Origin of the sequence: Mycobacterium sp. (assembly GCF_049608025.1) — a bacterium.
Classification (GTDB): domain Bacteria; phylum Actinomycetota; class Actinomycetes; order Mycobacteriales; family Mycobacteriaceae; genus Mycobacterium.
This window is the reverse complement of the sequence record NZ_JBMYXC010000003.1, coordinates 57,672-113,769: the sequence shown is the minus strand read 5'-3', so window position 1 is coordinate 113,769 and position 56,098 is coordinate 57,672. Positions and strand designations below refer to the sequence as shown.

Here is a 56,098-nt window from a genome sequence, read left to right as displayed (position 1 = left end):
GCAGGTGTGACGTGGGGGCCGTCGGTGGCGCCGGTCAGGACGTCGACGCCACTGGGCAGATCGACGGCGACGACCGGGATGCCCCGCTTGCGGACCGCCTCGAAGACTTCTGCCGCGGCGGGTCTCAGTGGGCCGGAGCCGGAGATGCCCACCACGCCATCGATCACCAGATCGGTTGCCGAAGGTAGTTTTTCAACGACCCGCCCGCCCGCCCGCCGGAACGCCGCCAAGGCTTTGGCGTGGGTGCGCCCGGCATTGAGCAGGATCGCCGTCGCACCCGCACCGCGGCGCCTCAGGAACGTCGCGGCCCACAGAGCGTCGCCACCGTTGTCGCCGGAGCCGACGACCGCGCACAGGGTGCGACCGCTGACTGTGCCGAGTTCACGGGCAATCACCGAGGCCAGACCGAAGGCAGCCCGGCGCATCAACGCACCGTCAGGAAGGGACGCCAACAACGGTGCTTCAGCGGCCCGGATCTGGTCGGCCGTGTAGAAGTACCGCATTGTTCCCACGTTACTGGCCGATCGTGGCCGCTACACGACCTTGCGGGTGTGTGAACGCGACGAATCAGGGATGTCCTACTCGACAGTGACCGACTTCGCCAGATTACGCGGCTTGTCGACATCGTATCCCCGAGCCTGGGCGACCCCGGCGGCGAACACCTGAAGCGGAATCGTCGACAACAGCGGCTGCAAAAGTGTTGGCACTGCGGGGATCTCGATAAGATAGTCGGCATAGGGACGTACCGCCTCGTCGCCCTCTTCGGCGATGACGATCGTCACGGCGCCGCGAGCCTGAATCTCCCGGATGTTCGACAGGAGCTTGGAGTGCAGCATCGCCGCACTCTTCGGCGACGGCATCACGACGATGACGGGCAGATCATCCTCGATGAGAGCGATCGGGCCGTGCTTGAGCTCTCCCGCGGCGAAGCCCTCGGCGTGCATATAGGCCAATTCCTTGAGCTTGAGCGCGCCTTCGAGCGCAACCGGGTACCCCACGTGGCGGCCCAGGAACAGCACGGTCTGTGCTGAAGCAAGTCGCTTGGCCAGGTGCGCGACCGGATCTACGGTGTCCAGCACCCGCGAGATCAGGTCCGGCATCTCCTCGAGGTCGTCATACAGGCGGGCGATCTCGTCGGGCGACTTGGTGCCACGCGCCTGCGCAAGGGCCAGCCCGACAAGGTAGCTGGCGGCGATCTGCGCCAGGAACGTCTTGGTCGACGCCACACCGATCTCCGGTCCGGCCCGGGTGTAGAGCACCGCGTCGCATTCCCGAGGTATCTGGCTGCCGTTGGTGTTGCAGATGGCCAGAACTTTGGCGCTCTGTTCCTTGGCGTGCCGAACTGCCTCGAGCGTATCGGCGGTCTCCCCGGATTGCGAGATCGCCACGACTAACGTGTTGCTGTCCAGAACCGGGTCACGGTAACGGAATTCGCTGGCAAGCTCGACCTCAACCGGCAACCGGGTCCAATGCTCGATCGCATACTTGGCCACCAGACCGGAGTGATACGCGGTACCGCAAGCAACGACGAATACCTTGTCGATCTCGCGCAATTCCTGATCGGACAGGCGCTGCTCGTCGAGCACGATGCGGTGGTCGATGAAGTGGCCGAGCAGGGTGTCAGAGACAGCGGCCGGCTGCTCGGAGATCTCCTTGAGCATGAAGTACTCATAGCCCCCCTTTTCGGCGGCCGAGGTGTCCCAGTCGACGTGAAAGACCCGGTAGTCGCTGCCACGATCAGCCGGAACGCCGTCGAAATTCGTGATGCGGTAGCTGTCGGCAGTGACCACGACGGCCTGATCCTGGCCGAGCTCGACGGCCTCACGGGTGTGCTCGATGAACGCAGTGACGTCGGAGCCGACGAACATCTCACCGTCTCCTACCCCGAGCACCAGCGGCGTGGAACGCCGCGCAGCCACGATGGTGCCCGGCTCGTCGGCATGGGCAAAGACCAAGGTGAAGTGACCCTCGAGCCGACGCAGTACCGCCAAGACCGATGCCGGGAAATCGCCGGCATTCTCGCCGAGGGCATATTCGCGCGCGACAAGATGGACGGCGACCTCGGTGTCGGTGTCGCTGGCGAACTCCACCCCGGCGCGTTCGAGCTCGTCACGTAGCGCGGCGAAGTTCTCGATGATGCCGTTGTGGACCACCGCGACCTTCCCCGAGGCGTCCCGGTGCGGATGAGCGTTGCGGTCGGTGGGCCTGCCGTGGGTGGCCCACCGGGTGTGCCCGATGCCGGTCGCGCCGACGAGGTCGTCGGACCCGCCCTCGGCAAGGGCGGCCTCGAGGTTGGCGAGGCGGCCCGCTTTTCGGCTTACGGCGAGCCCACCCCGACCGTCGAGCAGTGCGACACCGGCCGAGTCATACCCTCGGTACTCGAGGCGGCGCAGTCCGTCGACCACGATGCCGCAGGCAGGACGTTGCCCGACGTAGCCGACGATTCCACACATAACCGACCAGGGTAGTGCAGGAACACATCACACCCTGGTGGGTTACGGTCTTCGGGTGGCCCGCACGAAGAAGCTCTTTGCCGCGTTGACCCGCCGCGGCCCACACCGCGTGCTGCGGGGCGACCTGGCCTTTGCTGGGTTGCCGGGCGTTGTCTACACCCCTGCGGCCGGCAAGAATCTGCCCGCGGTGGCATTCGCTCACGACTGGATCACATCAGCGCGCCGCTACCACGGAACGCTGGAACATCTGGCGTCATGGGGCATCGTCGCCGCCGCCCCCGACACCGAGACCGGGCTGGCCCCGTCGGCACTCAATCTGGCCTACGACCTGGGCACAGCGCTGGACATCGTCGCGGGCGTGCGACTGGGCAGCGGTGGCATCAGCGTGCACCCGGACAAACTGGGTGTCGCGGGCCACGGCTTCGGCGCCTCCGCAGCGGTGTTGGCGGCGGCAGGAAGGTCGACGGAAACGGTGACCGGACCCAAGACTGGGAGGCCCCAGGCGGTGTTCGCGGCCTACCCCACGATCACCAAGCCGTCCGCCGAGCAACCGGCGGCGACGCTGAAAGTGCCGGGCCTGATCCTGATGACCCCTGAGGATCCGATGACACTGCAATCCAATGCCGTCGAGTTGGCGCGCGCCTGGAAGACCGCCACGCTGCGCAGCACCCCCAAGGTCAAGCCGGGGGGCCTGATCGAGGGTCGCCGACTGGCTCCGGCCGTCGGCCTGCCTGGGGCGGACCGAGGCACCCAGAAAACGGTCCGGGCGCTGATGACCGGCTATCTGCTGCACACGTTGTCCGGCCACGGCAACAAGGATGAATACAAAGACTTTGCCGACGGCGAGGCAGAACTACCCAAGGCGCCTGCGGTGGATCCGTTCGCCCACGACCCGGTCGAGCTTCAGGAAAAGGTCGTCGCGCTGCTGAAGACCTAGCCGCGGTACCCCAACCAACTGGTTGGGTGTATATGTTGGTGATGCGGACGGGCATCTTTCTCAGCTATTCCGACGGCTTTCTCGAAGCCGTCGACCAGGTGGTCGAACTCGAGAAGATCGGCGTCGGCCTTGCACTTGTCGCCGAGGCCTACTCCTACGACGCGATCAGCCAACTGGGCTTCCTCGCGGCCAAGACGTCGCGGATCGAACTCGGCACCGGCGTCGTCCCGATCTACACCCGCACCCCCGCGCTGATGGCGATGACGGCCGCCGGACTCGACTACGTCTCCGACGGACGGTTTCGGCTCGGCCTGGGCGCGTCGGGCCCGCAGGTTATCGAGGGCTTCCACGGCGTGCCGTTCGACGCACCCTTGGGCCGCACCCGCGAAGTCATCGAAATCTGCCGTCAGGTGTGGCGTCGCGAGCGCGTCACCTACAACGGAAAGTACTACCAGGTTCCCTTACCGGCCGACCGCGGCACCGGGCTGGGCAAACCGCTGAAACTCATCAATCATCCTGTGCGGGAACGAATCCCCATCTCCATCGCTGCCCTCGGACCGAAGAACGTCGAACTGACCGCAGAGATAGCCGAAGGATGGCAGCCGGTGTTCTTCTCCCCCGAGAAGGCCGATGAGGTCTGGGGTGACGCGCTGCGATCCGGTGCCGCCAAACGTGACCCGGCGCTGGGCCCGCTTGACGTCATGGTCAGCGCGAGCCTGGCGGTCGGTGACGACGTGGATGACCGATTGGCCTGGGCCAAGCCACAATTGGCGCTCTATATCGGTGGAATGGGCGCCCGGGGACGAAATTTCTACCACAACTTGGCGACCCGGTACGGATTCGGCGAGGTAGCCAATTTGATCCAGGACCTCTATCTGGCAGGCAAGAAGGCCGAAGCGATCGCTGCCGTACCCGACGAACTCGTGCGCCAGGTTTCTCTGGTGGGGCCGCGCGGATTCGTCAAGGAACGAGTGGCAGCGTTCGCCGAGGCGGGCGTGACGACGCTGCTGGTGCATCCGATGTCAGGTGACGGACGGGAAACCGTGGCATTCGTCGAGGAGTTGCAGTCGCTGCTGCCCTGAATTAGGGACCAATGGCTCCTGACACCGAAGACCGCGGCTGGGTTAATGGTGTTGGCAGCGCAACGGACTTCTCGACGACTGGATCTAGCCGCCCCAGCATCGGTCGTCGCAGAAGGTCATCGAGCAGGAGGTCAGGATGTCAGCACATACGACGAGGCACGGGATCGTAGTTGGGGTCGATGGATCGGCCCCCTCGAACGCGGCGGTCGCATGGGCCGCCCGCCAGGCGGCGCTGCGCAACATCCCGTTGTCCGTGGTGTGCGTCAACGCGCCGACGGCGGCTGCCGCGTCAGCTCTGATGACAGTGCCGGTACCTGCGGATTACACGCGTTGGCAGCACGAGCAAGCCGAACAGATCATCGAGGACGCCCGCAAGATCGTCGCGGACGCCGGCTCGCCGCAAGTACAGGCCCAATCTCTCGACGGGCCACCTATCCCCACGCTTGTCGAACTCTCCAAGCATGCCGAGATGGTGGTGGCGGGATGCCGGGGACTGGATGCGGTCGATCGCGCGTTGCTGGGTTCAGTCAGTTCTGCCCTGGTACATCACGCGCACTGCCCGGTCGCAATCATCCACGACGAGGAGGTCCCGCCCGCAGACGCACCGGTTCTGGTGGGTGTCGACGGTTCTCCCACTTCGGAGCGGGCGACTGAGCTCGCCTTCGACGAGGCCTCGCGCCGGGGCGTGGAGTTGTTGGCGCTACACGCGTGGACCGACATGACCGTCCTCGGTTTCCCGAGCATCAATTGGTCGCCGGCCGAAACGGAGAACATCAAGTCCAGCGAGAAGGAACTCCTCGCCGAACGTCTTGCGGGCTTTCGGGAACGCTACCCGGATACACCGGTACGTCGTGTCGTGGTGGCCGATCGGCCGGGGTATCAGCTCCTCAAGCATTCGGGATCTGCCCAGCTCGTCGTTGTCGGCAGTCACGGCCGGGGCGGATTCGCCGGCATGCTCCTGGGCTCGGTCGCCAGCGCGGTCGTGAATTCCGCAACCGTGCCCGTGATCGTCGTGCGCAAAGACTAGAGCGTCAACGCTTCACAGCTTCTCTACGGCAACGCTATCGGCACACCGCGCCGCTACCGCCTGCACCAGCTACCGCCTACGGTCCGCCGCTGCGGATGGGCTTGGATTTTGAGCATCGCAGGTTCGCCGGGGGCAGCCTGGCCAGGGCGTAGTACCGTTTCTGAGATGTCGGTCGATCGCCTGCTTCCCACCGAAGAGGCACATGAGCTGCTGGAACTCGCCCGGCAGATCTCCGACAAGGCTCTCGACCCGATCGTTGATCGCCACGAGAAGGATGCCCTCTACCCCGAGGGGCTTTTCGCCACCCTCGGCGACGCCGGGCTGCTCAGCCTGCCCTACCCCCAAGAGTGGGGCGGCGGCGGTCAGCCCTACGAGGTCTATCTTCAGGTACTCGAGGAACTCGGCGCTCGTTGGGCGGCGGTCGCGGTCGCGGTGAGTGTGCACAGTCTGTCCTGTCATCCGCTGATGAACTTCGGCACCGACGAGCAGCGGCAGCGCTGGCTTCCCGACATGCTCGGCGGCGCGACGGTCGGCGCCTACAGCCTGTCCGAACCACAGGCAGGCTCGGACGCCGCCGCCCTGGCCTGCAAAGCCAGCGCGATGACTGACGGTTACCGGATCGACGGAGCCAAGGCCTGGATAACCCACGGTGGAATCGCCGATTTCTACAACGTGTTTGCCCGCACCGGCGAAGGCTCCCAGGGCGTCTCCTGCTTCCTCGTTGCCAGGGACACACCCGGCCTGACGTTCGGCAAGCCCGAGGACAAAATGGGCCTGCACGCTGTCCCGACCACCACCGCGCACTACGACGACGCGTTCGTCGACGCGGAGCGACGTATCGGAGCAGAAGGGCAGGGACTCCAGATCGCCTTCAGCGCATTAGATTCCGGCCGTCTCGGCATCGCCGCAGTTGCGACCGGCCTCGCTCAGGCGGCGCTCGATGACGCGGTCGCATACAGCCAGGAGCGAAAGACTTTCGGCCGCAGGATCATCGATCACCAGGGGCTGGCATTCGTTCTCGCCGACATGGCCGCCGCCGTCGACTCCGCCCGGGCCACCTATCTCGATGCCGCCCGCCGCCGCGACGCCGGGTTGGACTACTCCCGCCAGGCATCGGTGGCCAAGCTGGTCGCCACCGACGCGGCGATGAAGGTGACGACCGACGCCGTTCAGGTGTTCGGCGGCGCCGGCTATACCCGTGACTACCGTGTCGAGCGGTACATGCGGGAAGCGAAGATCATGCAGATTTTCGAGGGCACCAACCAGATTCAGCGTCTGGTCATCAGCCGGCACCTGGCCCGCTGACCGACGGGGTCATCTCGACCTGCGCACCACGCCGCGCGGCCAGCAACTCGCCGAGCAGCGCGACGACGACACCGAAGGCGAAGTACAGCGGCACCAAAAACGGTCCCACCCCGATCAAGCTGTCCGATCCCGGGTTGTAGGCGAAGACACCCATCTCCAGTAGGCCGATCTCCGCCACCGGTCCCACGACCGCTGCGATCGCACCGCACAGCGCGCCCGGACCGTCTCCAAGTGCACACCAGGTGATGATGGCCGCGACACAGATCAGCGTCGTCGCGGGGACTACGGGCGCGCCGTGCATCAACGCGGTCGTGACGTACATGCCGACGACTGCGGCCACCCCGGCAATGCCTTGCCGGACCGTGACCGTGGTTCGTGGTTTCGGCAGGTGCAGTCGCAACTCGGCCAGCTACACCGTCGCCGTTCCCACCAGCAGCGGAAACCAGAACGGGCTGCTCCACAGAAACGGGACGGCCTCGACGTGATACCCGGTGGTGCCGGTCACCACGTGGCTGTGATCGCCGATCAGGGCGGCAAGGCCTCCCAAGACAAAAAGGACGAGGGCTTCCGGAAATCGCAGCTTCACGTCGCGCACGCTACTCCGGTGGGTCTCCGACCTGGGGTAGTTCTCCGGCGGCGATCGCGCAGGGCGTCTCCTCAGCAGCCGGCAGGTCCGCAGTCAGCGGGTCTTCCGGTGGCAGTGGTTCAGCGGGCGGTGGAGCAGCCGGTGGGGCCGGTGCCGACTCGGCGGGCACCTCGGCAGGGCCATCGAATACCTCGGATTCGACTGTCCCCGCGGCAACCAGGTTCTCGCCGGACTCCTCTGCCACGGAGTCGTCGGCGGTTGCAGCCTCGCCGATTTCATCGTCGCCGGCTTCATCTGCATCCTCGGCGCCCGCGTCGGGATCGGCCTCACCGAGACCCAGGGGGTCGTCGAACCCCGGTCCATCGAGATCCGGCGGCTGCGGGACCGAACTATCAGCAATGCCAAGCAATCCGCTCAGCATGTCGGCGAATTGCTGTCCGAGCCCGGACAGCCCGCTGCCGAGGTTGGGCATTCCGGACCCCAGGTCGCCCATCGACGACAGCGGCGGAACCGACTGGCCCACCGGGACTTCCGGCGGCGCGAGGGTCCCGTCCGCAGACGGCCCTACCGACATGGGTGGGACAGCCGACATCGGTGGGGCAGCCGACGCCGCTGGAAGCGCACCCCACGCCGAAGGGAATGTCGTCGCCGGAGCTAACGGGGTCCCCGGAGCTGACGGGGAGGCGGCCCCTGTTGCCGAAAGCTGCTCAGCAATGCCTGGTTGCTGGTCGTTGCGGACAGGCGAAGAATTCCACGTCGGGCCGAGATCGCCCGGTAGTTCAAACACCGGTGGTTGTTCGGCCGCAATCTCAGCGGCCGCGCGCCGATAAGCGTCGGCCACCGACGACGTCGCGGTGCGCATCGCCGTCAACCAATCGGAGCGAATGCTGCTATCCACAAATGGTTTAACAGCCTGATCAACCAGCTCAGATGCGGCCGCCCGGTCCCCCACACCCGTCCTCAGCGTTGCCGCAGCAGCCAACCAATCCCCACGATGTGCCTGTGCGCGGCCCTCGATCGCGACCACGGCATCAACTTTCGCGTCAACTGTTCGCCACAAGCTCTCCCGCAGTTCATCCAGGGCTTCGGTCGCGATGCGGACCGCCCTCACAACCGCCGCGGACGCTTCACCGTGGCGGAGTAGCAAGTCCTGGGATGCCTGCGCGCCAGCGCCTTGCCACGCCGTCGACAACGCCGCGAGTTGCCGCTCCTGGAGGGCCAGCGCATCCTGGGTGGCGCGGGCCGTCTCCCTCAGGGCTAGCCAGTCAGCCTGCAGTGCCCACAGATCCATTCCATCCTCGCTGCCGTACCAGTCGCTCAACTGTGCAGCGTGCAACGTCAGGTCGGGATGCTGATAGCCAAGCTGGTGACATGCCCATACGTAGTGCTGCAGGTGGCGGACCGCGGGCCTGCCCGCAGCCAATCGGGAGGGGACATCGAACTCTTCTGCCACGCGCCGGCCTACCCGACCCGCCCTGCGGCACGCGCGTCGGCGGCCTGGTATCGATCCGTCGACGATCGCAGCGCCACGGCGATCTCACTGGATGCCCGCGACCACCGTCGCAACGACGTGGCGACATCGCCAAGCGCGGCGCGAAGCGTCGCGCCGTGCGCGACGTAGGCACGGCCCGCGGACGCACCCCCGAATGCGAGATCGCTCAGATGCGTTCGTAGGGCACCGTCGACGATCAGTGCCGCCGATTCATACTCGCGCGCAATCGCGCGCACTCCCCTCACATCGACGCGTGCCACGTGCGCTTGTCCCATATGAGGTTGGACGCGGTTGCCGCCGCTTTGGTTCCACCGGTTCGGCCCGCGATCTCAGCCCTGCGCGCTCACCGAATTCGCCACACGTACTGCCATCTGTCGCGCAGTATCCTCATCGGCGGCTTCCACCATCACCCGGACCAGTTGTTCTGTTCCTGAGGGCCGCAACAGAATTCGGCCGCTATCGCCGAGTTCGGCCTGGACCTGAGCCACTGCGTCGCGCACCGACGGCGCGTCGGCCACCGTCTCCCTGTCGGAAACCTCGACGTTGATCAGTACCTGCGGCAGCGTCGCCATCGGCTCGGCGAGGTCGGCCAGACCTCGACGCGTCTGAGCCATCCGGGACATCAACCGCAGGCCGGTCACGATGCCGTCCCCGGTGGTACCGAACGCCGGCATGACCAGGTGCCCGGATTGCTCGCCGCCGATCGAGTAAGCACCGGCCCGCAGCTCCTCGAGGACATAGCGGTCGCCGACGCCGGTGGTGCGCACTTCGATGCCCGCCGCGCGCATCGCCTGATGGAGCCCCAGATTGCTCATGACGGTTGCCACCAGGGTGTCGGAGGCCAGCTCGCCGGCTTCGTTCATGGCCAGGGCCAGCACCACCATGATTGCATCGCCGTCGATGATTCGGCCCTGACTGTCCACGGCCAGACAGCGGTCGGCATCGCCGTCATGGGCCAGACCCAAGTCGGCGCCGTGGGACACCACCGCTGAGCGCAGCGTCTCCATATAGGTCGAGCCGCAGCGATCGTTGATATTGAGGCCGTTGGGATCGGCGTGGATCGGGATGACGTTGGCCCCCGCCGCCCGGTAGGCACGGGGCGCCGCGGCCGAGGCCGCACCGTGCGCACAGTCGACAACCACGGTGAGACCATCGAGCCGGGTGGTGGCAGCCTTGCCGGCGTGACGAAGGTAACGGTCCAACGCGTCCTCAGCGTCGACCGCGCGGCCGATGCCCGCGCCGGTGGGCCGGGCCCGGGGGCCCTGGTGCACGAGTTCCTCGATGCGGTCCTCGGTGGCGTCGTCAAGCTTGTGTCCGCCGGGGCCGAAGATCTTGATGCCATTGTCAGGCATCGGGTTGTGCGATGCGGAGATCATCACACCGAAGTCCGCATCGTAGGCGTTGGTCAGATACGCCACAGCCGGCGTGGGAAGCACGCCCACCCGTAGAGCGTCCACACCCTCGCTGGCTACTCCGGCGACGACGGCGGCTTCGAGCATCTCACCGCTGGCTCGCGGGTCGCGCCCGACCACGGCAACCCGCCGACGGGTTTCGCCGGTTCTGAGCAATCGGCGCGCTGCCGCTGCCCCCAGCGCCATGGCCAACTCCGCAGTCAGGTCCTGGTTGGCGACCCCGCGCACCCCGTCGGTGCCGAACAATCGAGCCATGGTGACAACCTCTCACAAATACTGGTTTGAGGGCTAACCGTTGCAGGTGACGTTCGTGCCGGCACCGAATCGATACCCCGACGAGACCGTCGAAGCGCTTCGGCTTCCGAGTGAGCCGGCGCCGCCCTCAGGCATCGCCTTGGTTGTTACTGCTGAATTCTGTTGCGCGACATCACCGAACACCGTCAAAACGACTGGACCCAACACCGTCTAAACGACTGGACCCAACACCGTCCAAACGACGGACGCCCGGCCACTCGCGGGGCGAGTGGACCGGGCGACGCGCCCTGGTTCGATCAGCGCTTGCTGTACTGAGGTGCCTTGCGGGCCTTCTTCAAGCCGTACTTCTTGCGCTCGATGGCACGCGGGTCGCGGGTAAGGAAGCCGGCCTTCTTGAGTGCTGGCCGGTCCTCGGGCTGCACGACGATGAGCGCGCGCGCGATAGCCAGGCGCAACGCACCGGCTTGGCCAGACGGTCCGCCGCCATGGAGGTGGGCGTAGATGTCGAAGCTCTCCAGCCGGTCGGCAATCACCAGCGGAGCCTTGATGAGCTGCTGGTGCACCTTGTTGGGGAAGTAGTTCTCCAATGAACGACCGTCGAGGTTGAACTGGCCGGTGCCCGGAACCAGGCGCACCCGCACCACGGCTTCCTTGCGGCGGCCGACGGTCTGGACCGGACGATCCATCAGGACAGGCTCGCGCGGGGCCGCGTCGGGCTCGGCGACGACCACGGTCTCGGTCGTTGCCACGGGTTCAGCGGTCGTTTCGGGGGATTCACTCACTGGGCCACCTGCTTGATCTCGAACGGAATTGGCTGCTGGGCGGTGTGCGGATGCTCGGGACCGACATAGACCTTCAGCTTCTTCTGGATCTGACGGCCGAGCTTGGTGTGCGGAATCATGCCGAGGATCGCCCGCTCGACGACGCGGTCGGCGTGCTTATCCATCTCTTCACCGAGTGCCCGCCTGCGCAGCCCGCCGGGATAACCCGAGTGGCGGTAGGAGAACTTCTTCTGGAGTTTGTCGCCGGAGATGGCGACCTTGTCCGCGTTGATGACGATGACGAAGTCGCCACCGTCGACATTGGGCGTGTATGTCGGCTTGTGCTTGCCGCGCAGCAGCTTGGCTGCTTCCACGGCGAGCCGGCCGAGCACCACGTCGGTGGCATCGATGACGTACCACGTGCGCGTGGTGTCACCCGCCTTCGGCGTGTACGTGGGCACAGCGTCTACCTCTACTCTTCTTCTCGGGTTGGATCCCGGTGACCCGGGTGCCGGTCCGGCGCGAGCTGCAGACTGCCTCGGCGACCGGCAGGGACCCGAGGCGACCGGCGGCCCGAAGGCCAGCGCACGCCAACGCCAGATGCTACCTGGGGCCGTCACCGCAGGTCAAAACGCGCGCGTGGCCGTCACCGCAGGTCAAAGCGCGCGCATGGCGGCCGAGCAGACACAAAATCGCACGGATCGAGCGAAGTTTGTGCGAGTTCGCGTCTGCCGCGCCGGGAAGTGGGCCCAGCAAGTGCGTCAGAAAGCGGGTCAGAAGAAACCCTGGGCCTTGTCGCTATAGCTCACCAGCAGGTTCTTGGTCTGCTGGTAGTGGTCGAGCATCATCTTGTGATTCTCCCGGCCGATCCCCGATTGTTTGTAGCCGCCGAACGCGGCGTGCGCTGGGTAATGGTGGTAGCAGTTCGTCCACACCCGCCCGGCCTTGATGTCGCGGCCCGCGCGGTAGGCGGTATTGCCGTCACGGCTCCACACGCCGGCCCCCAGCCCGTAGAGGGTGTCGTTGGCGATGCTGATCGCGTCGTCGTAGTCGGTGAACGACGTAACGGTCACGACCGGTCCGAAAATCTCCTCCTGGAAGACCCTCATCTTGTTGTTACCCGTGAAAATCGTTGGCGCAACGTAATATCCGCCGTTGAGGTCGCCACCCAGCTGCGCACGCTCACCGCCGGTGACCACCTTGGCGCCCTCGCTCTTGCCGATCTCGATGTAGGACAGGATCTTCTCGAGCTGATCGTTCGACGCTTGCGCACCGATCATCGTCTCGGTGTCCAGCGGATCACCCTGGCGCACCGCCTTGGTGCGGATCGCGGCCAACGCCAGGAACTCATCGTAGATCTCTGCCTGGATCAGCGAACGCGACGGGCAGGTGCACACTTCACCCTGATTGAGGGCGAACATCGTGAAACCCTCCAACGCCTTGTCTTGATAGTTGTCGTCGGCTGCGAGCACATCGTTGAAGAAGATGTTGGGACTCTTGCCGCCCAACTCCAGCGTGACCGGGATCAGGTTCTGCGACGCGTACTGCATGATGAGCCGACCGGTCGTCGTCTCACCGGTGAACGCGATCTTGGCGATCCGGTCGCTCGAGGCCAGCGGCTTGCCCGCCTCGACACCGAATCCGTTGACCACGTTGAGCACGCCCGCCGGCAGCAGGTCACCGACGACCTCCAGCAGATAGAGGATTGAGGCAGGGGTCTGCTCGGCAGGCTTGAGCACGATCGCGTTACCGGCAGCCAGCGCGGGAGCCAGCTTCCATACCGCCATCAGGATGGGGAAGTTCCACGGAATGATCTGGCCGACCACGCCCAGTGGCTCGTGGAAGTGGTAGGCGACGGTGTCCTGGTCGATCTCCGACAGCGCTCCCTCCTGCGCGCGGATCGCTCCCGCGAAATACCGCAAGTGATCCACGGCCAGTGGCATATCTGCGTTGAGCGTCTCGCGGATCGGCTTGCCGTTGTCCCAGGACTCGGCGAGCGCGATCGATTCGAGGTTCTCCTCGATCCGGTCGGCGACCTTGTTGAGGACCAGCGCGCGTTCAGCCGCTGATGTCTTACCCCAGGCGGGCGCAGCTGCATGGGCGGCGTCGAGGGCTTTCTCGATATCGGCTGCGTCGGACCGGGCGATCTCGCAGAAAACCTCTCCCGTGACCGGTGTCGGGTTCTCGAAATAGCGGCCGGCGCTCGGCGGCACCCACTGGCCACCGATGAAGTTTTCGTAGCGGGGCTTGAATGACATCAGCGAGCCATCGGCTCCGGGGCGGGCATACACAGTCATGGTGAGCCTCCTGCTCGTCGTCGCGTTCATCCATCAAGCTACGCCGCTCAGCCGCGCACCACCGCCTCGTCAGTTAGCCGCGCCGACCTCGACGAGATTCCGCGCGCACCCCGCCGGCCCCGCGATCAACCGGCTTGCGCCACTGCCGTGACGATTTCCGACATTGTTTCGCACAGCTGCCCCACACCGGGCTCTCCGATCGGGTAGCACCCGCAGTTCTCCAGCATGACGAGGCGGGCAGGTGGTCAATATCCTGTGCGGCCCCCGGTCGGCTCTCCTCCTCCCGGGGGCCGCACAGAGTCTGGCGGGGCGGTCCTCAGCGGCCCCAAGCGCTGGCGGCGCTGCGGTCGGTAGCGGCGACGTCCTCGGCCCCGTCGCGTACCGCGTTGCCCAGCCGGAACAAAATATCGTTGAGCGCCCCAGCCGCCTGCTCCCAGCGCGCCTGCTCGACGCGGTAGCCTTCGGCCGCTTCGCGCGTCCAGGTCGCCTGCAGCGGGGCGACTTGGGCGCGAAGCTCGTCGAGCGCCGCGTTCAGTCGCGTTGAGGTGGCGTTGATCTCCAGGCGAACGGTGTACTCGATTTCGCCGAAGTTGTACGACAGGGTGGGGTCCACAGCGGTTGCTCCTTACAGGTTGGCGGCGACGGAACCGATACGCTGCGAATGGCTTTCGGCGGCCTCCCGCAAGATTCGCTCGTTGTCCCGGATCGTCTCCGCGATCCGCTGCAGCGCTGCGTTCAGCTTGAGCGACTCGGCATTCCAGCGCTCGACGACATCGCGGAAACGTGTTGCCGCTCCCCCACCCCACACCGAGGGCGGCACGCTGCTCATCCTCCCGATGAAGGACTGCAGCATCGCCCGGATTTCCTCGTTACGGGCGTCGGTCCTGCCCGCTACCGAGATCATGAGGTCGAAGTCGGTGGTGAGGGTAGAGCCCGACGGGTCTGGCGGAATCGTCATCGCGATCCTTTCGTGTCGTGGAGAAGCGATACATAGGTTTGGACGCGGCAGAAGCCGATTCGGTTCCCCGGCGGTGGGCACTCACCGCACCACCTGGGCAGACTGGACGGCGCGCACGCACGCCTCGCGTATGACATCGCGCCGTTCGAGCGGGCTCTGGCACCCGATGGCGACTCTGACCGCGCCGTCGATCACCACCGCCCAGCTGGTCTCACTACCTGGCCGCAGCTCGCGATAGGTCACCGCCGGTCTGCCTCCCACACTGCCTTCGGGATTCATGTCGGTGAACACCCCCGGCGGTTCGGATTCCAGCGCCCGCCGAAGGGCGTCGCCGACCTCGGCAATAGTGTTCGTCGCTGCACCGACGGCCTGCGTGAGGTGGAGGGCAGTCGAGTCCCCGGCAGGCGCCGAGACCCGCAGGCGCGCCGATCCGGGTCCGGAGACTATGCGCTTGACCGACCACTGGGCCGGCACCCGGACCGCGACGCGGCCCTCCACCAGCAGCACCGTCGACGGGTTCGCAGGCGGCTGACCCGACAACCTCTGCGTCGCCCAACCGCCGCCGACTGGGGCCAACGCCACCATGGTGCCGAACAGCACGGCGGCCGCGCGGCGGCGGGAACATGCCGGACCACCCGCCGGCTCGGGCAGCGTATCGTCGGACAGCCCCGTACTCGCCGAGCCCATCATGCGGGGCCGGTCGCTGTAGGACACCGGGATCCCGTCGGCGCGCAGCTGAGCGGCCAGCGCGGGCGAAGGCGCTGACACCCCGGCGGGCACGTCGATCAGCACCTCGGTCGCCACACCGAGACTTCCGGCGGCGAGAAGCCGGGCGCTGTCCCGCTTCCGGCGGGGCAGTACCTCGACCTCGAGTCCGGGCGCCGCGATCACGACGAACTCCTCGGAGAGTTCGACCACCGTGGCTTCGCCTTCGGCAGCCAGTGTCGATGCCCGTTGCCGCACAACAACTTCACTGGCACCGCCCTCGGCAGCACGGGTGACGAGGTCGACGCGGCCTGCAGACCACCAGGTCGGGAAGACCAGCACCAGCGTCTCTGGAGGCTCGCCCACGACAACTTCCAGCAGGTCGCTCCATAGCCGCCGCACCTCCACGAGCCGGTCGTCGAGCAACGCCAGCCGGTCATCGACGCAGTCGATCGCCACCGAGATCCACTCTTGTGGAGCGGAATAGCGACCGCGGACGCTCTGTGGGCCGACCTCGACGAGTGCGGTGCTCATGGCGGGTCGGTCCAGCCGACCTGTACTAGCTCGTCGGGCCTGCCCCGGACACTGAGCGTTCCGCGCCCCGGAGGCAACTGAATCGGCCGGATCGTCCCGAGCAGCACGCCCTCGTCCGGGGCGGTGCTCATCAACAGCCCGGAGCAGCCCATGTCACGCAGTCTCGCCAGGACCGGATCGAACATCGCCCGCGCAGCCCCGCCGGAGCGCCGCGCGACAACGACATGCAATCCCAGATCCTTAGCGTGCGGGAGGAAGTCGGCGAGCGGCGTGAGCGGATTACCGGTGGCACCGGCGACCAAGTCGTAGTCATCGACAACGACATAGATGTCCGGACCGTCCCACCAAGAGCGGTTCCGCAACTGCTGCTGGGTGACGTTCTCGTCGGGCAGTCTGGCGTGCAGCCGTTCCGTCAGCGCCGACATGCGCGAGGTCAGTGCCCGGCCCGACACCGAATAACCGGCGAGGTGGTCGGACTCGACGACGCCCAACATCGTCCGGCGGAAGTCGACGATCTCCAGATGCGCCTCGCGCGGACTGCGGGTCCGCACGATCTCGGTGCAGAGCAGGCGCAACACCGCGGTCTTTCCACATTCGCCCTCACCGAGCACCAGCAGGTGAGAATGCTCGGCGAAGTCCAGCGCGACGGGCGTCAGGGTGCGCTCACCCAGTCCCAGCAACACGTCATCCGGGCGGCGCGGTGCGGGTTTGGCGATGACCACACGGTGCTCGACCCGGTCGGGCAGCAGTTCGACGGGCGGTGCCGCGCAGCCCTGTTCGCGACGGGCCAGGTCGAGGTTTGGCATAGCGATCGCCAACTCGCGCCCCTCGCGGGTGATCCCCCGGCCCGGCCGAGCGTCGGCCAGGTCACGGGCTCGCCGACGGTCCATCTCGGACTCGGCGGGATCGCCGAGCCGCAGCTCGATCCGGGTGCCGATCTGGTCTTTCAGGGCCGGTCGTAGGTCCGCCCAGCGGGCGGCGCCGATCATCACATGGATTCCGTAGGACAATCCCTGCCCCGCGAGGGCGGTGATCGGTGCCTCCAGGCCGTCGAACTCCTGACGGATCGTCGCCCACCCGTCGATCACGAGGAACACATCCCCGTAGGAATCCTCGACGGCGGAATCTGGGTCATCTGGAGCAGGTTTGGCCCCGCGTAGCCGGCGGTATTCAGCGAAACCGCCGACCCCCAGACGACGGAAGGCCGACTCGCGCCGGCGCAGCACCGACTCCAGCGCTGCGACCGTGCGCCGGCACAAATCCGCGTCCTGGCGGCCGGCGACCGACCCTACGTGCGGCAGTTCGGCGAGCGCGGCCAACGCGCCTCCGCCGAAGTCCAGGCAGTAGAACTGGACGGCACCGGCGTCGTGGGTCGCGGCAAGGGCGCCTACCACCGTCTGAATCGTCGTCGATTTGCCCGCCCGGGGCGCGCCGACGACCGCGATATTGCCTGCTGCACCGGATAATTCGATGGTGAGACGCTGGTGCCTCTGTTCGAAAGGGCAGTCCACCAGACCGATCGCTACGCGTAGGTGTGCCGAGCCCTCGGCCCTCAGTAGCGCATCGAGGCGGGGAGGGCGAGCAAGCGGGGGAATCCAGACCTGATGCGCGGGGACTCCGCGGCCTGCGAGCTTGCCCAGCACGGTGTCCAGCAAGGATCGGTGCTGGGTCGGTGGACGCCGAGGCGGCGCGGCATCCTCGGTACGCGGCACGAGGGTGAAAAGCTCAGCTCGAGGGGGTACACCGGGCTCGGTCGGACGCGACCGCGGTGTGTATCCGCCCGAGACGAACGCTGTCTGAAATCGAGTCACCGCACCGCCGGCGGTCTTCAGATACGCGGCTCCAGGCTGGGCCGGGAGGTGATAGGCGTCGGCCACACCCAGAACCGCACGTGACTCACTCGCCGAGAACGTCTTCAGACAGACGCGGTAGGACAGGTGGGTTTCCAGTCCCCGCAGTCTGCCCTCGTCAAGACGCTGGCTGGCCAGCAGCAGATGCATACCCAGTGAGCGGCCCAGCCGTCCGATCGCCACGAACAACTCGGCGAAGTCGGGATGCTGGCTGAGCAATTCAGAGAACTCGTCGACGACGATGAACAGCGCCGGCATCGGCGTCAGGGTCCGGTCGCCGGCACGGGCACGGGTGTACTCGGCGATGTTGATGTAATTGCCCGCAGCCCTGAGCAGCTCCTGCCTGCGGTGCACCTCGCCGGAAAGCGCCTCGCGCATCCGCGATACCAGCTGCGCTTCGTCGGAGAGATTGGTGATGACGGCGGACACATGCCGAGCCTTCTCCAGTCCGAGGAAGGTGGCACCGCCCTTGAAGTCGACCAGAACAAGATTGAGCACCTCGGGGGAATGCGCGGCGATCATGCCCAGTGTGAGCGTCCGCAGGAACTCCGACTTACCGGAACCTGTCGCGCCCACGCACAATCCGTGCGGACCCATCCCGCCCGCGGCGGCCTCCTTGATGTCCAGATCGACGACGGTGCCGTCTTCCTCAGCGCCAATCGGCACCCGCAGCAATTCGCGCGCGTCCCCGGCAGCCCACAGGTGATCCACCTCGATGAGCTCGGGGTCTCCGATCTTCATCAGCTCCGACCAATCCGCTGCCGTCCCCCGATGCTGCCTCGTTCCCGACGCGGGCCGGTATCGCGTCAGCCGCCGGGCGCACGCGAGAGCTGCGGGCAGGGTCAGCTCATCGCATTCGGCGGCCAGCTTCGCAGGACCGGCGTGCACCGTGACCGGGGTCCCCGGGTCCTCGGCGCGGATCTCGATGACGGACATCCCGTCGGCGGCCGGCGGACCGTCACATCCGTCGACGATCACCACACGGTGCTGGGCCGCACCGAAATCTGTCTGGTGCGGAAGCCATTTCAGCCAATCCCAGGCAGGAGCCGATGCTGCCCCGGCCTGGGCGTCGATGCCGATCAGCGCGGGATGGTGCAGCATGGCGAGCTGGCACACCAGGGCGCGCACTACCGCACGGGCCGCCCTGTGGTCGCCCGCGACGGTGACCACCGCCACCCGGACGGGCAGCACTACCGGCACTGGCGCGACGAGTGTTCGGCGCTCCACCAACCTGCGGGCAGCCCCGGCGGTGACGGGGTCGGCGACGTCGTCGGACTCCAGCGCCGGCGCCACCACAGCTGTGGCCGAGGGCTGTTCGCCCACGCCGATCCGCACTGAGCAGAAGTGCGGATGGTCGGCGCTGCGTTCCCACATCCGGTCGCCGCCGGCCAGCGTCCATAGGGCAGTGGGATCGGGGTGAGCCCAGTGCGACGCCGCGTGTTGCTGGGCGGCGCAGGCCACCAGCGAATCATCGAGGGCCTCGAGGTAGCGCAGATAGCCCGCACGCTGTTCGTTGACCTCGGCAGTTCGGCCGGTACCACGGCCACCGTAGACGAGGGTGCCGATGACCGAAACCAGCATCATGGCGGGGAAGAACATGAACATGGGATTACGGGCGGATGCGGCGCCCGAGGTCAGGTAGAGCGCGCCCATCCCAGCCATCGCGGCGATCATGGCCACCGGCATCAGCCGGGCCAGTGGGCTCACCACCGGCGGTTTGGCCAGCTCTGGAGGTGGGTCGACAACGATCTTGCCCTCCGGCATGACCGGGGGCCGACCAGAGGACCGAGCGCGCAGTTCCATTGGTGAGTAGACGCAGCGGCCGCCGAACTCGTTCCATCTGGACGCCGGGAGAACTTCTGCACGGAGGTCACCGCGGACCGAGTTACCGTCGTTGGGTGCCGGATACGTTGTGCCGTTTGGCCATCCACACCATCGAAACCGCAACCCCCTCAGGTAATTCAGCGCTCCCCGAAGGCTCAGCCACTTCGAGTGACGAAGCCCTCGTGACTCCTGGAGCCATTTCATCGGTCGACCTGATACTGCCTACGGATTGTCCGGTAGCCATCCTGATTCCATCGATCGTGGACGTCGTCCTGGGCGGACCGGCCGGACGGGACGGGTCTCTCGCCGGGACCGGCCCGCCGCGCTGGGGTCTGACCCGGATCGGAGGCGACTCACTGGACAGCTCGATGACGTTGCGGGAAAACGCCGTTCATGACGGCGAGCTGATCCTGCTCACGACAGCGGTGCTGCCCGCATCACGACCAAGGCCCGGTGATTCCAGCGGTGTCGTGGCCGACCTGGCGCACCAGAAGCCGTCAGCGGCGCTGCACGGCGCGGTGACCGCGGCCGCTGTCGGGGTCACGACGGTCAGCGCCGCAACGCTTGCGTGGTCTGGCACCGAAGCCGGGACCGCGGCACACCTGTGGGGCGCGGCGGCAGTGGCGGCAGCCAGCGCAGTGGCCGCCGCGGCGATCACGCGCGCGGCTCATCGGCTGTCGATCACGTTGAGCCTGGCCGCAGTCCTCTTCGCGATGGTCACCGGCTTCCTGGCCGGGCCTCCTGCCCCCTGGGCGACCGCATGCCTGCTCGCCACTACGGCCGGGTGCGCGGTGTCAATCCTGATGCTGCACATGACAGATGGCAACACCGCAGTGCTGACCGCTGTCGCGGCGATGACGGGCGCGATCGCCACGGTGAGCATGCTCGGCGTATCCGTCCAACTGCCCTTGGCGACGGCCGGCGCCATCCTCACCGTGCTGTCGCTGGCCGCACTGTCCGCGGGCCCGAAGCTGGCGGTGGCAGCGGCCGGACTTGGTCCGTCACGGCCGGAGATCGGAGACCGCCGCGCCGCCCTCGCCCACGACGTGCTGACCGGTTTGGTCGCGGGTTGGTCGTCCTCGGCGACCTTGGGGGTCACGGCGGTTGCCGCGGTCGCCATCATCACCGCACCCGAGTCCGCACCGCCAGGGTCCGGTCCGACGGGAGTCACGGCCGTCTTCGCCGCCGACGTCGGGCTCCTACTCTTGCTACGTCAACGAACTCACTGGGACCGGCACCGCCGGGTCGGGTTGAGCGTCGCGGGTCTCTTCGCCCTGACGGCCGCCCACATCGTGACTGTCGGCGCGACTCCCGAGCACGCGCCCTGGTTGTGCGCGGCCACGGTCGTCGCGAGTATCGCCGCCGTGAGCCGGGCAGCGAGGGCGACGCCGCCGAATCCCGTTCTCCGCCATTCTTTGCAGATGCTCGAGTACCTCGCGCTGGCCGCGGTGATTCCGCTGGCTGCCTGGGTGACGGGCGTGTACGGACTGGTCCGAGACCTGAGCCTGCCGTGAGGACCGGGCTCCGATCATCTCGGCTGATCACCGTCACGGTGCTGGCCCTCGCACCGCTCTGCGCAGCACCAACCAGTGCGGCAGTCACACCGCCCCCGCTGGACGAATCCCAGCTGCCCGCAGCGGCTCCGCCTGCGCCGCCCAACCCCACCGTCCAGCGCGCCGACTGTGTCGCCGCGCCGGCGCCGCATTCGGTGCCACCCGATGCTCTATCTGACGCTGCCCAGCTAGCGGGGATCGACCTGAACTCCGTGTGGGCATTGACCCGGGGAGCCGGTCAGGTCGTGGCGGTGATCGATACCGGCGTGGCCCGTCATCGACGTCTGCCGCATCTGGTCCCCGGGGGTGACTACGTCTCGATGAGAGATGGCGCAGCCGACTGCGATGGGCACGGGACGATCGTCGCCGGAATCATCGGAGCCCAGGACGATACCAGCGATGCCGCCGACCAGGCTGAAGCGAACACGCCGTTCACCGGGATCGCGCCCGACGTGACAATTCTTGGAATCCGTCAGTCCAGCAACAAATTCCGTGCTGTCGACGAGCCAGCAGGGGCTGGCTTCGGCGACGTCCTTACGTTGGCAGCGGCGGTGCGCAGCGCCGCGGACCGTGGCGCGACCGTCATCAACATCTCGTCGGTGGCGTGTCTGCCCGCCGAAACCGGCCTCGACGACCGCGCGCTGGGGGCTGCCCTCGCCTACGCAGTGGACGTGAAGAACGTCGTCGTAGTGGCCGCGGCAGGCAACGTCGGCGGACCCGGCCAATGTCCCGGACCCAATCCCGCCGACGGCGTCGGCTGGGACGACGTCAGCGTGGTGGCGAGCCCGGGGTGGTACGACGACTACGTTCTCACCGTTGGCTCGGTGGGCCCCGACGGAACCGGTTCGGAGTTCAGCCTGGCCGGACCATGGGTCGACGTTGCCGCACCGGGCGAGAACGCGGTCTCCCTCGCACCGGCCTTCGAAGGCTTGGTGAACGCCACGCCCGACGGATCACCGATCTCGGGGACCAGCTATGCCGCACCCGTGGTGAGCGCCATCGCCGCTCTGGTCCGCGCCCGCTCCCCCGAGCTGACCCCTCGCCAGGTCATGCAGCGCATCGAGGACACTGCGCGCCATCCCGCCGGCGGGTGGGACGCCACGGTCGGCCACGGCGTAGTTGACGCGCTGGCAGCGGTCAGCGACCCCGGTTCCACCGGGCCGCGGCAACGAGATGCCCTGCGCGCAATGGAAACGTCGACGCCCGCGCCTGTGGTCGAGCAGGCGCCCGCCAGGACAGCGGTTCGGGGAGCGGTCATCTGCTTTGCCCTGACGGCCGGGACCATCGTGGCTTCGGCGGCTGTGGGGCGGCTACGGCGCCGCGACGATGACATCCCTGTCGACTGAAGCACCGCTCCGGCTGAGCTCAGGTCCCTGCGGCAGACCCGCCAGTATTGGCCACGGCGCTGGCTGTGCGGTATCGGTCAGGCCGAGAATTCTGGCGGTCTCGCTGTTCCGGATTCCGTACCGCACACCCGAATCAGTCACCAGGAACAACGATCCCGTGCTCTGTCCGCCGCCGGTGAGCCCGACAGAACGGCCGAATGCATTGCGGCCCGGCGGCATCGACACCGCATCGACAGCTGGGCCTTCCGCATCCGCTTGCGCCAACTCGACCGGGCGGCTGATCAGCGGAGGTTCCTCGCCCACAAGGACTGCAGTGGAAGACGCGCGTCCGGCCGGATCGGCGCGCCAGTGCGCGCAGATCACCGGAACACGGTTGACTCCACCACGTCCGGCGAGCTGCTGTTGAGGGTACGGGGGTATCGGGGACATCCGTTCGGGAAACGTAGTCACCGGCAGGCTATTGATGATCGGCAGCGCGCCGATGACGCTGGGCGCCACCGCGGGGATCTGCTCTCCGACGCGCGAATCCGTGTACCGGATCAAGTCGGCGGTGACTTCGCCGATACGTTGCACGCCTTCGGTGAGAACCACGAAATAGTCTGCCGAACCGTCGGATTCACCCGTCGAGCGATGCACCTTCAAGACCGCACCTACCGGGTGCTGGCTAATTGTCCGGGGTCCAGGCGAGCCGGCTTCGGGTATGTGTGGCGGCATGATCTCCGGCACTTCGGGTATCGCCGCCAAGACTGCGCCCGAGATCGGCCGCGGGACGCTACCCTCCAAGCGCAGTGCACGCACCACCGCGGGGTGCCGCAGGTCGACCTGGGCCCGCCGGCCGTCATAGAGCAGGTACGTGGTTGCACCACTCACATCCCGCGGTGTCACCAGCACGCCGGCTCCGGGCGCCACGGTGCCGTCGGCGATCCGGCCGGCGACGACAATCGTTTCACCCCGTGCGTCGTCGCACACCGTCCAGGCCGAATCCTCAGCTGACAGCGGCGTCGCGATCTGTTGCGGCGCACCGGGTATGCCCACCTGAGTTCCCCGACGGGCGCTGTCTACAGCCTGCTGGCCGACGACGTGCGGATCGGCCGGCGTCCCGGCGATCAACCGCGCGGAGGCCAGGTTGAACACCGGATGGAGAACCTCGCCAATCCTGACATACATCGCGCCGGTATCGCGCACCACGACGATGGGTGCATCCCCGAGTTCGCCGGCGGGCCTCAGGAGGGCCAGGACTGTGCAGACAACCACCGCGATGGACGCCAACACCGCACCCGCGGCCAATGAAATTGATTGGGCACGAAGCGGATCGTCGAGCATGCGCGTGTCACCGCGCACCAGCGCATGCTCCATTCGGCGCACCAGAAGCCGATATCCACTGACATGCAGGCGCGTCGTCGGTTGCAACAGTTCAAGACCCCTCCGCCAGGGTACTGGCGGCGGGGTCGCACTCACGTCACCTATTTGAGCGGCTTCACCTGTTGGAGCGGCTTCACCTGTTGGAGCGGCGCTCGCGGTAGGCCGCGACGTGCAGACGGTTTCCACAGTTGCCGGTGTCACAGAATTTTCCCGACCGATTGCGCGAGAGGTCCACCAACACCGCGTCGCAATCGGGCGCGGCGCACACCTTGAGCCGCCGCAACTCGCCTGAGCGGATCAAGTCAGCCAGCGCCATCGCCAGTTCCGCCCCCATCCGCTGCCACAGCGGGTCATGGATCGACGCGAGGTGCAGATGCCACTCGGGCATCTCGGCATGCCTGGTCAGCCAGGGCGAGGCATGGGTATCGCTGAGCAACGCATTGACCTGGCCGACCGCGCGAACCTCGTCCTGGGCGGCCTCCCAGACCCTGCCCAGTCGTTCCCTCAACTGATGAACGGACGTCAACTCGGCGGCGTCGTGATCGCGCCGTCCTGTCCAGCCGAAACCATCCAGATACTCATCGAGGGCAGCGAGGTCCGCGAGCCGCTCACCGTCGACCCGGTCGCTGTTGACCAGCACACATGCTGCCCGCAAGGTGAGGTCGGTGTCATGATTGAAAAGCATTTGACTCATGACTCCTCTCGGAGATAGCGTCATGACCAAAGTTGACTTTACTCATTACATTCCTTGCCGGCATCGTCTGGAGGTGTACCCATGGCCGCTGATCTCAGCAACACCGCACATCTCACCCCCTCGGAGAACCAGCGCGCGGGCGCCGGCCAGTCGCACCATTCCCACCATTTTCATACGGGTTTACTCTTCGCGATCGGTTCGGCGTTCGCCTTCGGATCCTCGGGACCGTTCGCAAAATCTTTGATGGAGGCCGGGTGGAGCCCGACCGCAGCCGTCACGGCCCGACTGGCCGGCGGCGCGCTGGCGATGGCTATTTTCGCCGCCATCGTGCGCCCCGGCTGGATCCGCGAGGCACGTACTCACGCGAGCACCGTCGTGCTCTACGGTGTCGTGCCGATCGCCGGCGCTCAGCTTTTCTACTTCAACGCGGTCTCCCATCTGTCGGTGGGCGTCGCGTTGCTGCTCGAGTACACCGCCCCGATCCTCGTGGTGAGCTGGCTGTGGGTGACTACGCGCAGCCGACCCACCAACCTGACGTTCCTGGGCGCGGCGCTCGCTGTGTCGGGAATCATGCTGGTCCTCGGATTCCTTGGGCCCGGCGGGCCGGCGGGCACCGATATCAACCTCGTCGGTGTCGGTTGGGGCCTGGCCGCCGCGGTTTGCGCGGCCTGCTACTTCCTGATGTCGGACAAGGTCGGCCGACGGGGGCCCGACGGCCATCCCGGACTACACCCGATCACGCTTGCCACCGCGGGCCTCGTCGTCGGCAGCGCGGCGGTCGGCCTGTTCGGCTTCTCCGGGGCGATGCCGCTGACATTCACCGCCACCGACACCGTGATCGCCGGCTGGACCACCACATGGCTCGTGCCCGTGATCGCGCTGGCGCTGATTCCCACGGCGATCGCCTACACGCTGGGGATCGTCGGTATCGCACGACTCCGGCCACGATTCGCTTCGCTGGTCGGCCTATCCGAGGTGCTGTTTGCGGTACTGGCCGCATGGGTGCTGGTCGGCGAGGCCGTCACGCTGACGCAGGCTCTCGGTGGCGCGATCGTGCTGATCGGGCTTGCGGTGGCCCGCCATGGCGACCGCAGCGAACAGCTCAGGCTGGAAAACACAGCCACGCAGTCGGAGGCGCTGGCTGTCGAGTTGAACGAGACGGACGCGCGCATTTTCGATGAGTCAACGCGACCTCTGGGCATGAGCAAGCCCGGCTGACTAACATGACTCCGGTGAATACCGATCTTGATGCTCGCCGGATTGCCCGCATCCCATCGCTAGCGGCGGCACTGCTCCTCGCCGTCGCGCTGCTCCTGGCGCCGGCCGTCACCGGCCCGGAAGCGCTGCCCAGCGCGCACGCGCAGGGCTGTCCGGACATCGAGGTGGTGTTCGCCCGCGGCACCGACGAACCGCCGGGCCTCGGCCGGGTGGGCGGCGCCTTCGTCGACTCGTTGCGTGGTCAGGTCGGGGGCCGTTCCGTCGGCGCCTACGCCGTCAACTACCCGGCCACCTTCAACTTCCTCGCGGCCGCCGGGGGCGCCAACGACGCCAGCGCGCACATCCAGTACATGATGGCCAACTGCCCCGGCACCCGGCTGGTACTCGGCGGCTACTCGCAGGGCGCTGCGGTGATCGACATCATTTCGGCAGTGCCGTTCCCGGCTATCGGGTTCAACAATCCGCTGCCTCCCAACGCCCCCGATTTTGTCGCCGCCATCGCCGTGTTCGGCAACCCGACCGCCAAGGCGGGCCTGCCACTGACGGTCAGCCCGATCTGGGGCGGCCGCGCGATCGACCTGTGCACCCTCAATGACCCGATCTGCTCGGGCGGCGAGGATGTCGCCGCTCACAGCAACTACGTGCCCGGCATGACCAACCAGGCCGCCGCTTTCGTTGCGGCACGGGTTTAGCGCGGGTTCAACTGGGGCCACTCCAGGCGCGACCACTGCAAGCGCGACCACTGCGCTTGGGCCGTGCGATACGGTGCCTTGTGACTTTTGACCGCATGAGCCGCCGCATCCTGGTGGCGATCTCTGCCGCCGCGACCGTCCCGATGGCCGCCACGCTCCTGACACTCGCCCCGACGGCTGCCGCCCAGCCGTGCCCCGACGTGGAGGTGGTGTTCGCCCGCGGCACGAGCGAGGCACCCGGCATCGGCCGGGTGGGCCAGGCGTTCGTCAACGCATTGACGCCGCAGCTCGGAGGGCGCACCGTCGGATCGTACGGCGTCAACTATCCCGCCAGTTATGACTTCCTCTACACCGCCGACGGCGCCACCGATGCCACCAATCGCATCGCCACAATGGCCCAGCAGTGCCCCGGAACCCGGATCGTGCTAGGCGGTTACTCACAGGGTGCGGCGGTCGTCGACATGCTGGCGGGCGTGCCGCCTCTGGGGAACAAGGTGGGCGACATCGGATCAGCCCCACCGCTGCCCGGTAGCCTCAGCGGCAACGTCGCCGCGGTCGCGGTGTTCGGCAATCCGGCCACAAAGTTCGGCAACCCGGTCTCATCCACCGGCTCCTTCGCGGGCAAGGCGATCGATCTGTGCGCCGATGGGGACCCGATCTGCTCGGGTGGCCGAAATCCTTTTGCCCACACGAACTACGAATCCTCACAATCCATCGCTCAAGCTGCAGGTTTCGCGGCGAGTCGAATCTGACTTCAACAGCGAGCATCGCCCCGCTATGATCGGCGGGGTGATTCGTAAATTGACGATGGCGGTGGTTCTCGCCGCAACAGCGCTGATCACCCCCGCCGCACTTCCGGGCGGCGCGTCGGCTCTCCTTCCGGTGGCATCCGCCGCCTGCCCCCAGGCGGAACTGATCTTCGCGCGCGGACGCATCGAGGCGCCCGGCGCCGGGCAGATCGGCAATGCGCTGATCAGCCAGCTTCGCAGCAAGACCGGCAAGAACATCAATCTGTACCCCGTGCGATACCCGGCCGACACCGAGATCGACGAAGGCGCCAACGACATGAGCCAGCGCGTCCAGTACATGGCCGCCAACTGCCCCGATACCCGGCTGGTCCTCGGCGGCTACTCACTCGGTGCCGCGGCAACCGACATCGTGATCGCAGCGCCGATCGCCGCCTTCGGCTTCGATTATCCGCTGCCTTCGGGTATCGATCAGCACATCGCGGCGGTCACGCTGTTCGGCAACGGCAGCCAGTGGGTCGGCTCGATCGCCAACTTCACCAACCCCGCGCTACGCGACCGGATCATCGAGCTGTGCCACGGCGAGGATCCGATCTGCAATCCCACCGCGCCGGAGAACTGGCAAGACGCCTGGCCCGCTCACCTGGCCTCGTCCTATATCAGCGGAGGAATGGTCAACCAGGCCGCCGATTTCGTTGTGAGCAGGCTCTGAGCGATCAGCCGATCTCCTCGGGGGTACGTAGGTCTCGGGTGACGAGATTGCGTGCGGCGAGCTCGCCGTCGGGCGGGTAATCGACCCCGACCAGGGTCAGCCCCCGCGCCGGCGCTGCGGCGAAGTCGCTGGACCGCCTCGGAGCGTTCAACAGCGCCGCACACCACCGTGCGTCACGGCGGTGTTCTCCAACTGCGAGCAACGCCCCGACCAGTGAACGCACCATGCTCCAGCAGAACGCATCGGCGCTGACATGCACCGCGATCTGGTGCGCGTCGCGAACGCAGTCCAGTCGTTGCAACTCCCGGATGGTGGTGGCACCGTCCCGGTGCCGGCAGAACGCGGCGAAATCGTGCAGTCCGACCAGTTCCCGTGCCGCCGCAGCCATGGCCTCGGCGTCCAGTCGACGTGGCCACGGAGCCACAAAGCGCGCGTCGCGGGGTTCGACGCCGAAAGGAGCTGTCGACAACCGATAGACGTAATGGCGGCGCAGCGCGGAAAACCGCGCATCGAAGCCGGCTGGCGCGAGGGTGATTTCACGGACCCGAACGTCTTCGGTCAACAGCTTGGCGAGCCGACGCACCAGCGCGCCGAACTCGCTCTCGCCCGGGCGTCGGGTGCGGGGGTATGCCCTGGGTAATGATTCGACCGGGACATCCAGGTGGGCGACCTGTCCGGTTGCATGAACGCCCGAGTCGGTCCGGCCCGCCGCGCGCACCTGTACCGGCACCTGGAACACCGTCGACAGGGCGTCGTCGAGGACGCCGGCGACCGTGCGATGCCCCGCCTGTGCCGCCCACCCGGCGAATTCGGTTCCGTCGTAAGCGATGTCCAACCGAAGGCGGACCAGGACGGCAGAGCAATCAGGACTTGTCGGCATCCCCGGCTTCGGCTGCATCCTCCGCGGCTTCGGCCTCGGCTGCCTGTGCCTCCTCCAGCGCGCTGTCTTCGGACTTGGCTTCGTCCACCGACTCGAGTTCGGGCGAACCCTCGGCAATCGGCTCCTCAGCGCCGGCCTGCTCCGCGGCGTCGGGCTGTGTCGCCGTGGACGCAGCTGCCCTGGATCCACTGTCGCCACCGGAGCGGCTCCGACGGGCCCGGTCTGCCTCCGACGTCACGGTCTTCTCCCGCACCAGTTCGATGACCGCCATCGGTGCGTTGTCACCCTTGCGGTTCTCGACCTTGATGATCCGGGTGTAGCCCCCGATGCGGTCTGAATAGAACGGGCCGATCTCGGCGAACAGGACGTGCACGATGTCCTTGTCGCGAATCTTCTTCATCACCTCACGCCGGTTGTGCAGCGTGCCCTTCTTGGCGTGGGTGATGAGTTTCTCCGCGTACGGGCGCAACGCCCGGGCCTTCGGCTCGGTGGTCGTGATGCGGCCATGCTCGAAGAGCGACGTGGCCAGGTTAGCCAGCAGCGCCTTCTGGTGCGAGGACGACCCGCCGAGGCGAGGGCCCTTGGTGGGCTTGGGCATTGGAGACTCCCTAGAAGCGATCGGGCAGAGATGGGTTGGGAAAGAGCGGTACTACAGCTGTTCGGTCTCGGCGAAGTCCTGCTCGGTGTCCAGGTCGTAGCCGGCGTCGCTGTTCCAGGTACCGGTGGCCACGTCATAGCCGGCGACCTCGGAAGGATCGAAGCTGGCCGGGCTGTCCTTGAGCGACAGACCCAGCTGGTGCAGCTTGATCTTCACCTCGTCGATGGACTTCTGACCGAAGTTCCGGATGTCCAACAGGTCGGACTCCGTGCGGGCGACGAGCTCGCCAACGGTGTGCACACCCTCGCGCTTGAGGCAGTTGTACGAGCGGACCGTCAGGTCCAGGTCATCGATGGGCAACGCGAAGGATGCGATGTGGTCGGCCTCGGCAGGTGACGGGCCGATCTCGATTCCCTCGGCTTCGACGTTGAGTTCCCTTGCCAGACCGAATAATTCGACCAGCGTCTTGCCTGCCGATGCCAGCGCGTCGCGGGCGCCGATCGAGGCCTTGGTTTCGACGTCGAGGATCAGCTTGTCGAAGTCGGTGCGCTGCTCGACGCGGGTGGCCTCCACCTTGTAGGTGACCTTGAGCACCGGTGAGTAGATGGAATCGACCGGGATCCGGCCGATCTCGGCACCGGAGGCCTTGTTCTGGACCGCCGGAACGTAGCCGCGGCCGCGCTCGACAACCAGCTCGACTTCGAGCTTGCCCTTGTCGTTGAGGGTGGCGATGCGCATGTCAGGGTTGTGCACGGTGACACCGGCCGGCGGGACGATATCGCCCGCGGTGACCTCACCTGGCCCCTGCTTGCGCAGGTACATCGTGACCGGCTCGTCCTCCTCGGAGGACACGACCAGACCCTTGAGGTTCAGGATGATGTCGGTGACGTCTTCCTTGACCCCGGGAACGGTGGTGAACTCGTGCAGCACACCGTCGATGCGGATGCTGGTGACCGCCGCGCCGGGGATCGACGACAGCAGCGTGCGACGCAGCGAATTGCCCAGGGTGTATCCGAATCCGGGCTCCAGCGGCTCGATGACGAACTGGGAGCGGTTCTCGGCGACAACTTCTTCGCTCAGGGTGGGGCGCTGGGAAATCAGCATGTTGTTCTCTTTCTCCTTCTCGGCAACCGCTATTTGATGCCGTCAAGTGGTCCTGTTCCGCCGGGCAGCGAAACTTCCGGACGCGTATTACTTCGAGTAGAGCTCGACGATCAGCTGTTCGGTGAGCGGGATGTCGATCTGCGCGCGCTCGGGCAGCTGGTGCACGAGGATGCGCTGCCGCTCGCCGACGACCTGCAGCCATGCTGGAATCGGCCGCTCGCCGACCGTCTGCCGCGCGATCTCGAACGGCAGCATGTTGATCGACTTGTCCTTGACATCGATGATGTCGTACTGCGACACCCGGTAGCTGGGAATGTCGACCTTGACGCCGTTGACGGTGAAGTGACCGTGGCTGACCAGCTGACGTGCCATCCGACGGGTGCGGGCCAGGCCGGCGCGGTACACGACGTTGTCCAGCCGGCTCTCCAGGATGCGCAGCAGGTTGTCGCCGGTCTTACCGGGCTGACGGTTCGCTTCCTCGTAGTAGCGACGGAACTGCTTCTCCATCACGCCATAGGAGAAGCGGGCCTTCTGCTTCTCCTGCAGCTGCTGACGGTATTCGCTCTCCTTGATGCGCGCGCGGCCGTGCTGACCGGGCGGGTAGGGACGCTTCTCGAACGACTGATCTCCCCCGACCAGGTCGACGCCGAGGCGGCGCGACTTGCGGGTGACGGGTCCGGTGTAACGAGCCATTTTAAGTTCCTACCTCTTCCGTCTGAATCCCTCTGAATCCCACTGAATCCGTCTGCATCCCGCTGACCCTTAGACCCTGCGGCGCTTGGGCGGACGGCAGCCGTTGTGCGGCTGGGGGGTGACATCGGAAATGGCGCCGACCTCGAGTCCGGCGGCCTGCAACGAACGGATCGCGGTCTCCCGGCCAGAGCCGGGCCCCTTGACGAAGACGTCGACCTTCTTGACACCGTGCTCCTGCGCCTTGCGGGCGGCGTTCTCCGCGGCCAACTGCGCGGCGAACGGGGTGGACTTACGCGAGCCCTTGAAACCGACGTGACCCGAAGACGCCCAGGCGATGACGTTGCCCTGCGGATCGGTGATCGTCACGATCGTGTTGTTGAACGTGCTCTTGATGTGCGCAGCACCGTGCGGGACGTTCTTCTTTTCCCGTCTCCGCGTTTTCTGGGCCTTCTTGGGACCCGCTGCTGACTTCTTCGCTGTTGCCATCAGGGGTTACCTGGCCTTCTTCTTGCCGGCGATGGTGCGCTTGGGGCCCTTGCGGGTACGCGCGTTGGTCTTGGTGCGCTGGCCACGCACGGGCAGGCCGCGACGGTGCCGCAGGCCCTGGTAGCAGCCGATCTCGATCTTGCGACGGATATCGCCCTGCACCTCGCGACGCAGGTCACCCTCCACCTTGAGGTTTCCCTCGATGAAGTCGCGCAACTGGGTCACCTGATCATCGGTCAGGTCCTTGGTGCGCAGATCCTTGTCGATACCGGTACCGGCCAGGATCTCCTGGGAGCGGGTACGTCCGACACCGTAAATGTAAGTCAACGCGATCTCCATGCGCTTGTCGCGCGGGAGATCGACGCCCATAAGTCGAGCCATGTGTGCCATTCCTCGTGTTCTGCGGAGGTCTTATCCCAGTCCGTTCCCACTCGCTGGTGGGGTCCGGCCTCCGTGCCGGACGTGGATGTTTGCTGTTCAATCAGCTCGCATCACTGCTGAGCGGCGTATCCGCTCAGTGGTACTGGGAGGTCTTCATTCAGTTGTGTCAGAAGGCAGTTGTGTCAGATGGCGCCGGCGCGAGCGCTCATCCCTGCCGCTGCTTGTGGCGCGGATCGGAACAGATCACCATGACCCGCCCATGCCGACGGATCACCCTGCACTTGTCGCAGATGGGCTTGACGCTCGGGTTCACCTTCACGGCTCGTTCGATCCTTCTGTGCTTCTGGGTGGGTGCTTTGGTGCTTATCGATGACTCGCGCGAGCGCTCGTCACTTGTACCGGTACACGATGCGGCCGCGGGTCAGGTCGTAGGGCGAGAGCTCCACCACGACGCGGTCCTCTGGGAGGATGCGGATGTAGTGCTGCCGCATCTTGCCACTGATGTGGGCGAGCACCTTGTGTCCGTTCTCCAGCTCAATGCGGAACATCGCATTGGGCAGGGGCTCGACCACGCGGCCCTCGACCTCGATGGCGCCGTCTTTCTTGGCCATACTGTGTAGCGATCCTTGCTTTCGTTTCGTATCGGCCGGTTGGCCCGTTCGGCTTTTCGGCCTGTCCAGCGCAGCCTTCGACCGACCGAGAACGTCCTGACGGGGCACGCAAGAAGTCGGCGCGTAGGCAGCACCGTTGCTCCATGCTACTCGCAGACCGGCCGGGTCCAAAATCTACGCGAAACGGTGCGCAGATCATTTCGGGGCAGCGGCCGCACTACGGCCCGACCACGATGGCCTTACTCAGCGCCTTTGGTGCGAGCCTAGGTGAGGGCGGGTCACGGCGTTCGTCGGCCGGGCCGGCACCAAGGGGTCCGGGGCCAGGCCGGGTTTCGGGTCCGCCGAGCGATCGCCAGTCCCTCCGGTCTCAGAGTCCAAAGTCCTCTGCGTTTGAGTGACCAACGCCTCCAGCGCTGCAGGAAGGCGCGTTCTACGGTCAACAAGACGCGTTCTACGGTCAAGAGAGCTTCGCCGCACCGCTGATTCACCACAACCGCTCAAATGTCCAGTGAGGAGTCGACATGCACAGTGCACCCAGAGGAGTGGTTGTCGGATCCGACGGGTCGCCAGCAGCCGAGTCGGCTGTTGAGTGGGCCGCGCGCGAGGCTGTTCTCCACGGGGTCCCGCTCACACTGGCGCACGTCCTCACTGAGGCTCACGCGGCGACCTGGTACGAAGTCGCTCATTCCGCTGAACTGGCACAGATCGCCGAGCAGCGAGGCCGCGAGATCCTGGACCGAGCAACGAATGTCGCCCAACGAGCCACTTCAGATGCCGGGCCGCTGAACATCAGTGAGTGCACCGTCGAGGGCAATGCGGTGGCTGCGCTGGCTGACCTGTCCAAGGATGCCGAGATGATCGTGGTCGGCGGCCGAGGCCTCGGCACAGTGAGAAGCGCGCTGCTCGGCTCGGTGAGCGCCGGGCTGTTGCATCACGCCCACTGCCCGGTGGCGGTAATCCACGGTGAGCTCACCTCGGGCACACGGACATCGGGAGCGCCCGTCGTCGTCGGGATCGACGGCTCGCCGGATTCGGAGCGGGCTCTGGCAATCGCATTCGACGAAGCTTCGAGGCGGGCCGCGGGCCTGGTTGCGGTGCACGCATGCCATGAACCAACGGCCTACGCCTTCCCCAGCGTGGACACGACGTACCGGCCGCAGGCAGAACTGGTGGTGGCGGAGCGGTTGGCCGGCTGGCAGGAGCGCTACCCCGACGTGGCGGTGCGCACGGTGGTCGTGCGGGACCGCCCGGACCGTCAGCTACTCGAACAGTCGAAGTCGGCGCAACTGGTCGTCGTCGGCAGCCGCGGCCGTGGCGGATTCGCTGGAATGCTGCTGGGCTCTGTTAGTTCCGCGGTGGCGCAGGCCGCCGGGGTGCCGGTGATCGTCGCACGGTAACCCTGACGCGCGGTAACCCTGATCGGGGTATGGCCCAGAAGGACATGGATTCCTAACGGAAGGACACATTGATGACCGCTAGCGGTGAAGGCACCGAGATCGTTGTCGGAGTGGATGACTCACCGTCATCTCAGGCGGCGCTCGAATGGGCCGCAGGGAATGCGATGCTGCGCGAGGCGCCGCTTGTCATCCTGTACGCGGCCGCTGCGTCGGCCTCGATCTGGCCGATCGCGCCGGTCCCGACCGGGATCGTGGAGTTCCAGCAGGAGATCGCCCGGGACATCCTCAAGGACGCTGGCAATATCGCCGAGAAACTCACGCAGGGATCGGTACCGGTCTCCACCAATTTCGCCCTCGCAACACCCACTGCCGCACTGGTGGAGGCCTCCAAGACCGCGACGATGGTCGTGGTGGGATCCCGCGGGCTCGGGGCATTCGGACGTGTCATCCTGGGCAGTGTCAGCATGGGCTTGGTACACCGCGCGCACTGTCCGGTGGCGATAGTTCCCAGCGAGAGTCCGACACCTGACTCCGGAGCGCCGGTGATACTCGGATACGACGGTTCCGCAGCCTCCCGGTCGGCAGTTGAGTTGGCCTTCGAGGAGGCCGCACGCCGCGGCGTCGAACTGGTCGTGATGCACGCCTGGTGGTCGCCCGGCATGTTCAAGATGCCCAATTTCGATTGGGAAACCGTGCGACCCGACATCGACACGGAACTGGACGGACAGTTGGCCACCTGGCGGGAACGCTTTCCAGACGTCCGCGTGCGTCGGGCAGCGGTCCTGGATCAGCCTGCCCGCCGGCTGGTCGAGGAGTCCGAATCCGCACAGCTGCTGGTCGTGGGTAGTCACGGTCACGGCGCTGTGGCCAGCACCCTGCTGGGCTCGGTGAGCAGTGCGGTAGTGCAGGCGGCCAAGGTTCCCGTCATCGTCGCTCGGCGGAAGTGACGCAACAGCTGTCGTGGCACGAAACTCTGCACGCTGCGGGAACCGGGACCGACTGCTATGGGCCCACAAGGCCGCCAGCCGTTCCGAACCCGGCTAGGGTTTGACCATGCGACTGCTGGTCACCGGTGGCGCCGGCTTCATCGGCGCCAACTTCGTACGCGGCGCGGTTCGTGAGCACCCCGAGGTCGCGGTGACGGTGCTCGACGCCATGACCTACGCGGGCAGCAGGGAGTCGCTGGCTGCCGTGGACAATGAGATCCGTTTGGTGCAGGGCGACGTCGCCGACACTGAACTGGTGGGCAAACTCGTCGCAGAGTCTGACGCAGTTGTGCACTTCGCTGCCGAAACCCACGTCGATAATGCGCTGGCGAACCCGGGGCCGTTTGTCCATTCGAACATCCTGGGAACATTCTCGGTGCTTGAGGCCGTGCGTCACAACAGTATTCGGCTACATCACGTATCCACCGACGAGGTGTACGGCGACCTGACGCTTGACACCGCAGAACGGTTCACCGAGTCAACGCCCTACAACCCGTCGAGCCCGTACTCGGCCACCAAGGCTGCCGCCGACATGCTGGTCCGTGCCTGGGTCCGCTCGTATCACGTGGCGGCCACGATCTCGAACTGCTCCAACAACTACGGGCCCTACCAGCATGTGGAGAAGTTCATCCCGCGCCAGATCACCAATGTGCTGACTGGCCGACGCCCCAAGCTCTACGGCAGCGGCGCCAACGTACGCGACTGGATCCACGTCGACGACCACAACAGTGCGGTCTGGAGGATTCTCGCCGACGGCACCATCGGGCGCACCTACCTGATCGGGGCTGAGGGCGAACGCGACAATTTGTCGGTGATGCGCACCATCCTGAAACTAATGGAACGACCGGACGACGATTTCGACCACGTCACCGATCGGGCGGGCCACGATCTGCGGTACGCGATCGATTCGTCCGCCCTGCGTACCGAATTGAGTTGGGGGCCAAAGCACACTGACTTCGAAGACGGACTCCGCGCCACCGTCGACTGGTACCGGCGTAATGAAGCTTGGTGGGGCCCGTTGAAAGCGGCAGCGGAGGCCGAATACGAAGAACGCGGTCGTTGAGATGGAGGTCCGTGAGCTCTCCGTCCCCGGCGCCTGGGCGATAACCCCGCAACTGCACGTCGACCCGCGCGGGGTGTTCTTGGAATGGTTCACCGACTCCGATTTCACGGCGCTTGCCGGGCATCCCTTTGATTTGCGGCAGGCCAACTGCTCAGTGTCGGCGGCCGGGGTGCTCCGGGGCCTGCACTTCGCCCAGTATCCGCCCGGCCAAGCGAAATACGTTACCTGCGTGCATGGCTCGGTATTCGACGTGGTTGTCGACATCCGGGTGGGCTCGCCGACGTTCGGACGCTGGGATGCGGTGCTGCTCGACGCCGAGGGGCGCGGGTCGGTGTACATCTCCGAGGGTCTCGCCCATGGGTTCCTCGCATTGCAGGACAACTCGACGGTGATCTACCTGTGCTCGACACCGTATGCCCCCGAACGCGAGCACACCGTCTGCGCCACCGATCCGGCGTTGGGCATTGAGTGGCCGACCGCAGAAGCTCTCGAGCTTTCCGACCGCGACGCGGTTGCGCCCACCCTCGAGCAGGTCCGCGCAGCGGGCCTACTGCCCAGCTGGGACGAGACCCGTGCGTCCATCGGTCGGCTTCGCCGCGACGGTGGATCGACATAGACCGTGGATCGACACAAGCAACGCCGCGCCGGCCTGGGCCTGGTAGGAATCTGACGGGTCATAGGTGCGCATTGGCTCCCCGACGGCCCTCGTTTGTCGGCCCTCGTTTGTCGGCCGTCGTTTGTCGGCCCTCGTTTGTCAATGCCCCAGGCGCATTACTAGGATATCCAAGTATCTAGCGGCGAGAGGACCCACCCATGAGCTCAACGACGGCGACCACCCGGATTCCCCACTTCATCGGCGGCAAGCGCAGCGAGCTTCAGTCCAGTCGCACCGCCGATGTGCTGAACCCCAGCACCGGTGAGGTTCAGGCGCAGGTGGTGCTGGCCAGCGCGGCCGATGTCGACACCGCAGTGGCCACCGCCGTCGAGGCGCAGAAGGAATGGGCTGCCTGGAACCCGCAACGCCGGGCACGAGTGATGATGAAGTTCATCGAACTGGTCGGCCGCCACGAAGACGAACTGGCAGAGCTGCTATCCCTGGAACACGGGAAGACCATCCCAGACTCCAAAGGCGACATCCAGCGCGGCATCGAGGTCATTGAGTTCGCCATCGGCATCCCGCACCTCCTCAAAGGTGAGTTCACCGAGGGCGCCGGCGCCGGCATTGACGTCTACTCGATCCGTCAGCCCCTGGGCGTGGTTGCCGGAATCACTCCGTTCAACTTCCCGGCGATGATCCCGCTGTGGAAAGCGGGTCCGGCGCTGGCGTGCGGAAACGCGTTCATACTCAAGCCTTCTGAGCGCGACCCGTCGGTTCCTTTACGCCTGGCCGAGCTCTTCGCAGAAGCCGGCATGCCCGCCGGCGTATTCCAGGTCGTCCAGGGCGACAAGGAAGCCGTCGACGCGATCCTGGCCCACCCCGAGGTCCAGGCAGTCGGCTTCGTCGGGTCCTCCGACATCGCGCAGTACATCTACTCCACGGCGGCGGCCAACGGGAAACGGTCGCAGTGCTTCGGTGGGGCCAAGAACCACATGATCGTGATGCCCGACGCGGACCTAGACCAAGCCGTCGATGCGCTGATCGGTGCGGGCTACGGAAGCGCCGGCGAGCGCTGCATGGCTATCAGCGTCGCGGTACCGGTCGGCGAAGAGACCGCGCAACGGCTCCGCAGCAAGCTGGTCGAGCGAGTCAACCAGCTCCGGGTGGGCCACAGCCTGGACCCCAAGGCCGACTACGGGCCACTGGTCACCGAGGCAGCGCTGCACCGCGTCCGCGACTACATCGGCCAGGGCGTGGATGCCGGCGCCGACCTCGTCGTGGACGGTCGGGAGCGGACCACCGACGAGCTGACGTTCAGTGTGGATGGAACCGACGCCAGCCTGTCGGGGGGCTACTTCATCGGACCCACCCTGTTCGACCATGTCAGCACCGACATGTCCATCTACACCGACGAGATCTTCGGTCCGGTCCTGTGCATCGTCAGGGCGGCGAACTACGAGGAAGCTGTGACACTTCCCTCCGAACACGAGTACGGAAACGGCGTGGCGATCTTCACCCGCGACGGCGACACCGCACGGGATTTCGTGTCCCGCGTCCAGGTCGGCATGGTCGGCGTGAACGTCCCGATCCCGGTTCCGGTGGCATATCACACCTTCGGCGGCTGGAAGCGGTCCGGTTTCGGCGACCTCAACCAGCACGGCCCCACGTCGATCCAGTTTTACACCAAGGTCAAGACCGTCACCGAGCGCTGGCCATCGGGCATCAAGGACGGCGCCGAATTCGTCATTCCCACGATGAAGTAGCCACATTGTCTGCCCAACTATTCGAGATGAACAGCGACGAACGCATCATCGTCGAGACCGCAGCAGCATTCGCTGAAAAACGCTTGGCACCACATGCTTTAGAGTGGGATGCCGACAAACACTTCCCTGTCGACGTGCTGCGCGAGTCCGCGGATCTCGGGATCGCGGCGATCTACTGCTCCGAGGAGACCGGCGGCAGCGGACTGCGACGGCTCGACGCCGTCCGGATCTTCGAAGAGCTGGCCGCAGCCGACCCGACGATCGCGTCGTTCATCTCGATCCACAACATGTGCGCCTGGATGATCGACAGCTACGGCAGCCAGGAACAGCGCAAGAACTGGGTGCCGCGGTTGGCCACCATGGAGACGATCGCCAGCTACTGCCTTACCGAACCGGGAGCAGGCTCGGATGCCTCCGCATTGCGGACCCGCGCGGTCCGTGACGGATCTGACTACGTGCTCGATGGGGTCAAGCAGTTCATCTCCGGCGCAGGAGTGTCCGACGTTTACGTGGTGATGGCGCGCACCGGCGACGACGGCCCTCGCGGAATATCGGCATTCGTCGTGGAAAAGGGCACACCCGGACTCAGTTTCGGCGCGAACGAAGCCAAGATGGGTTGGAATGCGCAGCCGACCGCCCAAGTGGTCTTCGACAAGGTTCGGGTTCCCGCAGATGCGCTGCTCGGCGGCCCCGAGGGCGAGGGCAGCGGGTTCGGTGTCGCGATGAACGGACTCAACGGCGGCCGCCTCAACATCGCCGCCTGCTCGCTCGGCGGTGCTCGCACCGCCAACGACAAGGCTGCCGAGTACCTCCGCGATCGGGAAGCCTTCGGCGGTTCGCTGCTCGACGAGCCGACCATCCGGTTCAGCCTGGCCGATATGGCCACCGCGTTGGAAACCTCGCGGATTCTGTTGTGGCGGGCCGCATCTGCTCTGGACGCAGGTTCCCCCGACAAGGTCGAACTATGCGCGATGGCCAAGCGCTACGTGACCGACGCCTGCTTCGAGGTGGCCGATCAAGCCCTTCAACTGCATGGCGGCTACGGCTATCTGAAGGAGTACGGGCTCGAGAAAATCGTCCGGGATCTGCGGGTGCACCGAATCCTGGAAGGCACGAACGAAATCATGCGCGTGGTCATCGGGCGAGCAGCAGCGGCCCGCGTCCGCGCGTCTTAACGGGAGAGATGGATGACGACGATCGCGTTCTTGGGATTGGGCAACATGGGCGGGCCGATGGCCGCCAACCTCGTCGCGGCGGGCCACTCCGTGCGCGGTTTCGACCCGGTGGCCGCGATCAAATCCGCGGCAGCCGGCAAGGGTGTCGAGGTGTTCGACAGCGGCGCTGCGGCGGTCGCCGACGCCGATGTGGTCATCACGTCCCTTCCCAACGGAACGGTGGTCAAATCCTGCTACGCGGAGATCCTGCCGACGGCAAAAAAGGGAACTCTACTGATCGACACGTCGACGATTTCGGTCGACGATGCCCGCGAGATCCACCAGCAGGCAGTCGCAGCCGGACTGGCCCAACTCGACGCCCCGGTATCGGGCGGCATCAAAGGCGCCACGGCGGGCACGCTGGCCTTCATGGTCGGCGGCGAGGACGCCGATGTGCAGGCCGCGAAACCGGTCCTGGATCCGATGGCAGGCAAGGTTATTCACTGCGGCGGTTCTGGGGCCGGACAGGCGGCCAAGCTGTGCAACAACATGGTCTTGGCGGTGCAGCAGATAGCCGTGGGAGAGGCATTTGTGCTCGCCGAAAAGCTCGGACTGCCCGCCCAGTCACTGTTCGACGTGATCACCGGCGCTACCGGCAACTGCTGGGCGGTGCACACGAACTGTCCGGTGCCTGGTCCAGTTCCCACGTCACCGGCCAACAACAACTTCAAGCCCGGCTTTGCGACGGCTTTGATGAACAAGGACCTCGGCTTGGCGATGGCCGCGGTGGACTCGACGGGATCGTCTGCGCCCTTGGGCACCCACGCGGCCGAGATCTACGCGGAATTCATTGAGTCCGACGAGACCAACGCCGCTTTGGACTTCAGCGCCGTCATCGGACTGCTCCACAGCTGACCATCAGGCAGCCGCTGTTCACCCTGCATCGGCGCGGTGGAAGTCTGCGGAACTCGTGCGCGCTCGGCGCGGTCTCAATGCGACGTCATGCAGCCGAAGGTCGAGGGGTTTCCTGCCACTTGTCGTGCACTCGCTGGCATTCAGTCAACCGGAGCGGCGCGCCGACAGTATCGTCGCCGTCGATCAGCACCGTCGCCAACCCCGCACCGGTGGCCTTACGCTGACGGGCCTGCGAGCCCACGAACACCAGGGAATCCTGGGGCGTGGCGCCGAGGTCGGCCAGAGCTTCCCCATAGGCGTCCGATTCAGAGGCTCCGGGAACGGCCGCAGAGGTCACGACCGTACTGACGATGCCCTCACCGACTAGTTGGCGCACCAGCGGCTCGACCCATGCGTGCCGACCGCTGCTCACGATCCCGATCCCGATCCCGGCGCCGAAGGCAGCGGTAATGAGGTCGATCAGGCCGGCCCGCGGCACGATTTCGGCGTCCAGAATCGTCTCGTCGAGAATCTTGTCCTTCACCGCGCAGACGTCGTCGACCATCAGTTCGGTGAGCACATCGGACTCGGCACCCAGACCGCGCTTGCGGAGTTCGGCGGCGACGCGGCGACGCTCTTCGGGGAGCGCCAGCAGTTTGCGGTATCGCGCGACCGTCCACTCGAGTTCCAATCCGAGCGCAGCGAACGCCGCGTTGAAGGCGGGAAGATGACCTGCGCATTCGACGTCGGCGATGGCATCGAGATCGAAGATCATCGCGCGCAGAGGCTGCGCTATGACACCGTTGGGCCGGGGCCAATCCCACCAGAACCTGCCGGCTCGCCATGCTTTTTGCTGCTGTGCGGGCTGCATACATCAATGGTGGGCGGGGCACGTAAACCGCGCCTCCCCCATTAGGGGGATTAGCCGCGCCAAGTAGGGGAATCAGCCACGTCAAGCTGTCCTGGCTGGCTGTTTGCGGCTTTGGGCCGGGCCCTCGAGCGCTTGGGGCCGCGACCTCTAAAGTAAGGCGGTGGCAACCCCACCAGTGCGAATTGTCCTCGTCGATGACCACGAGATGGTCATCGAAGGACTCAAGGCGATGCTGGCCGCGTTCGATAGCCGGGTCACGGTGGTCGGCCAAGCCGTGGGCCCCGACCACGTGCTCAGCGTGGTCACCGACCTTGATCCCGACATCGTGCTGTGCGATGTGCGGATGCAGGGTTCCAGCGGTCTGGACGTGTGCCAGCAGCTGCGTGCCCGTGACCCCGACCGAAAGGTCGTGATGCTGTCGGTCTACGACGACGAGCAGTACCTCTTCCAGGCGTTTCGGGTCGGAGCTGCCGGCTATCTACTCAAGAGCATCAGCAGCGAGGAGCTCGTACGTCAACTGGAATTGGTGCGCGGCGGAGAGACGGCGATCGACCCCGGTATGGCGGCGCGGGCGGTCGACACCGCGGCCCGATTACAGCGCGACGAGTTCTGGCCCGGCGCTCGCCAGGGCCTTACCCAGCGGGAGAGCGAGATCCTGTCGTTTGTGGTCAACGGCCTGTCCAATCGCGCCATCGCCACCAAGCTGGTCATCGGAGACGAAACCGTGAAGACGCATATGAGTTCGATCTACCGCAAGCTCGGTGTCAGCGACCGCACCGGCGCAGTGGCGACCGCGCTGCGGGAGGGGATCTACCAGTGAGCATCCACCGATGAGCATCTCCCAATGAACGCGACGTCGCGCCCGTTACTGGCCGCCGACCGAGAACTCGCCCTGCTGCGGGAACTCATCCAGGCCACGTCCAGCGGGCCCGGAGTCGAGCCGCTGGCTGCCGCGGCGGCACGGATCATCACCGCGGCGACCGACAGCGACGTGTGCTTCGTCCACGTCCTCGACGACACCGAGCGTTCGTTGACGTTGGCGGGAGCAACGCCGCCTTTCGACGCCGAGGTCGGCAAGATCAGGCTGCCTTTGGGACAAGGCATCTCGGGTTGGGTGGCCAGCCACCGCGAGCCGGTGGTGATCGTTCGGGACAAGGAATCCGACCCGCGCTACCTGCCTTTCGAATCGCTGCGGGGCCGCGATTTCACCTCGATGGTGTCCGTGCCGATGGAGACCGCCCCCGGCGGGCTGGTCGGGGTGCTCAACGTGCACACGGTGGCTCAGCGTGAGTTCGATGATCGTGATGTCGAGCTGCTACTGGTCATCGGCCGGCTGATCGCCGGTGCCATGCATCAGGCACGCCTCCACCGCCAGTTGGTGTTCCGTGAACGAGCCCACGAGCACTTCGTCGAGCAGGTGATCGAGGCCCAGGAACTCGAGCGACGGCGGCTGGCCGGGGATATTCACGATGGCATCTCGCAGCGCTTGGTCACGCTGTCCTACCGCCTCGACGCGGCCGCCCAGGCCGCGCAATTGGTCGATGACCGGGAAGCCCTGAACGAGCAACTCGACCGGGCGCGGGAACTGGCTCAGCTGACACTTCAAGAGGCGCGTGCCGCCATCAGTGGTCTGCGACCACCCGTCTTGGACGACCTCGGGCTGAGCGGCGGGCTGGCAAGCCTGGCACGCTCGATTCCCCAAATCGGCATCGAACTGGAGATCGAGGCAGATCTCGCTGAGACACGGCTGCCCGACCACATCGAACTCGCGATATACCGCATCGCCCAGGAATGCCTGCAGAACGTCGTCAAACATGCCCGGGCCAACCGCGCACGGCTGGCGTTCGCAGTGGACCAGGCCGACCACGGCCAGGTTGCCAGATTGGAGATCGTGGACGACGGAGTCGGTTTCGACACCTTGGAGCATCCGCTGGGTGGCGACGAGATGGGCGGATACGGCCTGTTGTCGATGGCCGAGCGCGCCGAGATCGTCGGTGGCAGACTCAACATCCGTTCGCGTCCCGGCACGGGTACTACGGTGACCGCCACGATCCCGATCCCGTCAAACGCCTCGTGAAGGGTCAGCCGACCGGTCAGAAATCGCCCGCGCTGCCGCGCAGGGTACGGATCGACTCGGCAAGCGTGCGGGACTCTTCGTCGGACATGCCGATATCGGCGAATACGTCGTCGTTCAACGTCGCGGTCGCGTCCTCAACCGTCGAACGGCCCAGCTCGGTGATCTGCACAAGCGTGGTGCGGCCGTCGGTCGGATGCGGCAGCCGCTCGACCAGCCCGTCGGATTCCAGCCGTCGGATCGCATGGGTAACGCTGGTGACGTGCACCTGCAGGCGATCGGAGGCTTTCGTGATCGGCAGTGCGCCGGTGCGGCTGAACGCCAGCAGCCGAAGCAACTCGAAGCGGGAGAAGCTCAGGTCGTAGGGGCGCAGCGCGGCTTCGACGCGAGCGAGCAGGATCTGGTGTGCACGCATCACCGAGGTCACCGCGACCATGCCGTCGGCCACCTCGCCCCAACCGGAGCGCTCCCAGTTGACCCGCGCCACCGCGATCGGGTCGCGCTGTGGTGACTCCACCTCAATCCGACAGCGCGGTCAGTATCCGGGGTCCGTCGTCGGTGACCGCGACGGTGTGCTCCCAGTGCGCGGCGCGCGATCCGTCGGCGGTCACCACCGTCCATCCGTCCTCGAGTACGACGGTCTTCGTCGTGCCTAGGGTGAGCATGGGTTCGATGGCCAGCACGGAACCCGCCGCCAGGTGGGGCCCGCGCCCGGGGGCACCTTCGTTGGGCAGAAACGGATCCATGTGCATCTGCCGCCCGATGCCGTGCCCGCCGTAGCCGGCGACGAGGCCGAACTTGCGGTCGTAGTGCCGCTCGGCAGCCCGCGCGCCGGTTTCAATGGCGTGAGAGACGTCGGTCAGTCGGCCGCCGGGCACCATGGCGGCGATGCCGGACTCCATGGACTCGCGAGTGGCACCCGACAGCGCCTCGTCCACGGCGATAACTGACTCGACACCGAAGGTGAACGCCGAGTCACCGTGCCACCCGTCCAGGATGGCCCCGCAGTCGATCGAAACCAGGTCTCCGGCAGCCAGCCTCTCGTCGGCCGACGGGATGCCGTGCACGACGCGGTCGTTGACCGAGGAGCAGATGCTGGCCGGAAACCCGTGGTAGCCCAGGAAAGACGGGACTGCTCCGCCGTCGCGGATCACCGACTCCGCGACCGCGTCGAGTTCAAGTGTGGACACGCCGGGGGCTGCTGCCTGGTGCACCGCCTTGAGCGCCGCGGCGACGAGCGCTCCGGCGGCTGCCATCGCGTCGAGTTCACCGGCGCTGCGTTGGGCGACCACTTTGCGGCCGCGCAGAGAAATCATGGCGAACGTTAGCGGCCGAGCGCCTTCAGCGCGCGGGCGAACACCTCGTCGAGTTCACCAACGGCCCCGACGGTGACCAGTGTCCCGCTGTAGTGGTCCAGCAGCGGGGCGGTCTCGTCGCGATAGACCCTGAACCTGTTGCGGATGATGTCCTCGGTGTCGTCGGCACGGCCGCGGCCCTTGAGCCGGGAGACGAGTTCCTCTTCGGGAACCCGGAACTCCAGGACCGCGTCCAGCGACAGGTCGCGCTTCTTGAGCATTGCGTCGAGGGCCTTGGCCTGCTCGACCGAGCGCGGGTACCCGTCGAGAATGAATCCGGAAGCCACGTCGGCGTCGCCGAGCCGGTCATCGACCAGCGCGTTGGTGAGCGTGGCCGGGACCAGGTCACCGGCGTCAAGGTACTTCTTGGCCTCCAGTCCGAGCTCGGTGCCGGTGCTGATGTTGGACCGGAACAGGTCACCGGTGGAGATCTGCGGGACTCCGAGGTTCTCGGCCAACTTCTGCGCCTGGGTTCCCTTGCCCGCGCCGGGCGGTCCCAGCAACACGATTCTCACTTGAGGAACCCTTCGTAGTTGCGCTGCATCAGTTGGCTTTCGATCTGCTTGACGGTATCCAGACCGACGCCAACCATGATCAGCACCCCGACGCCGCCAAACGGCAGGTTCTGCATGGGGGCGCCGCCGCCACCGCCGATCTGCATGAACAGGTTCGGCAGGACCGCGACGACGCCCAGGTAGATCGAGCCCGGCAGCGTGATTCGCGACAGCACGTACTTCAGGTAGTCAGCGGTCGGTTTGCCTGGCCGGATGCCCGGGATGAAGCCGCCGTATTTCTTCATCTCGTCTGCGCGGTCTTCGGGGTTGAAGGTGATCGACACGTAGAAGTAGGTGAAGAAGATGATCAGTCCGAAGTAGATGGCGATGTAGACCGGGCTACTCGGGTCGGTCAGATATTCGGCGACGAATGTCTGCCACCATCCGGTGTTCGGGTTGCTGCTGCCGCTGGAGATGAGCTGGGTAATCAGGTTGGGCAGGTAAATCAGCGAGGACGCGAAGATGACCGGGATCACGCCTGCCTGGTTCACCTTCAGCGGCAGGTAGGTCGACGTGCCGCCGTACATCTTCCGCCCCACCATCCGCTTGGCGTACTGGACAGGGATCCGGCGCTGGCCCTGCTCGACGAACACCACGGCGATGACGATGGCGAGCGCCGCGACGCACACGAAGGCAAAGACCATGCTGCCCCGGCTGTCCAGGATGCCTTTGCCCTCGCCGGGGATGGCGGAGGCGATGCTGGCGAAGATCAGCAGGGACATGCCGTTACCGACGCCACGCTCGGTAGCGAGTTCACCCATCCACATGAGCAGTGCTGCGCCGGCGGTCATGACGATCACCATCACCGCGAGGGTGGTGAAGTTCAGCCCGTCGCGCTGGCCCTCGATGATGTCTAGCGTGCAACCCTGCAACAGCCCGCCGTTGGCGGCCAGCGCCACGACGCTGGTGGCCTGCAGCATCGCCAGTGCGATCGCCAGATACCGGGTGTATTGCGTCAGCTTGGCCTGGCCGGCCTGCCCCTCTTTCTTCAGCTGCTCGAAGCGTGGGATCACCACACCCAGCAACTGCACGATGATGCTCGCGGTGATGTAAGGCATGATGCCCACCGCGAACACCGAAAGCTGCAACAAAGCGCCGCCGGAAAACAGGTTGATTAACGAATAGATCTGCCCCGACTCACCGCCGCTGACCTGCGCGATGCACTGTTGCACGTTGGGATAGTTGACGCCTGGGGACGGAACCGAGGCACCGACCCGGTAGAGAATGACGATGCCCAGCGTGAACAGGATCTTTCGTCTCAGGTCCGGGGTTCTGAGCGAAGAGATGAAAGCCGAGAGCACTCTTTCCTCCTGCACGGCCGAGTTGACGATCGCGGCGTGCTCTTTGGCTGGCGTGACCAGCGTCGTGGTTAAGTCGGGGCTAGCTCGTGCGCGCGACGGCACGAACAGGCATACCGCCTGCGCAAGTCACGCGTTCAAACAGTCTACGAGACTAACAGTTGCATCTTCGCCGCCCCGAATCCGAGTGCGCAAACGATCAGCAACCAACGAGCGCTTGCGCGAGCAGCAGACGAGACGAGTCCGCCCGCCGGCGGGAAGCGTAGAGTCGATTTCAGCTCGTTACCTTATCTAACTAAGATCGCCACGTATTACCCGCCCGATTACCCGACGGATTCTGCACAGGGGTCAGCCATGGCACGTACGGAGAATGACACTTGGGACCTCGCCTCCAGCGTCGGCGCGACCGCGACGATGGTCGCCGCGGCCCGCGCGGTCGCCTCGAGGTCCGAGGACGCCCTGATCGAGGACCCGTTCGCCGAGCCTCTGGTGCGCTCGGTCGGCATCGACTTCTTTACCCGCCTGGCTTCGGGCGAACTCAACCTCGCCGACCTCGACACTGGCGGCCCGAACGGCGACTCCCCGACGGATATGAGCCGTTTCGGGGACTGGATGGCCGCGCGCACCCGATTCTTCGATGACTTCTTCCTCGACGCCACCGCTTCGGGTATCCGGCAGGCCGTGATCTTGGCGTCGGGGCTCGACGCTCGCGGGTACCGCCTGTCGTGGCCCACTGACATGGTGCTGTTCGAGATCGACCAGCCCGATGTGATCACGTTCAAAACGTCGACATTGGCAAAGCTGCGTGCGCATCCGACGGCCGAGCTGAAGACGGTGGCCGTCGACCTGCGCCACGATTGGCCGGCGGCCTTGGCCGACGCCGGTTTCGAGGCCGGCCGGCCGACAGCGTGGATCGCCGAAGGATTGCTCGGCTATCTGCCCCCCGACGCTCAGGACCGGCTGCTCGACCAGATCAGCGAGCTCAGCCCGGCGGGCAGCCGACTGGCCGCAGAGGGGGTTCCGGCGCACCAGGACCGTGATCACGAAGAAGTTCGCCAACGCATGCAGGACTCCACCGAACGCTGGCGGAGCCACGGCTTCGACATCGACTTCTCCGAACTGGCATTCCTCGGCGACCGCGCTGAAATCGTCGGCTATCTCGCAGGCCATGGCTGGACAGTGGACGCCATACGGGCGAATGACCTGCTGAAGCGCTACGGGCTGGCCACGCTAGACGATGAACTGGGGTTCGCCGATGTCGTCTATGCCACCGCGACGCGGTAGTGACGACGCGATGACCCGCCGCGACAGTGACAATCGGGATCTGGCGTCCAGCGTCGGCGCCCGCCGACCACCTGATGACCATCGCAGGCGATTCGAGCTACCTGTGGGCACAGCTACTGAATAGGGGTACACATGACACGCACCGGTGACGATTCGTGGGACCTTGCGTCCAGCGTGGGAGCCACCGCGACCCTGGTCGCCGCGGGCCGCGCGATCGCTTCGGCGAATCCGGAAGGGCTGATCAACGATCCGTTCGCCGCGCCTCTGGTCCGGGCGGTCGGGCTGGATTTCTTCACGAACATGGTCGACGGCAAGCTGGATCCGGCGCAGATTCCGGGCGGCTCGCCCGAACGCGTGCAGTCGATGATCGACTCGATGGCCGTGCGCACCAAGTTCTTCGACGACCACTTGATGGCGGCCACCGCCACCGGTATCCGTCAAGCGGTCATCCTGGCCTCCGGACTGGATGCGCGCGCCTACCGATTGCCGTGGCCCGACGGCACCGTTGTCTACGAGATCGACCAACCCGATGTCATCGCGTTCAAGTCGCAAGCGCTGGCCGACCTGGGCGCCGATCCCACCGCCATCAGGCGGACCGTGTCGATCGATCTGCGCGAGGACTGGCCGGCGGCGCTGCGGGCGGCGGGATTCGACCCATCCCAACAGACCGCGTGGTTGGTCGAAGGACTGCTGATCTACCTGCCGCCGGAGGCCCAGGACCACCTGTTCGACCTCATCACTGAACACTCTGCGGCGGGCAGCACGATAGGGACCGAATATGTTCCGGGCATCGTGGATTTCGATGCCGACAAAGCCCGGGAGATGACCGCCCCACTGGCCGAGCAAGGACTCGATATCGACATGCCGTCGTTGGTGTATGCCGGAGACCGCAGCCACGTGATGGACTACCTGCGCCAAAGCGGTTGGCAGGTAGAGGGTTCACCCCGCGACGAGCTGTTCGAGAAGTTCGGGATTCCCGCCCCGGCGGCGCAAGACGACGACGTACTCGGCGAGATCGTCTACGTCAGCGCGCATCTGGCCCGCCCGAGCTAGAAACGCCACTCCCCCAGCCACAGCGCGTTGGACCCGCTCAACGAGCGCTGCGTACCGTCGACGACCCCGGCCAGCGTTGCCGCAACCAGCGCGCCCGCGGCATCGGGCAGGGATGCCGCGGCAGGCTGCGAAGAAGGCTTGGGCCACAACATTTCCCGCAGCGACGAGCCTGGCAGGTTCTTGACGGTGACCTTGTCGTCCGGATCGATGGCCGCCAGGACCTTGGCCCGCCGGATCGCGGTCCGCAGGCCACCGAGTTCGTCGACCAGACCGCGTTCGGCCGCATCAGCCCCGGTCCACACCCGGCCGCGGGCAACCCCGTCGACCTCCTCGACACTCAGATCCCGGCCCTCGGCCACCCGCTGGACGAAGTCGGTGTAGAACAGGTCAGCTTCCGCCTCGACCAAGGCATGCTGCTCATCGGTGAACGGCGCGTTGACCGACCAGGCGTCAGCGTTCGAGTTGGTGCGAACACCGTCGGACCCAACCCCCAGGCGCCCCTTGAGTTCGGCCGCCACCAACTTGCCCGTGACCACCCCGATTGAACCGGTGATGGTGCCGGGATTGGCGACGATCTCGTTGGCGGACATCGACACGTAGTAGCCGCCCGAGGCCGCCACGGCGCCCATCGAGGCCACCACCGGCTTGCCGGCCGCACGGGCCCGAACGACTTCCCGCCACACGGTCTCCGACCCGGTCACCGAACCACCGGGGCTGTTCACGCGAAGAACGATCGCGGCAACATCCTCGTCGGCGACAGCTTCCCGAAGTGCGGCAGCGATGGTGTCGCCCCCGACGCTCGGGGAGCCCAGCGGCGACATCTGACGGCCGCGTCCGCTGACGATCGGCCCGGCCAAGGTGACGACGGCGATCGTCGGCCGCCGCTTGCGACTCGGCATCGGTACCGAGGGCCCCTTGATCCTGGCGTAGCGCGCCAAGAACAACCTCGGGGGCGCGTCCCTGCTGTCGGCATCGACGCTGTCCTCGCTGTCGGCATCGGCGATATCCCCAGCCTTCTGCGCGGCGTCGACAGGCCCGCCGCTGAGTTGCGCGATTCGCGCGTAGGCCTCGTCGCGGAACCCGACTCGGTCTACCAGGCCGGCGCTGAGTGCTTCGCCACGCAACAACGGCGCCTTGTCGGCCAGCGCGTCCAGCGCCGCCGCCTCGATCCCGCGTGAGGCCGCCACCGCCTGCCACACCTGTGCGTGCAGGCTCTCCATCAGCCGGGAATCGGCCTGGCGATGCGCGTCTGTGTAGCTGTCCTCGGTGAACACATTGGCCGCCGACTTGTACTCGCCTCGCGCGATGAACTGCGCCTGCACCCCGACCTTGGCCAGGGCGTCGCGCAGGAACAGCGCGTTGGTGGCGAACCCCACCAAACCGACAGTCCCCGAGGGCTGCATCCAGACCTCGCCGAAAGCGGAGGCCAGATAGTAGGACAGCGTGCCCGGATACGTCTCGGCCCAGGCCACTGATGGCTTGTGAGCCGAGAAAGCCTCGATCGCTTCACGCAGTTCCTGAACCGGCCCGGGTGAGGCCGCCGGCAACTGGATCCGGGCGATGAGACCCGCGACCCGAGAATCCTCGGCGGCGCGATGGATTGCCTCGACCGCCTCTCGGAGCAACAGCGGCTTACCGGCAGCGTTCATCAACGCCAGGGGATCGAAACCACCGGTCTCCGAGGGTGCCGCCTGGAGATCGAGCTCCAGGATGCAGCCGTTGGGAATGCCATGATGGCGGGCCGTATCCACCCTGCGAGCAAGCGCCCGTAGATCGTCGGCACCGGGAACCGCAGGCAAAAAAGTGAACATGCGTTTCAGCCTACCGACGTGCCCCGCTCACCTAGCCCGTCGCCGCCGGTTCGCGGGCGAGGTGAAATCGCGCTGTCTCAGCGGCCGACGAACCGCTGGTACTGCGGGCAGTAGACGCCCACCGATGTCCTCATCAGGCCGACCGCCTGGTCGCGTTCCAGGTTGTTGTCCACCAAGGTGCTCACCACGCCGCGAATCGCCGGCACCGGATTGGGGTTGCCGGTCACAGCTTTCTTGAGCATGTCGCAGACCTGGCCTCCCACCTCGGGCAGATCGACATCGGGTGCCATCTCGATTCCCAGCGAAGTCACCGCTTCGATGAACACCTCGTCGGGGGTCTCGGCATGTGCGGGCGCTGCCCCGGCGACCATCCAGAAGCCGGCGGCGACCATCGCGGCAGGGACTGCGCGTCGACGAGGGTTCATGGGCTTCTCCTAAGTATCGACACGCACGGTGTAAATAGAGGAACGGCAAATAGCGGACGCACAAGTATTACTTCAGTCTAATCGCGCCGCCAGTCGGCGACGTTACTCCCGCCGCAGCGCGGGAACCCGGCCGAGACATCAAGCTCGTCAAGCTCGCGGGTCGGCCACATCAGATCTCGGTGGCGGTACCACCTGCGGAAGTGATCTTCTCCCGCGCGCTACCGCTGAACTTATTGGCGGTGACGTCGACCTTGACGGTCAGCTTTCCGTCGCCGAGCACCTTCACCAATGCGTTCTTGCGCACGGCGCCGGCAGCCACCAACTCGTCGACACCGACAGCGCCGCCCTTGGGGAACAGTTTGTTGATGTCGCCGACGTTGACGACCTCGTACTCGGTGCGGAATCGGTTCTTGAATCCCTTGAGCTTCGGCAGCCGCATGTGAATCGGCATCTGGCCACCCTCGAACGTCGCGGGGACGTTCTTGCGCGCCTTGGTGCCCTTGGTGCCGCGGCCGGCGGTCTTGCCCTTGGAGCCATCGCCGCGACCCACCCGGGTCTTGGCTGTCTTCTCGCCCGGGGCGGGACGCAGATCGTGCAGCTTGATCGTCATGCCTTTGCCTTTCGCTCTTCGCGCGAGCGCTCGTCGCCACCGACCGACTCAACCGTCACCAGATGGTGGACGGTCTTGATCAGTCCACGGGTCTGAGAGTTGTCCTCCCGGACCACGGACTGGCGGATCTTGCGCAGACCGAGCGTGCGCAGGGACTCCCGTTGTTTCCAGCGCGCACCGATGGTGCTGCGCACCTGGGTGATCTTGAGTTCTGCCATGGTGGTTACGCCGTTCCCTCACGCGCTGCACCGGTGGCCAGAGCAGCCGCTTCACGGCGGGCCCGGAGCATCCTTGCAGGCGCTACGTCTTCGATCGGCAGGCCGCGGCGGGCCGCGACCTCTTCGGGACGCTGCAGAAGTTTCAGCGCGGCGACAGTCGCGTGCACGACGTTGATCGCGTTGTCACTACCGAGCGACTTGGCCAGGATGTCGTGGATGCCAGCGCATTCCAGCACCGCACGAGCGGCGCCGCCGGCGATCACACCGGTACCGGGGCTGGCCGGGCGCAGCATCACGACGCCGGCTGCGGCTTCCCCCTGCACCGGATGCACGATCGTGCCACCGATGAGCGGAACCCGGAAGAAGCCCTTACGCGCCTCTTCCACACCCTTGGAGATCGCAGCAGGAACCTCCTTGGCCTTGCCGTATCCGACACCGACCATGCCGGCGCCGTCGCCGACGATCACCAACGCGGTGAAGCTGAATCGACGGCCACCCTTGACCACCTTGGACACTCGGTTGATGGCGACAACGCGCTCGAGGTAGTTGTTCTTGTCGCCACCGTCGCGGCCACCACGGCCACCACGATCGTCACGGCGGCCACCGGAGCGGCCTCCCCTGCCGTCGCGACCTTCTGCGCTCGAAGGCCCGCCGGCTCCAACAGCCTGCTCGGCCATCATGCAATCCTCTCAGTCTTCATCATCAGGGTCATCAGAACTTCAGCCCGCCTTCACGAGCGGCGTCGGCCAGGGCCGCGATACGTCCGCCGTAGGCATATCCACCGCGGTCGAACACGACCTCGTCAACACCCGCGTGCTTCCCACGCTCGGCGATGAGCTGCCCGACCCGCGCACTATGGGCCTTCTTGTCCCCGTCGAGCGCGCGCACGTCAGCTTCGATCGAAGACGCCGCGGCCAGCGTGACACCTTCGAGATCGTCCACCAACTGTACGTGGATGTGCCGCGCCGAGCGGTTGACCACCAGACGAGGCCGCTCGGCGGTGCCGGAGACCTTCTTACGCAGCCGCGCGTGCCGACGCAGGCGCGATGTGCGTCGCGTCTCGGAGATGTTCTGCCCCACCGGTTTGCGCACAGTGCCCTTGGTGCCCGCGATGTCCTTGGTAGCCATTTACTTACCCGTCTTTCCGACCTTGCGACGGATCTGCTCACCCTCGTAGCGAACGCCCTTGCCCTTATACGGGTCTGGGCGGCGCAGGCGACGGATGTTCGACGAGATCTGTCCGACCTTCTGCTTGTCGATACCTGAGACCGAGAACTTGGTGGGTGTCTCCACCGCGAAGGTGATGCCCTCCGGGGCTTCGACCACTACCGGGTGGCTGTAGCCCAGCGCGAACTCCAGCGTGTTCCCTTTGGCCACTACGCGATAGCCGACGCCGAAGATCTCCATCTTCGTGGTGTACCCCTCGGTCACACCGGTGATGAGATTGGCTACCAGTGTCCTCGAGAGCCCATGCAGCGAACGATTGCGCCGCTCGTCGTCGGGACGGGCCACCACGACGGCACCGTCGTCATTGCGCGACAACGAGATCGGCTCGGCCACCGCCAGTTCCAGCGAGCCCTTGGGCCCCTTGACGGACAATTTCTGACCGTCGATGTTCACATCGACACCGGACGGAACGGCCACCGGCTGCTTTCCAATACGCGACATTGACTGCTCCTCCCCGCTACCAGACGTACGCGAGGACTTCGCCGCCCACGCCCTGTCGTGATGCCTGCCGATCGGTGAGCAGGCCCGATGACGTGGAGATGATCGCCACGCCGAGGCCACCCAGCACCCGCGGCAGATTGGTGGACTTCGCGTACACGCGCAGACCCGGCTTCGACACCCGGCGAAGCCCGGCGATGCTGCGCTCCCGGCTCGAGCCGTACTTGAGTTGCACCACCAGCGATTTGCCGACGCGGGCATCCTCGGTGTGGAAGTCGGTGATGTAGCCCTCCGCCTTGAGAATCTCGGCCATGTTGGCCTTGATCTTGCTGTGCGGCAGGGTCACTTCGTCGTGGTACGCCGAATTGGCGTTGCGCAGACGGGTAAGGAAGTCTGCGATCGGATCCGTCATGGTCATGACAGCCGGTTCACCTTTCTCGCGGCGGTTCCTCCGTGATGAGTTTCACCGAGGTCGTTGAGGCCTACCGCAACCTGTTATTTGAGTGTGAAATTGTTCTTGAACGACGGCGCCAGTCGCTCTTCGCGCAGGCGCCCCGTGATCACCAGCTGGACTTCTGCACACCGGGCAGTTCGCCGGCGTGTGCCATCTCCCGAAGACAGATGCGGCAGAGACCGAACTTGCGATACACCGCATGCGGGCGACCGCACTTGTTGCAGCGCGTGTACCCCCGCACCTTGAACTTGGGCTTCTTGTTGGCCTTGTTGACCAGAGCCTTCTTTGCCATCTGCTCAGTTCTCCTTGAACGGGAAGCCCAGCGCTCGCAACAGCGCCCGTCCTTCGTCGTCGTTTGTCGCCGAGGTGACGACGCTGATGTCCATCCCGCGGGGCCGATCGATGTCGTCGATGTCGATCTCGTGGAACATCGACTGTTCGGTCAGCCCGAAGGTGTAGTTGCCGGTGCCGTCGAACTGCTTGGGGCTCAGGCCGCGGAAGTCGCGGATACGCGGCAGTGCGATCGAGGTCAACCGGTCGAGGAATTCCCACATCCGGTCGCCGCGCAGGGTGACCCGGGCACCGATCGGCATGCCCTCGCGCAGCTTGAACTGTGCGATCGACTTGCGGGCCTTGCGAATCTCGGGCTTCTGGCCGGTGATCAGTGCCAGATCGTTGACCGCGCCGTTGATCAGCTTCGCGTCTCGGGCGGCGTCACCGACACCCATGTTGACGACGACTTTGACCACGCTGGGGATCTGCATGACATTGGCGTAGCCGAACTCCTTCTGCAGTGACTCGCGGATCTCCTCGCGGTAACGCTGCTTCAGGCGCGGCAGGGTCTTCTCAGTGTTTTCGACGGTGGTCATTTCACAGATCCTTGCCGTTGCTCTTGGCGATCCGGACGTTCTTGCCGGTCTCGTCGTCCTTGCGGTAGCCGACGCGGCTGGGGTTTCCGTCGGAATCGATCACCATCACGTTGCTCACCGCGATCGGCGCCTCCTGGGTCACGATGCCGCCGGAAGACGCACCGCGCTCCGTACGCGACTCGGGAGTGTGCTTCTTGATTCGGTTGACGCCCTCTACGAGTACCTTGTTGCGTTCCGGGTAGGCCAGCAGCACCTTGCCCTTGGCGCCCTTGTCCTTGCCCGAGATCACGAGCACCGTGTCACCCTTGCGGACCTTCATCTACAACACCTCCGGGGCGAGTGAAACGATCTTCATGAAGCGCTTCTCACGCAGTTCGCGACCGACCGGCCCGAAGATGCGGGTGCCGCGCGGGTCGTTGTCGGGCTTGATGATGACAGCGGCGTTCTCGTCGAACTTGATGTAGCTGCCGTCAGCGCGGCGGCGCTCCTTGACGGTGCGCACGATGACGGCCTTGACCACGTCGCCACGCTTGACATTGCCGCCGGGGATTGCGTCCTTGACGGTCGCCACGATGACATCACCGATGCCGGCGTAGCGCCGCCCAGAGCCGCCGAGCACGCGAATGCACAAGATCTCCTTGGCACCCGTGTTGTCGGCGACCTTTACCCGCGATTCCTGCTGAATCACTAGATCTCCTCGACCTGGTTACTGTATGCACGGCAGATGCCGACCTGACGTGCGCGGTCTTTGTCGCTAATTCCAGTTACTAATTCCAGTCACCCAGAGGCACGCAGGGCTGGCTTTTCGATGAGCGCTTTCGCGAAGGCATACACCACAAGTCAGCCGAGGTCTGCCCAAGGCAACCCCTACATACTAGGTGAGCTCAGGGAATGCTCCAAATCGCCGCTACCCGGTGACTTCGGCGTGGTTGTCGTCGCCCATCGCAGACAAGCACGCCGAAGTCACCTGTCAGCGACACAGCGGAAGCCGATGTGCGTCGTTGCACTGTCCTGCGACTGCGGCGACCGTGCGGCCGGCCGGTACCGGTGGCAATACTCCGGGGCACACAGGTGCGAGCCCCCTTTCAACGCCTGGCTGACCCGCGGGTCCGCCGGCGGCGGACCGCAACACGGCCGCTCTGGATCAC

General features: G+C 66.0%; 63 protein-coding genes (2 of these 63 only partly in view). 21 read left to right on the top strand and 42 right to left on the bottom strand.

The window, feature by feature from the left end:
* A protein-coding gene (locus ACPGXI_RS02225; protein WP_526649342.1) for an NAD(P)H-hydrate dehydratase crosses the window boundary here: on the bottom strand, positions 1-503 show its beginning. It extends 910 nt beyond the left edge of the window; 503 of the gene's 1,413 nt are visible here — the first part of the coding sequence; it begins with the start codon at positions 501-503; its stop codon lies off the left edge, out of view.
* Positions 504-578: 75 nt separating this feature from the next.
* Complete coding sequence (glmS, locus tag ACPGXI_RS02220) at positions 579-2,453, bottom strand: glutamine--fructose-6-phosphate transaminase (isomerizing) (protein WP_526649340.1); 1,875 nt, start codon at positions 2,451-2,453, stop codon at positions 579-581.
* A gap of 55 nt (positions 2,454-2,508) precedes the next feature.
* Between glmS and ACPGXI_RS02215 the strand changes: the two genes are divergently transcribed.
* The 4 genes from ACPGXI_RS02215 to ACPGXI_RS02200 all read left to right on the top strand — a co-directional run bounded on the left by ACPGXI_RS02215 (position 2,509) and on the right by ACPGXI_RS02200 (position 6,804).
* Positions 2,509-3,390, top strand: coding sequence for a dienelactone hydrolase family protein (locus ACPGXI_RS02215; RefSeq protein ID WP_526649338.1), 882 nt, complete (start codon positions 2,509-2,511; stop codon positions 3,388-3,390).
* Between the two features lie 41 nt (positions 3,391-3,431).
* On the top strand, positions 3,432-4,472 hold the full coding sequence (locus ACPGXI_RS02210; RefSeq protein WP_526649336.1) for an LLM class F420-dependent oxidoreductase: 1,041 nt from the start codon (positions 3,432-3,434) through the stop codon (positions 4,470-4,472).
* Between the two features lie 136 nt (positions 4,473-4,608).
* Complete coding sequence (locus tag ACPGXI_RS02205) at positions 4,609-5,499, top strand: universal stress protein (RefSeq protein WP_526649334.1); 891 nt, start codon at positions 4,609-4,611, stop codon at positions 5,497-5,499.
* A gap of 165 nt (positions 5,500-5,664) precedes the next feature.
* Positions 5,665-6,804, top strand: a complete 1,140-nt coding sequence (locus ACPGXI_RS02200) for an acyl-CoA dehydrogenase family protein (protein WP_526649332.1) — start codon at positions 5,665-5,667, stop codon at positions 6,802-6,804.
* Here ACPGXI_RS02200 and ACPGXI_RS02195 read toward each other — a convergent pair.
* The 12 genes from ACPGXI_RS02195 to eccCa all read right to left on the bottom strand — a co-directional run bounded on the left by ACPGXI_RS02195 (position 6,782) and on the right by eccCa (position 19,418).
* Positions 6,782-7,204, bottom strand: a complete 423-nt coding sequence (locus ACPGXI_RS02195; RefSeq protein WP_526649330.1) for a hypothetical protein — start codon at positions 7,202-7,204, stop codon at positions 6,782-6,784. The genes ACPGXI_RS02200 and ACPGXI_RS02195 overlap by 23 nt on opposite strands.
* A gap of 9 nt (positions 7,205-7,213) precedes the next feature.
* Positions 7,214-7,390, bottom strand: coding sequence for a hypothetical protein (locus tag ACPGXI_RS02190; RefSeq protein WP_526649328.1), 177 nt, complete (start codon positions 7,388-7,390; stop codon positions 7,214-7,216).
* 10 nt (positions 7,391-7,400) lie between these two features.
* Complete coding sequence (locus ACPGXI_RS02185) at positions 7,401-8,843, bottom strand: hypothetical protein (RefSeq protein WP_526649326.1); 1,443 nt, start codon at positions 8,841-8,843, stop codon at positions 7,401-7,403.
* Positions 8,844-8,851: 8 nt separating this feature from the next.
* Positions 8,852-9,142, bottom strand: a complete 291-nt coding sequence (locus ACPGXI_RS02180; RefSeq protein ID WP_526649325.1) for a type VII secretion target — start codon at positions 9,140-9,142, stop codon at positions 8,852-8,854.
* A 69-nt stretch (positions 9,143-9,211) separates the two neighbouring features.
* Complete coding sequence (glmM, locus tag ACPGXI_RS02175) at positions 9,212-10,549, bottom strand: phosphoglucosamine mutase (protein ID WP_526649323.1); 1,338 nt, start codon at positions 10,547-10,549, stop codon at positions 9,212-9,214.
* Between the two features lie 296 nt (positions 10,550-10,845).
* On the bottom strand, positions 10,846-11,235 hold the full coding sequence (gene rpsI / locus ACPGXI_RS02170; protein WP_526649391.1) for a 30S ribosomal protein S9: 390 nt from the start codon (positions 11,233-11,235) through the stop codon (positions 10,846-10,848).
* 92 nt (positions 11,236-11,327) lie between these two features.
* The gene (rplM, locus tag ACPGXI_RS02165; protein ID WP_526649321.1) at positions 11,328-11,771 is read right to left on the bottom strand and encodes a 50S ribosomal protein L13; all 444 of its coding nucleotides are present in this window, start codon (positions 11,769-11,771) and stop codon (positions 11,328-11,330) included.
* 312 nt (positions 11,772-12,083) lie between these two features.
* Positions 12,084-13,607: an acetaldehyde dehydrogenase ExaC gene (gene exaC, locus ACPGXI_RS02160; protein ID WP_526649319.1), complete on the bottom strand. Its 1,524-nt coding sequence runs from the start codon at positions 13,605-13,607 to the stop codon at positions 12,084-12,086.
* Between the two features lie 316 nt (positions 13,608-13,923).
* Positions 13,924-14,220 (bottom strand): WXG100 family type VII secretion target, encoded by a 297-nt coding sequence (locus ACPGXI_RS02155; RefSeq protein WP_526649317.1) that lies wholly within the window; start codon positions 14,218-14,220, stop codon positions 13,924-13,926.
* A 12-nt stretch (positions 14,221-14,232) separates the two neighbouring features.
* Positions 14,233-14,565: a WXG100 family type VII secretion target gene (locus ACPGXI_RS02150; protein ID WP_526649315.1), complete on the bottom strand. Its 333-nt coding sequence runs from the start codon at positions 14,563-14,565 to the stop codon at positions 14,233-14,235.
* Positions 14,566-14,646: 81 nt separating this feature from the next.
* A complete protein-coding gene (locus ACPGXI_RS02145) occupies positions 14,647-15,804 on the bottom strand; it encodes a type VII secretion-associated protein (RefSeq protein ID WP_526649313.1) in 1,158 nt (385 codons plus the stop codon).
* Positions 15,801-19,418, bottom strand: a complete 3,618-nt coding sequence (gene eccCa, locus ACPGXI_RS02140) for a type VII secretion protein EccCa (RefSeq protein ID WP_526649311.1) — start codon at positions 19,416-19,418, stop codon at positions 15,801-15,803. The genes ACPGXI_RS02145 and eccCa overlap by 4 nt, the downstream gene beginning before the upstream one ends.
* 134 nt (positions 19,419-19,552) lie before the next feature.
* Here eccCa and eccD point away from each other — a divergent pair, with 134 nt between their 5' ends.
* Both eccD and mycP read left to right on the top strand, forming a co-directional pair.
* Complete coding sequence (eccD, locus tag ACPGXI_RS02135) at positions 19,553-20,992, top strand: type VII secretion integral membrane protein EccD (protein WP_526649309.1); 1,440 nt, start codon at positions 19,553-19,555, stop codon at positions 20,990-20,992.
* Complete coding sequence (gene mycP, locus ACPGXI_RS02130) at positions 20,989-22,377, top strand: type VII secretion-associated serine protease mycosin (protein WP_526649307.1); 1,389 nt, start codon at positions 20,989-20,991, stop codon at positions 22,375-22,377. The genes eccD and mycP overlap by 4 nt, the downstream gene beginning before the upstream one ends.
* Here mycP and eccB read toward each other — a convergent pair.
* Complete coding sequence (gene eccB / locus ACPGXI_RS02125; protein WP_526649305.1) at positions 22,342-23,835, bottom strand: type VII secretion protein EccB; 1,494 nt, start codon at positions 23,833-23,835, stop codon at positions 22,342-22,344. The two genes, mycP and eccB, sit on opposite strands and share 36 nt — an antisense overlap.
* Before the next feature lie 37 nt (positions 23,836-23,872).
* A complete protein-coding gene (locus tag ACPGXI_RS02120) occupies positions 23,873-24,424 on the bottom strand; it encodes a CGNR zinc finger domain-containing protein (protein ID WP_526649303.1) in 552 nt (183 codons plus the stop codon).
* Positions 24,425-24,514: 90 nt separating this feature from the next.
* On the opposite strand from ACPGXI_RS02120, the gene ACPGXI_RS02115 reads away from it, so the two are divergent.
* The 4 genes from ACPGXI_RS02115 (at position 24,515) to ACPGXI_RS02100 (ending at position 27,801) form a co-directional block, all read left to right on the top strand.
* Entirely contained in the window at positions 24,515-25,651 is a 1,137-nt protein-coding gene (locus tag ACPGXI_RS02115; protein ID WP_526649301.1) for an EamA family transporter, read from the top strand.
* Positions 25,652-25,665: 14 nt separating this feature from the next.
* Entirely contained in the window at positions 25,666-26,343 is a 678-nt protein-coding gene (locus tag ACPGXI_RS02110) for a cutinase family protein (protein ID WP_526649299.1), read from the top strand.
* Between the two features lie 95 nt (positions 26,344-26,438).
* Positions 26,439-27,095, top strand: a complete 657-nt coding sequence (locus tag ACPGXI_RS02105) for a cutinase family protein (protein WP_526649297.1) — start codon at positions 26,439-26,441, stop codon at positions 27,093-27,095.
* Between the two features lie 55 nt (positions 27,096-27,150).
* Positions 27,151-27,801: a cutinase family protein gene (locus ACPGXI_RS02100; protein WP_526649389.1), complete on the top strand. Its 651-nt coding sequence runs from the start codon at positions 27,151-27,153 to the stop codon at positions 27,799-27,801.
* A 4-nt stretch (positions 27,802-27,805) separates the two neighbouring features.
* Here ACPGXI_RS02100 and truA read toward each other — a convergent pair whose 3' ends face one another.
* From truA to infA, 8 genes are all read right to left on the bottom strand, one after another.
* Positions 27,806-28,681 carry a tRNA pseudouridine(38-40) synthase TruA gene (truA, locus tag ACPGXI_RS02095; protein WP_526649295.1) on the bottom strand — a complete coding sequence of 292 codons (876 nt, stop codon included), beginning with the start codon at positions 28,679-28,681 and terminating at the stop codon, positions 27,806-27,808.
* Positions 28,665-29,279 (bottom strand): 50S ribosomal protein L17, encoded by a 615-nt coding sequence (gene rplQ, locus ACPGXI_RS02090; RefSeq protein WP_526649293.1) that lies wholly within the window; start codon positions 29,277-29,279, stop codon positions 28,665-28,667. The genes truA and rplQ overlap by 17 nt, the downstream gene beginning before the upstream one ends.
* A gap of 51 nt (positions 29,280-29,330) precedes the next feature.
* Complete coding sequence (locus ACPGXI_RS02085) at positions 29,331-30,383, bottom strand: DNA-directed RNA polymerase subunit alpha (RefSeq protein ID WP_526649292.1); 1,053 nt, start codon at positions 30,381-30,383, stop codon at positions 29,331-29,333.
* Between the two features lie 87 nt (positions 30,384-30,470).
* Complete coding sequence (gene rpsD, locus ACPGXI_RS02080) at positions 30,471-31,076, bottom strand: 30S ribosomal protein S4 (protein ID WP_526649289.1); 606 nt, start codon at positions 31,074-31,076, stop codon at positions 30,471-30,473.
* A 69-nt stretch (positions 31,077-31,145) separates the two neighbouring features.
* Positions 31,146-31,562: a 30S ribosomal protein S11 gene (gene rpsK / locus ACPGXI_RS02075; protein ID WP_526649287.1), complete on the bottom strand. Its 417-nt coding sequence runs from the start codon at positions 31,560-31,562 to the stop codon at positions 31,146-31,148.
* Positions 31,563-31,568: 6 nt separating this feature from the next.
* On the bottom strand, positions 31,569-31,943 hold the full coding sequence (rpsM, locus tag ACPGXI_RS02070) for a 30S ribosomal protein S13 (RefSeq protein WP_526649285.1): 375 nt from the start codon (positions 31,941-31,943) through the stop codon (positions 31,569-31,571).
* A 205-nt stretch (positions 31,944-32,148) separates the two neighbouring features.
* Complete coding sequence (rpmJ, locus tag ACPGXI_RS02065; protein ID WP_003879483.1) at positions 32,149-32,262, bottom strand: 50S ribosomal protein L36; 114 nt, start codon at positions 32,260-32,262, stop codon at positions 32,149-32,151.
* A 70-nt stretch (positions 32,263-32,332) separates the two neighbouring features.
* Complete coding sequence (gene infA / locus ACPGXI_RS02060) at positions 32,333-32,554, bottom strand: translation initiation factor IF-1 (RefSeq protein WP_005140011.1); 222 nt, start codon at positions 32,552-32,554, stop codon at positions 32,333-32,335.
* Positions 32,555-33,075: 521 nt separating this feature from the next.
* On the opposite strand from infA, the gene ACPGXI_RS02055 reads away from it, so the two are divergent.
* From ACPGXI_RS02055 to mmsB, 7 genes are all read left to right on the top strand, one after another.
* Entirely contained in the window at positions 33,076-33,951 is an 876-nt protein-coding gene (locus ACPGXI_RS02055) for a universal stress protein (RefSeq protein ID WP_526649283.1), read from the top strand.
* Positions 33,952-34,022: 71 nt separating this feature from the next.
* Positions 34,023-34,898, top strand: a complete 876-nt coding sequence (locus ACPGXI_RS02050) for a universal stress protein (protein WP_526649281.1) — start codon at positions 34,023-34,025, stop codon at positions 34,896-34,898.
* A 106-nt stretch (positions 34,899-35,004) separates the two neighbouring features.
* On the top strand, positions 35,005-36,000 hold the full coding sequence (gene rfbB / locus ACPGXI_RS02045; RefSeq protein ID WP_526649279.1) for a dTDP-glucose 4,6-dehydratase: 996 nt from the start codon (positions 35,005-35,007) through the stop codon (positions 35,998-36,000).
* A 1-nt stretch (position 36,001) separates the two neighbouring features.
* Positions 36,002-36,616 carry a dTDP-4-dehydrorhamnose 3,5-epimerase gene (rfbC, locus tag ACPGXI_RS02040; protein WP_526649277.1) on the top strand — a complete coding sequence of 205 codons (615 nt, stop codon included), beginning with the start codon at positions 36,002-36,004 and terminating at the stop codon, positions 36,614-36,616.
* Positions 36,617-36,813: 197 nt separating this feature from the next.
* Positions 36,814-38,361, top strand: coding sequence for a CoA-acylating methylmalonate-semialdehyde dehydrogenase (locus tag ACPGXI_RS02035; RefSeq protein WP_526649275.1), 1,548 nt, complete (start codon positions 36,814-36,816; stop codon positions 38,359-38,361).
* 26 nt (positions 38,362-38,387) lie between these two features.
* A complete protein-coding gene (locus ACPGXI_RS02030) occupies positions 38,388-39,536 on the top strand; it encodes an acyl-CoA dehydrogenase family protein (RefSeq protein ID WP_526649388.1) in 1,149 nt (382 codons plus the stop codon).
* A gap of 12 nt (positions 39,537-39,548) precedes the next feature.
* Positions 39,549-40,430, top strand: coding sequence for a 3-hydroxyisobutyrate dehydrogenase (gene mmsB / locus ACPGXI_RS02025; protein ID WP_526649273.1), 882 nt, complete (start codon positions 39,549-39,551; stop codon positions 40,428-40,430).
* A gap of 85 nt (positions 40,431-40,515) precedes the next feature.
* Here mmsB and ACPGXI_RS02020 read toward each other — a convergent pair whose 3' ends face one another.
* Positions 40,516-41,280, bottom strand: a complete 765-nt coding sequence (locus tag ACPGXI_RS02020) for an HAD family hydrolase (protein ID WP_526649271.1) — start codon at positions 41,278-41,280, stop codon at positions 40,516-40,518.
* A 160-nt stretch (positions 41,281-41,440) separates the two neighbouring features.
* Here ACPGXI_RS02020 and ACPGXI_RS02015 point away from each other — a divergent pair, with 160 nt between their 5' ends.
* Both ACPGXI_RS02015 and ACPGXI_RS02010 read left to right on the top strand, forming a co-directional pair.
* Entirely contained in the window at positions 41,441-42,100 is a 660-nt protein-coding gene (locus tag ACPGXI_RS02015) for a response regulator transcription factor (protein ID WP_526649269.1), read from the top strand.
* A gap of 24 nt (positions 42,101-42,124) precedes the next feature.
* Positions 42,125-43,357, top strand: coding sequence for a GAF domain-containing sensor histidine kinase (locus ACPGXI_RS02010; RefSeq protein ID WP_526649267.1), 1,233 nt, complete (start codon positions 42,125-42,127; stop codon positions 43,355-43,357).
* 16 nt (positions 43,358-43,373) lie between these two features.
* On the opposite strand, the gene ACPGXI_RS02005 is transcribed toward ACPGXI_RS02010, so the two are convergent.
* Genes ACPGXI_RS02005 through secY form a run of 4 tightly spaced genes read right to left on the bottom strand, consistent with a single transcriptional unit; the run spans position 43,374 to position 46,564 of the window.
* A complete protein-coding gene (locus ACPGXI_RS02005) occupies positions 43,374-43,871 on the bottom strand; it encodes a MarR family transcriptional regulator (protein WP_526649265.1) in 498 nt (165 codons plus the stop codon).
* Between the two features lies 1 nt (position 43,872).
* Complete coding sequence (gene map, locus ACPGXI_RS02000) at positions 43,873-44,670, bottom strand: type I methionyl aminopeptidase (protein WP_526649263.1); 798 nt, start codon at positions 44,668-44,670, stop codon at positions 43,873-43,875.
* Positions 44,671-44,678: 8 nt separating this feature from the next.
* Positions 44,679-45,224, bottom strand: coding sequence for an adenylate kinase (locus tag ACPGXI_RS01995; protein ID WP_526649261.1), 546 nt, complete (start codon positions 45,222-45,224; stop codon positions 44,679-44,681).
* Positions 45,221-46,564: a preprotein translocase subunit SecY gene (gene secY, locus ACPGXI_RS01990; protein WP_526649386.1), complete on the bottom strand. Its 1,344-nt coding sequence runs from the start codon at positions 46,562-46,564 to the stop codon at positions 45,221-45,223. The genes ACPGXI_RS01995 and secY overlap by 4 nt, the downstream gene beginning before the upstream one ends.
* Positions 46,565-46,915: 351 nt before the next feature.
* Here secY and ACPGXI_RS01985 point away from each other — a divergent pair, with 351 nt between their 5' ends.
* A complete protein-coding gene (locus tag ACPGXI_RS01985; RefSeq protein ID WP_526649259.1) occupies positions 46,916-47,845 on the top strand; it encodes an SAM-dependent methyltransferase in 930 nt (309 codons plus the stop codon).
* A 132-nt stretch (positions 47,846-47,977) separates the two neighbouring features.
* Positions 47,978-48,898 (top strand): class I SAM-dependent methyltransferase, encoded by a 921-nt coding sequence (locus ACPGXI_RS01980; RefSeq protein ID WP_526649257.1) that lies wholly within the window; start codon positions 47,978-47,980, stop codon positions 48,896-48,898.
* Here ACPGXI_RS01980 and sppA read toward each other — a convergent pair.
* The 13 genes from sppA to ACPGXI_RS01915 form a co-directional block, all read right to left on the bottom strand.
* The gene (gene sppA, locus ACPGXI_RS01975) at positions 48,895-50,709 is read right to left on the bottom strand and encodes a signal peptide peptidase SppA (RefSeq protein WP_526649255.1); all 1,815 of its coding nucleotides are present in this window, start codon (positions 50,707-50,709) and stop codon (positions 48,895-48,897) included. The genes ACPGXI_RS01980 and sppA overlap by 4 nt on opposite strands.
* 77 nt (positions 50,710-50,786) lie before the next feature.
* On the bottom strand, positions 50,787-51,134 hold the full coding sequence (locus tag ACPGXI_RS01970) for a DUF732 domain-containing protein (RefSeq protein ID WP_526649253.1): 348 nt from the start codon (positions 51,132-51,134) through the stop codon (positions 50,787-50,789).
* 169 nt (positions 51,135-51,303) lie between these two features.
* A complete protein-coding gene (gene rplO / locus ACPGXI_RS01965) occupies positions 51,304-51,744 on the bottom strand; it encodes a 50S ribosomal protein L15 (protein WP_526649251.1) in 441 nt (146 codons plus the stop codon).
* A complete protein-coding gene (gene rpmD, locus ACPGXI_RS01960; protein ID WP_526649249.1) occupies positions 51,741-51,962 on the bottom strand; it encodes a 50S ribosomal protein L30 in 222 nt (73 codons plus the stop codon). Before rpmD ends, rplO begins: the two co-directional genes overlap by 4 nt.
* 5 nt (positions 51,963-51,967) lie before the next feature.
* Positions 51,968-52,639 carry a 30S ribosomal protein S5 gene (rpsE, locus tag ACPGXI_RS01955; RefSeq protein WP_526649247.1) on the bottom strand — a complete coding sequence of 224 codons (672 nt, stop codon included), beginning with the start codon at positions 52,637-52,639 and terminating at the stop codon, positions 51,968-51,970.
* Between the two features lie 34 nt (positions 52,640-52,673).
* Positions 52,674-53,090: a 50S ribosomal protein L18 gene (gene rplR, locus ACPGXI_RS01950; RefSeq protein ID WP_526649245.1), complete on the bottom strand. Its 417-nt coding sequence runs from the start codon at positions 53,088-53,090 to the stop codon at positions 52,674-52,676.
* Positions 53,091-53,630, bottom strand: a complete 540-nt coding sequence (rplF, locus tag ACPGXI_RS01945) for a 50S ribosomal protein L6 (RefSeq protein ID WP_526649243.1) — start codon at positions 53,628-53,630, stop codon at positions 53,091-53,093. It lies immediately after the preceding gene.
* 16 nt (positions 53,631-53,646) lie between these two features.
* The gene (gene rpsH / locus ACPGXI_RS01940) at positions 53,647-54,045 is read right to left on the bottom strand and encodes a 30S ribosomal protein S8 (RefSeq protein WP_526649241.1); all 399 of its coding nucleotides are present in this window, start codon (positions 54,043-54,045) and stop codon (positions 53,647-53,649) included.
* Positions 54,046-54,187: 142 nt separating this feature from the next.
* Complete coding sequence (locus ACPGXI_RS01935; RefSeq protein ID WP_079925896.1) at positions 54,188-54,373, bottom strand: type Z 30S ribosomal protein S14; 186 nt, start codon at positions 54,371-54,373, stop codon at positions 54,188-54,190.
* A gap of 4 nt (positions 54,374-54,377) precedes the next feature.
* Positions 54,378-54,950, bottom strand: coding sequence for a 50S ribosomal protein L5 (rplE, locus tag ACPGXI_RS01930; RefSeq protein ID WP_526649239.1), 573 nt, complete (start codon positions 54,948-54,950; stop codon positions 54,378-54,380).
* 1 nt (position 54,951) lies between these two features.
* Positions 54,952-55,269 carry a 50S ribosomal protein L24 gene (gene rplX, locus ACPGXI_RS01925; protein WP_526649237.1) on the bottom strand — a complete coding sequence of 106 codons (318 nt, stop codon included), beginning with the start codon at positions 55,267-55,269 and terminating at the stop codon, positions 54,952-54,954.
* Entirely contained in the window at positions 55,270-55,638 is a 369-nt protein-coding gene (gene rplN / locus ACPGXI_RS01920) for a 50S ribosomal protein L14 (RefSeq protein ID WP_526649235.1), read from the bottom strand.
* A gap of 275 nt (positions 55,639-55,913) precedes the next feature.
* On the bottom strand, positions 55,914-56,098 hold the final stretch of the coding sequence (locus ACPGXI_RS01915) for a formylglycine-generating enzyme family protein (protein ID WP_526649233.1). It continues 742 nt past the right edge of the window; only the last 185 of its 927 coding nucleotides appear in the window; the start codon falls outside the window, past its right edge; it ends in the stop codon at positions 55,914-55,916.

Coding starts and splice junctions, on each gene's coding strand:
- glmS (WP_526649340.1), bottom strand. CDS start 2,453: ATGTGTGGAATCGTCGGCTACGTCGGGCAACGTCCTGCCTGCGGCATC.
- ACPGXI_RS02210 (WP_526649336.1), top strand. CDS start 3,432: ATGCGGACGGGCATCTTTCTCAGCTATTCCGACGGCTTTCTCGAAGCC.
- ACPGXI_RS02205 (WP_526649334.1), top strand. CDS start 4,609: ATGTCAGCACATACGACGAGGCACGGGATCGTAGTTGGGGTCGATGGA.
- ACPGXI_RS02200 (WP_526649332.1), top strand. CDS start 5,665: ATGTCGGTCGATCGCCTGCTTCCCACCGAAGAGGCACATGAGCTGCTG.
- glmM (WP_526649323.1), bottom strand. CDS start 10,549: ATGGCTCGATTGTTCGGCACCGACGGGGTGCGCGGGGTCGCCAACCAG.
- rpsI (WP_526649391.1), bottom strand. CDS start 11,235: ATGGATCGTCCGGTCCAGACCGTCGGCCGCCGCAAGGAAGCCGTGGTG.
- exaC (WP_526649319.1), bottom strand. CDS start 13,607: ATGACTGTGTATGCCCGCCCCGGAGCCGATGGCTCGCTGATGTCATTC.
- ACPGXI_RS02150 (WP_526649315.1), bottom strand. CDS start 14,565: ATGACGATTCCGCCAGACCCGTCGGGCTCTACCCTCACCACCGACTTC.
- ACPGXI_RS02145 (WP_526649313.1), bottom strand. CDS start 15,804: ATGAGCACCGCACTCGTCGAGGTCGGCCCACAGAGCGTCCGCGGTCGC.
- eccCa (WP_526649311.1), bottom strand. CDS start 19,418: ATGCCGGAGGGCAAGATCGTTGTCGACCCACCTCCAGAGCTGGCCAAA.
- ACPGXI_RS02120 (WP_526649303.1), bottom strand. CDS start 24,424: ATGCTTTTCAATCATGACACCGACCTCACCTTGCGGGCAGCATGTGTG.
- ACPGXI_RS02115 (WP_526649301.1), top strand. CDS start 24,515: ATGGCCGCTGATCTCAGCAACACCGCACATCTCACCCCCTCGGAGAAC.
- ACPGXI_RS02105 (WP_526649297.1), top strand. CDS start 26,439: ATGAGCCGCCGCATCCTGGTGGCGATCTCTGCCGCCGCGACCGTCCCG.
- ACPGXI_RS02100 (WP_526649389.1), top strand. CDS start 27,151: ATGGCGGTGGTTCTCGCCGCAACAGCGCTGATCACCCCCGCCGCACTT.
- truA (WP_526649295.1), bottom strand. CDS start 28,681: ATGCCGACAAGTCCTGATTGCTCTGCCGTCCTGGTCCGCCTTCGGTTG.
- rplQ (WP_526649293.1), bottom strand. CDS start 29,279: ATGCCCAAGCCCACCAAGGGCCCTCGCCTCGGCGGGTCGTCCTCGCAC.
- ACPGXI_RS02085 (WP_526649292.1), bottom strand. CDS start 30,383: ATGCTGATTTCCCAGCGCCCCACCCTGAGCGAAGAAGTTGTCGCCGAG.
- rpsD (WP_526649289.1), bottom strand. CDS start 31,076: ATGGCTCGTTACACCGGACCCGTCACCCGCAAGTCGCGCCGCCTCGGC.
- rpsK (WP_526649287.1), bottom strand. CDS start 31,562: ATGGCAACAGCGAAGAAGTCAGCAGCGGGTCCCAAGAAGGCCCAGAAA.
- rpsM (WP_526649285.1), bottom strand. CDS start 31,943: ATGGCTCGACTTATGGGCGTCGATCTCCCGCGCGACAAGCGCATGGAG.
- infA (WP_005140011.1), bottom strand. CDS start 32,554: ATGGCCAAGAAAGACGGCGCCATCGAGGTCGAGGGCCGCGTGGTCGAG.
- ACPGXI_RS02055 (WP_526649283.1), top strand. CDS start 33,076: ATGCACAGTGCACCCAGAGGAGTGGTTGTCGGATCCGACGGGTCGCCA.
- ACPGXI_RS02050 (WP_526649281.1), top strand. CDS start 34,023: ATGACCGCTAGCGGTGAAGGCACCGAGATCGTTGTCGGAGTGGATGAC.
- rfbB (WP_526649279.1), top strand. CDS start 35,005: ATGCGACTGCTGGTCACCGGTGGCGCCGGCTTCATCGGCGCCAACTTC.
- rfbC (WP_526649277.1), top strand. CDS start 36,002: ATGGAGGTCCGTGAGCTCTCCGTCCCCGGCGCCTGGGCGATAACCCCG.
- ACPGXI_RS02035 (WP_526649275.1), top strand. CDS start 36,814: ATGAGCTCAACGACGGCGACCACCCGGATTCCCCACTTCATCGGCGGC.
- ACPGXI_RS02030 (WP_526649388.1), top strand. CDS start 38,388: ATGAACAGCGACGAACGCATCATCGTCGAGACCGCAGCAGCATTCGCT.
- mmsB (WP_526649273.1), top strand. CDS start 39,549: ATGACGACGATCGCGTTCTTGGGATTGGGCAACATGGGCGGGCCGATG.
- ACPGXI_RS02020 (WP_526649271.1), bottom strand. CDS start 41,280: ATGCAGCCCGCACAGCAGCAAAAAGCATGGCGAGCCGGCAGGTTCTGG.
- ACPGXI_RS02010 (WP_526649267.1), top strand. CDS start 42,125: ATGAACGCGACGTCGCGCCCGTTACTGGCCGCCGACCGAGAACTCGCC.
- map (WP_526649263.1), bottom strand. CDS start 44,670: ATGATTTCTCTGCGCGGCCGCAAAGTGGTCGCCCAACGCAGCGCCGGT.
- ACPGXI_RS01985 (WP_526649259.1), top strand. CDS start 46,916: ATGGCACGTACGGAGAATGACACTTGGGACCTCGCCTCCAGCGTCGGC.
- ACPGXI_RS01980 (WP_526649257.1), top strand. CDS start 47,978: ATGACACGCACCGGTGACGATTCGTGGGACCTTGCGTCCAGCGTGGGA.
- sppA (WP_526649255.1), bottom strand. CDS start 50,709: ATGTTCACTTTTTTGCCTGCGGTTCCCGGTGCCGACGATCTACGGGCG.
- ACPGXI_RS01970 (WP_526649253.1), bottom strand. CDS start 51,134: ATGAACCCTCGTCGACGCGCAGTCCCTGCCGCGATGGTCGCCGCCGGC.
- rplO (WP_526649251.1), bottom strand. CDS start 51,744: ATGACGATCAAGCTGCACGATCTGCGTCCCGCCCCGGGCGAGAAGACA.
- rpmD (WP_526649249.1), bottom strand. CDS start 51,962: ATGGCAGAACTCAAGATCACCCAGGTGCGCAGCACCATCGGTGCGCGC.
- rpsE (WP_526649247.1), bottom strand. CDS start 52,639: ATGGCCGAGCAGGCTGTTGGAGCCGGCGGGCCTTCGAGCGCAGAAGGT.
- rplR (WP_526649245.1), bottom strand. CDS start 53,090: ATGGCTACCAAGGACATCGCGGGCACCAAGGGCACTGTGCGCAAACCG.
- rplF (WP_526649243.1), bottom strand. CDS start 53,630: ATGTCGCGTATTGGAAAGCAGCCGGTGGCCGTTCCGTCCGGTGTCGAT.
- rpsH (WP_526649241.1), bottom strand. CDS start 54,045: ATGACCATGACGGATCCGATCGCAGACTTCCTTACCCGTCTGCGCAAC.
- ACPGXI_RS01935 (WP_079925896.1), bottom strand. CDS start 54,373: ATGGCAAAGAAGGCTCTGGTCAACAAGGCCAACAAGAAGCCCAAGTTC.
- rplE (WP_526649239.1), bottom strand. CDS start 54,950: ATGACCACCGTCGAAAACACTGAGAAGACCCTGCCGCGCCTGAAGCAG.
- rplX (WP_526649237.1), bottom strand. CDS start 55,269: ATGAAGGTCCGCAAGGGTGACACGGTGCTCGTGATCTCGGGCAAGGAC.